Here is a 56,585-nt window from a genome sequence, read left to right as displayed (position 1 = left end):
GCCTCGCGCGCCAGTAGTCGCGCACCTGACAGACTGACGCCATGGACGTCTCATGGATCCCCGGTTCAGCTGACCTCGTCGTCGTCATCGTGGCCGCAGTCGCGGTGCTCGGCGGCGCCGGCGCCTACGTCGGAAGCCGCCGCGGTCGCGGCGCGCCGCCTCAGCGTGGCTACGCCCCCTACAAGCCCGACGATGCGCCGGTGCGCGAGACCTCGGCCGAGCCTTCCGTGGTCTCCGAGGCGCCCGAGGCCCCTGATTCGCGCCTCACCCGGCTGCGCGCCAAGCTCGCCGGCGGCTTGGGAGCGAGCCTGCTCGCGATCTTCTCGCGCGGAGCCCTGTCGCAGGACGATTGGGACGAGTTGGAGGAGACCCTCCTGCTGGCGGACGTCGGGGCCTCGGCCACCGACGACATCCTCGCGGGACTGCAGTCGCGACTGCGCGCGGAGCCCGACGGCGACCCGCGGGAGATTCTGCGCGCCGAGCTGATCGCCACCATCGACCCCACTCTTGACCGTTCGCTGCGTCTGGGCGAGCCGGGCGCGGGCGCGCACGAGCCCATCGTGGTCGTGGGGGTCAACGGCGTCGGCAAGACCACCACCGTGGGCAAGATCGCGCGCATGCTGGTGGCCGACCACCGCACGGTGGTGCTGGCCGCCGCGGACACGTTCCGCGCCGCCGCCGCGGATCAGCTCGAGACCTGGGGCGCCCGCGTGGGCGTGCCGGTGGTGCGCTCCGACCGTGAGGGAGCGGATCCCGCTTCGGTGGCCTTCGAGGCCGCGGACCGCGCCCGCACCGAAGGCTCCGACGTGCTGCTGGTGGACACCGCGGGGCGGCTCCAGAACAAGGCCGGCCTGATGGATGAGCTCGGCAAGCTCGTGCGCGTGGTGTCCAAGGTCAAGGAGCCCGTCGAGGTGCTGCTGGTGCTCGACGCCACGACGGGGCAGAACGGCCTCGCGCAGGCCCGCGTGTTCGCCGAGGTGGCGAACGTCACCGGCATCGTGCTGACCAAGCTCGACGGCACCGCCAAGGGCGGCATCGTGGTGGCGGTCCAGCGCGAACTGGGCGTGCCCGTCAAGCTCATCGGGCTGGGCGAGGGCGCCGACGATCTGGCGCCGTTCGACGTCGAGGAATTCGTCGACGGCCTGCTCGGTGTCTGAATAGTTCCCGCTTCGCCACTCCCGCAACACACCTTTTACCGCAGTGCCCCGGATGTAACCGTACGGAAACACAGCGGCAGTTCAGGGGCAACAAACGTGCGGGAGGGTGACTCCTGACTCGCCGTGAGGGCGAGAGAACAAAGGAGAAGCAGAATGGATAGCGGCAACATTGCCTGGCTCCTGACTTCTGCGTCGCTCGTGTTGCTGATGACGCCTGGACTGGCGTTCTTCTACGGTGGCATGTCGCGTGGCAAGTCGGTGCTCAACATGATGATGATGAGCTTCGGCGCGATCGCGGTCGTTGCGGTCGCCTGGGTGCTCGTCGGCAACGGGATCTCCGTTGGCGAATCGATGGCTGGCGGGCTGTTCGGAAACCCCGCGTCAGACTTCCTGCTCAGCAATTCCTGGGCTGACTACGCTGAGGCAGGCGATGGCGAAGGCCTGATCGCCACCGGCTTCGGCGCAACCTTCGCGATCATCACGGTCGCGCTGATCTCGGGCTCGATCGCTGACCGCGCCAAGTTCTCCGCGTGGCTCGTGTTCGCGTTCCTTTGGGCGATCCTCGTGTACTCGCCGGTCTCGCACTGGGTGTGGGGCGGCGGAATCCTGGCCGAGGGCGGCGGGATCTTCACCGAGGACTGGTTCGCTCAGGACTTCGCGGGCGGCACCGTGGTGCACATCAACGCCGGTGTGGCGGGCCTCGTGCTCGCTCTCCTGCTCGGCATCCGCAAGGGCTTCGGCAAGGACCCCATGCGTCCGCACAACCTGCCGTTCGTCATGCTCGGCGCCGCGCTGCTGTGGTTCGGCTGGTTCGGCTTCAACGCCGGCTCCGCGTTCGCCGCAGACGTCAACGCGGCCGCAGCGTGGGTCAACACCACCGCCGCCACCGCCGCCGCCATCCTCGGATGGCTGCTGGTCGAGAAGCTGCGTGATGGCAAGGCCACCTCGCTCGGTGCCGCTTCCGGCATCGTCGCCGGTCTTGTCGCGATCACCCCCGCCGCTGTCGCGGTGGACCCGTGGGGAGCACTCCTCATCGGTGTGTTCGCCGGTGTGTTCTCGTCGCTCGCGGTGGGACTGAAGTACAAGTTCAACTACGACGACTCGCTCGACGTGGTCGGCGTCCACCTGGTCGCCGGTCTGTGGGGAACTCTCGCGATCGGACTGTTCGGGACCGACACCTTCGGCGCCTGGAACGGCCTGTTCACCGGTGGCGGCATCGAGGGCCTGTGGGCTCAGACCGTTGCTGCCGTCGTCACGATCGCGTACTCCGCGGTCGCTACGCTGATCATTGGACTGTTGATCAAGTACACGATCGGTTTCCGCGTTCCCGAAGAGGTTGAAGTCGCTGGCATCGACCTCGTCGAGCACGGTGAGACTGCCTACGAGGAGGCGAAGTAGCCATGAAGCTGGTCACTGCAATCATCCAGCCCCACCGCGTGGACGAGGTCCGTGCCGCTCTGGAGGCCGCAGGCGTCAAGGGCGTCACGGTCTCCGAGGCCGCGGGTTACGGCCGCCAGAAGGGTCACACCGAGGTCTATCGCGGTGCCGAGTACACCGTGGACCTGGTGCCCAAGACCCGCATGGAGGTTCTCGTCGACGACGCAGATGCCGCCGTCGTGACCGAGGCGATCGTCTCGGCCGCGCAGACCGGCAAGATCGGTGACGGCAAGGTCTGGACCGTTCCGGTGGACGACGTCGCTCGAGTTCGCACTGGCGAGCACGGCGCCGACGCCCTCTGATCGGCTCCGTTCCACATCGATGACGGGTCAGATGGGCACTGCCGCTGACGGCCCGCACGCTGAGGTCCCGCACCCCCACGGGGTGCGGGACCTCAAGCGCGAGCGGGCAGAACTTGCGCAGTCCCTGGTCGATTCCGGGACGGCGGGGCCCGAGCGCCGCCGCTCCATCACGGACCTGACGCTCACACGGCTGCGCGAGCACTGGGACATGTCAGAGCCGCTCGCTGAGGGAGTGGCCCTGGGCGCTGTCGGGTCGCTCGGGCGTGGCGACGCGGGGCCCTGGTCCGATCTCGACCTGGTGCTGATCCACGACGGCCGCACCCACACCACGCAGCAGGTCTCCGAGCTCGCGCAGCGCCTGTGGTACCCCATCTGGGACGCAGGGCTGGAGCTCGACTACTCGATGCGCTCTCTCACCGAGTGCAGGCAGGTGGCCTCGAAGGACCTGGCCGCCGCGGCCGGTCTGCTGGACCTGCACCCCGTCGCCGGCGACGCCGCTCTCGCGCAGCAGGCGAGATCCGCCATCTATCAGGACTGGCGATCCGCCGCACGCAAACGACTTCCCGAGCTCCTCGCGGCCTCGCGCCAGCGTGCGGAGCGTCACGGCGAGCTCGCGTACCTCATCGAGCCGCACCTCAAGGAGGCCCGGGGCGGTCTGCGCGACCACATGAGCCTCACCGCGCTGTCCGCGACCTGGCTGACCGACCGTCCGCACGGCGCCGTCGACGCCGCGGGCGCCTACATCAAGGACGTGCGCGACTCGATCCAGATCGTCACCGGCCGCCCGGTCAACGTGCTCGGGCGGCACATCGCGGACGAGGTCGCCGCGCTGCAGGGCTTCGACGACCCGGACGACCTGCTCGCCTCTCTCGCGGAGGCCGGGCGCACCGTCGCGTACGCGCTCGACACCACCGAACGGGGGGCGAGGCGCGCACTCGAGCGCTCCGGCATCGGCTCCCGCGCATGGCGCGCGCGCCGCCGCGGCATCGCTCCCCGGCACGTGGGAGTGGCGCCCGGACTGATCGACGTCGACGGCGAGCTCGCCCTGGCGACCGACGCCCAGCCCGAGACCGACGCCCTGCTGCCCCTGCGCGCCGCCGCCACGGCGGCCACGACCGGGCTGACCTTCTCGCCGAACCTGCTGGCGGCGCTCACCCGCACGCCGGAACTGCCCGAGCCGTGGCCCGAGGAGGCGCGCGGGCACCTGCGCGACCTGCTGCGCTCGAGCCAGCACCTCATCGGGGTGTGGGAGGCAATCGACCTCAACGGCTTGGCGGTGCGGTGGGTCCCGGAGTGGGACGGCGTCCGCAATCGCCCGCAGCGCAGCCCGGTGCACCGCTTCACGGTGGACCGTCACATGCTGGAGACGGTGGTGCTCGCGGGCAAGCACCGGCGTCACGTCCCCGACGGCGACCTGCTGCTGCTGGCCGCATGGCTGCACGACATCGGCAAGCGGCCCGGGGCCACGGATCACTCCGTCGACGGGGCGGCCCTGATTCCGGGCATCGCGCACCGCCTCGGGCTGAGCGCCGAGCTGGGTCGCGATCTGAAGCTGCTGGTCCGCGAGCACCTCACGCTCGCGATGCTCGCGACCAAGGAGGACCCGGCTGATCCCGAGACCGTGGCGCGGCTGCTCGATGCGGTCGATCACCGGCTGGATCTTCTCGACACGCTGCGCGCGCTCACCGAGGCCGACGCCCGCGCGGCCGGCCCCAAGGCGTGGACGTCCTGGCGCGCGAGCCTGATCGACACCCTGACCGCGAACGCGCGCCGCGCGCTGCTGCCGTCGGAAGTGCCCGGCGAGCGGGGCGCCTGACCCGACCCGCGCATCGGCCGCCCTGCGCCCCATCAGGGCCTCAGTGCTCGTATCGAGCATTTTCGGGCACTCAGCACCTCAGGGCGCGCATCCACGGACCTTGAGCTCGGCCGATGCGGGGGCTGGGGGGCGATCAGACGCACAGTGGGGCGCCGGGTAGGCTGGTGGCCACGCTTTCCTCGAAGGGACACCTGTGTTCGCGAACCTCTCCGACCGCCTGACATCCACCTTCCGCAACCTGCGGGGCAAGGGCAGGCTGACCGAGGCGGACATCGACGGCACCATCCGCGAGATCCGCCGCGCGCTGCTCGACGCCGACGTCGCCGTGTCCGTGGTCCGCACGTTCACCGGCAACATCCGCGAGCGCGCGCTCGGCGCCGAGGTCTCGGGCGCCCTGAACCCGGGCGAGCAGGTCGTCAAGATCGTCAACGAGGAGCTCGTGGCGATCCTCGGCGGCGAGGCGCGCCAGCTGCAGCACGCCAAGCACGGCCCCACGGTCATCATGCTCGCGGGTCTGCAGGGAGCGGGAAAGACCACCCTCGCCGGCAAGCTCGCGCACCACCTCAAGGAGCAGGGCCACACGCCGCTGCTGGTCGCGGCGGACCTCCAGCGACCCAACGCGGTGAACCAGCTGCAGGTCGTCGGAGAGCGCGCGAGCGTTCCGGTGTTCGCCCCCGAGCCCGGCGTCACCCGCGAGGGCGAGAAGCAGCGCGGCAACCCCGTCAAGGTCGCCAAGAAGGGCCTCAAGGAGGCCGAGCAGCGCCAGCACTCCGTGGTGATCGTCGACACCGCCGGCCGCCTTGGCGTCGACGCGGAGCTCATGAAGCAGGCCGCGGACATCCGCAAGGCGATCGAGCCGGACGAGGTGCTGTTCGTCATCGACGCGATGATCGGCCAGGACGCCGTCGCCACCGCGACCGCGTTCCAGGAGGGCGTCGACTTCACCGGGGTGGTGCTCACCAAGCTCGACGGCGACACCCGCGGCGGCGCGGCGCTGTCCGTGCGCGAGGTCACCGGCCGCCCCATCATGTTCGCGTCCACGGGCGAGAAGCTCGGCGACTTCGAGATCTTCCACCCGGACCGCATGGCCGGCCGGATCCTCGACATGGGAGACATCCTCACGCTGATCGAGCAGGCCGAGAAGGCCTTCGATCAGGACGAGGCCGCCCGCATGGCGGACAAGGTCTCGAAGGGCGAGGACTTCACCTTCACGGACTTCCTGTCGCAGATGCAGCAGCTCAAGAACATGGGCTCCATGAAGAAGATGCTGGGCATGCTGCCCGGCATGGGCGCCATGCGCGACCAGATCGAGAACTTCGACGAGCGCGAGCTGGTGCGCACCGAGGCGATCATCCAGTCCATGACGCCGCTGGAGCGCGACAACCCCAAGGTCCTCAACGGCTCGCGCCGCGCCCGCATCGCCCGCGGCTCCGGCATGACGGTCGCGGACATCAACTCGCTGGTCAAGCGGTTCGAGCAGGCGCAGCAGATGATGCGCGCGATCAACGCCAACGGCGGCGGCATGCCGCAGATGCCCGGTCAGGGCGGCGGACCCGGCGCGTGGGGCGGCATGCCGGGCGGCAAGAAGTCCAAGGGCAAGCAGGCGCCGCAGCGCAAGGTCAAGGGCAAGTCCGGCAATCCCGCCAAGCGCGCGCAGCAGGAGGCGGAGGCCAGGAACCGCAAGCCCGCACAGGCGGCGCCCGGCAGCGCGTTCGGGCTGGGCAAGCAGCAGGACGACTTCGACCCCTCGTCGGTCGACGCGGATCTGAGCAAGTACCTCAAGTAGTGACCGCTCTCCACCTGACCGGGCCGGTCGTCGTCGGCGATGACGACGTCCGCAGCGAGGCATGGGTGGTCGGCGGGCGCATCACCTACGAGCGCCCGAGCCGCGGCGACGTCACGACCGTCGCGGGCACCGTCATCCCGGGGCTGGTGGACGTCCACTGCCACGTGGGCCTGGACTCCGGCGGCGCGACCGACCGCGACCTCGCCGTCAAGCAGGCGACCGTGGACCGCGACGCGGGCACGCTGCTGATCCGGGACGCGGGTTCGCCCCTCGACACGTCGTTCGTGCACGAGCACGCCGAGCTGCCGAGGCTGATCCGCGCCGCCCGGTTCATCGCGCGCCCCAAGCGCTACCTGCGCTACTACGCGCGCGAGATCGAGCCGCAGGACCTCACCGCCGTCGCGGTCGAGGAGGCCCGCAAGGGCGATGGGTGGATCAAGCTCATCGGCGACTGGATCGATCGCGAGGCGGGCGACCTCACCCCGCTGTGGACACCGGCTCAGCTGGCCGATGCGCTGGCCGCGGTCCACGCCGAAGGCGCCAGGGCGACGGTGCACGCGTTCGCCGAGGAGGCGATCGACCCCCTGCTGGACGCCGGCATCGACTGTATCGAGCACGGCACGGGCATGACCGAACGGCACATGCGCGCCGCCGCGGCCGCGGGCATCCCCGTGGTGCCTACGCTGCTGCAGGTCGACCAGTTCGCCGCGTATGCGGACGCGGGAGCGGAGAAGTTCCCTCGCTACGCCGCGCGCATGCGCCGCATGCACGAGCGCCGCTACGAGCAGGTCCGCGACCTCTGGGAGGCGGGCGTGCCGCTGCTGGTCGGCACCGATGCGGGGGGCACGCTCGGGCACGGGCTGCTCCCGCAGGAGGCCGCCGAGATCGTGCGGGCCGGCGTTCCTGCGGCCGATGCGGTGGCGGCGGCGAGCTGGCGCGCTCGGTCCTTCTTGGGCGCGGACAGCCTCACGGAGGGCGCGAGCGCCGATCTGGTGGTGTACCAGGAGGACCCGCGCGAGGACATCGCCGCGCTCGCCGCGCCTTCGCACGTGGTGCTCAGGGGAGCGCGGGTCGCCTGACGGCCGGGCCTCGCCAATCGTGGTCGTTCGCTGAGGCTCGGCCCATCCGCCACGACGCTCGGCGCGAACACAGGACATACTGGCCGCGTTCTGTTGACGCATCTGAACCCAGGGGAGACACGTGACAGCGATCACCGAGAGCAGCCGCTCCCGCACTGCCCAGCGCAGGAGCTGGTGGGTCGACGGTCTTGAGGCCGCGATGTGGCTCGCGTGCGCGTGCGGCATCGCGCTCATGTTCGCGTCCGGGGGGCTGCTCGCCCAGACCGCGACCGACTGGTTCTACACGCTGGGACGCGCCCTCGGCATCATCGCGGCGGTGCTGATGATGACCCAGGTGCTGCTCGCGTCTCGAGCCCCGTGGGTGGAGCGCGCGATCGGTCACGACCGCGCGATCGCCACCCACACGCGGATCGGCCCCGTCGCCATCATCCTGCTGCTGGTGCACCTGGTGCTGATGACCTCGATGACCGGGATCTACGACGGGCGCTCGATCGTGGAGCAGTCTCTCGCGTGGGCCGACTACGGCTGGTTCATGCTGTTCGCGCAGGTGGCGGCGGCGGCGTTCCTGGTGGTCCTCGTGACGTCAGTGGCCGCAGTGCGGCTGCGGGTCCCATACGAGCGCTGGCACGCCGTGCACATGCTCGTCTATGTGGGGGTCGCGTTCGCGGTGCCTCACCAGTTCCTCGAGGGCTCGACGTTCCGCTCGGGCGGGCTCGCGTGGTGGTTCTGGGCGGCGCTGTGGACGGTGTCGATCGGCTCTTTCGTGGTGTTCCGGCTCGTGCGCCCGCTGGTGCTGATGCGCCGCCACGGGCTCACGGTGGAGTCCGTCGATCCCCACCCCGACGGCTCCACGACCGTGACGCTCGCGGGTCGCGACCTCGCGCGCCTGCGCGCCAGGGCGGGGCAGTTCTTCCTGTGGCGGTTCCTCAGCCCCGGGCTGCGCACGCAGTCGCACCCGTACTCGCTCTCCGCCGCGCCGGGCGACCGGCTGCGCATCACCGTCAAGGACTCCGGCGAGGGGTCGGCGCGCGTGCGGACGCTTCAGCCCGGCACGCGGGTGCTCGCCGAGGGGCCGCTCGGGGTCTTCACTCACGGCGCCCGCTCGCGCCGCTCCTTGCTGCTGGTGGCCGCCGGCATCGGTGTGACCCCCGTGCGGTCGCTGCTCGAGGAGGCCGGCGCGGATGACGACGTGACGGTCGTGATCCGTGCGCGCTCGCGCGAGGAGGCGCCGCTGCTGGACGAGGTGGAGGCGCTCGCGGAGCAGCGAGGCGCGCGCCTCGAGGTCATCCTGGGTGCGCGCGGGCAGACCTGGGGCGCGGTCGACCGGCCTGCGGCGATCGGCGACCTCGTGGATCGCCCGGAGGACACGGACGTGTACATCTGCGGCCCGCGCGCGTGGGCGCTGCAGGTCGAGGCCGATGCGCGGGCGGCGGGGGTGCCCCGTGACGCGGTGCATCGCGAGGAGTTTGGATGGTGAGCGCATGAGGACATCCCGAGCGGTGATGGTGGGAGGAGCGTCGGCCGTCATCCTGACGGCCGGCTGGGTCGCGGCGCCCAGCCCGCTGGAGGAGCAAGGCGCGGCGGGAGACCCGCAGGCGGACGGCGTACCCACCGAGGGCGCACGCACCGTCGATGGCCCGGTCGTGACCAACATTCGGGGCGACTACCAGGCGCGTCTGAGCATCGTCGACGGCGAGGTCGTGGGCGTCGAGTTCCCCGTGGCCGGCACCGAGGCCGCCGAGTCTCGCCAGGTCAACGCGATGGCGCTGCCCGAACTCGAGGAGAGAATCCTGGAGGCGCAGAGCGGGGACGTCGAGTACGTGTCGGGAGCGAGCTACACGTCTCCCGCGATCACGGAGTCCGCCGCGGCGGCCTTCGAGGAAGCGGGGCTGTAGCGCATGGGAGCGTCCCGCACTATCACGGCGATGACCATGGACTTCTGCCTCGAGGCCGAGGGCGACGTGGATCCCGAGTCCCTCGACACCGTCATGAGTCACGTCGAGTCGGACCTGCGCTGGGCCGACGAGGTGTTCTCCACCTACCGGAGCGACTCGTGGATCTCGCGTCTGTCCCGCGGCGAGTGCTCGGTGGCTGAGGCGCCCCCGGCCGTCGCCGAGGTGCTCGACCTGTGCGAGCGGTTCCGCGACGAGACCGGCGGGGCCTTCGACGCACGCAGCCCGTCCGGAGCGATCGACCCGACCGGCATCGTCAAGACGTGGGCCATGGAGCGTGTCAGGTGGCGGCTGGGGCTGCTCGGCGCGAGCGGCTGGCTGTGGGGCTGTGCCGGAGACGTGGTGGTCGACGGCAGGGGACCGGTGGACGGCGGGTGGCGCGTGGGCATCGCCGACCCGCGTGCCGGGGCGGGCTCCTCGCCGCCCCCGCCGATCGTGAGCGCGACCGTTCTCGGAACCCGCGCATCGGCCCTTGCGACCTCGGGAGAGGCGCACCGCGCCGGCCACATCTGGGACCCCCGCACCGGCGCCCCCGCGACGCACTACGCGCAGGTGAGCGTGACGGGAGCAGACCTCCTCGCGTGCGACGCCTGGGCCACCGCGATCGTCGCCGGCGGCAAGAAGACGCTGCGGCGCGCTCTCGATCAGGGGTTCGAGGTGCTGGCGCTGCGGACCCTCGAAGGCAAGGTGCATGCCCAGAAGAGCCCTGGTTGGGATTGATCCGCGCGGGATGCGGACCCCTTTCTCATGCGCTAGATTGTCGGTCACACGGCTGAGCCGAGGGGAAAATCGATGGCACCGATGAACAATCCCCGGCGAGCACTGGTGCTCGCTGGCGCGTTGGCGCTCGCTGCATGCGAGCCCGCGGCAGTCGATGGCGCGTCCGCGCAGGTCGAGGTCGGCGTCGAGTCCGAGGCGTCCGCCGCAGTGGATGTCCCGGCCACCGACTCGGCGAACCCCGAGTCCGCGCTGGTGGCCAGCGGCCTCCACCAGTTGGTGTCCATGTCGGCGCCCGCGGGCGAGGACGGAACCCTCGGATCCGGCTGCTCCGACGAGGAGGCCGAGACTCTCGCGGACGGTGACTGGTACGCCTTCGTCGTGGACCACGACCGGACCCAGGTCACGGTGGACATTGCTTGCGTCTACGGGACCGACACGGACCAGTTCGAGGCCTACGCGGGCAGCTCTGACGACGAGGTCGAGCGGTCCGCGCTCACCAACCATGTGGTGATCAACGACGTGGTGCACGAGCGGACGCTCCGGATCGCGAGCGACGCGCAGGCCTATCTCGCCTCCGCGCAGTGGGAGCCGATGTCCGCGGCCGGCTTCGCGAAGGCCGCGAGCCCCGGCGACGGCAGCGACCACCGCGGACTGTGGCTGCGCGTCGAGGACGGGCTCGTGACGGCCGTCGTGCAGCCCTACGTCGCGGGCCTCGCATCCGGCTGATCCACGGGCTTTGCCCGCACGCCGTGCGGTCTGGCATACTGAGTCGCTGGTCGTAGCGGCCCTCTACCCGTCACGGCTATTCGTCTTGCCAGCAATCGTTGCCCACTTTCCCCGGGCGGTGACTGCCGGCTCACACCGAATACATACAAGGAGAAGCCACCATGGCTGCAAAGATTCGCCTCAAGCGCTTTGGCAAGAAGAAGGCCCCGTTCTACCGAGTCGTCGTGATCGACAGCAAGGCCAAGCGTGACGGCCGCGCGATCGAGGAGATCGGCAAGTACCACCCCCTGGACAACCCCTCGCTCATCGAGATCGACTCCGAGCGCGCGCAGTACTGGCTCGGCGTGGGCGCACAGCCCTCCGACCAGGTCCGCAAGCTCCTGACCCTCACGGGCGACTGGGGCACCTTCAAGGGCGAGAAGGACTCCAAGAGCACCGTCGAGGTGCCCGCGGGCAAGCTGTCGCCGGCCGATCAGATCAAGGCCAACTCCGACGCCGCCGAGAAGCTGAAGGCAGAGAAGGCCGCCGCTGACGAGAAGGCCAAGAAGGAGTCGGACGACGCCGCCAAGGCCGAGGCCGACGAGGCGGCGAAGGCGGAGGCTGAGAAGGCCGCAGTCGCCGAGGCCGCGCCCGCCGAGGACTCCGCCGCAGCGGCGCCCGCGTCCGATGAGGCCACCGGGCCGGCTGAGCCGGAGCCCGCAGCAGAGGACAAGTAACCATGGTCGTCGACGCGCTGGAGTTCCTGATCAAGAGCATCGTCCGCAACCCGGACGATGTCACGGTCACGGAGCGCGACGGTCGCCGCGGCACCACGCTGAACGTCGTCGTCAACCCGGACGATCTGCCCCGCGTGATCGGCCGCCGCGGCCGCACCGCGACGGCCATCCGCACCGTCATCGACGCGATCGCGCGCGAGGACGTCAGGGTCAACATCGTCGACGTCGACTAGGCGCCACGCATAGACGAGGCCCCCGCCGCACCGCTTGAATCCAAGCCGTGCGGCGGGGGCCTTCGTCGTATGTGGCGGGCATGCGCCCGGCGGGGGGTCAGCGCCCGCGGAAGTACCGCGTCGCAGGAGCCGTGGTCAGCAGGACCAGGATGAGCAGCGACCACCCGATCGAGGCCAGCCCGAGCACCAGCGAGTAGCCGCCGATCTGCACGAGCGCGACGACCTCGAAGGCGATCCGCAGCACCATCAGCGCCATGACGAGCAAGCGGGCGATCCGCGAGCCGCGGAACAGCCCGATGCCGACGAGCAGGATGATCAGCCCGAGCAGCGTGGCCGTCCAGCCGTAGACGGAGAACTCGTCCGAACCGATGTCGACCGCCCCGAACAGGTCCGCCTCGCCGGCGGTCAGCAGCCACGTCACGCCCACGGCCAGCGTGGCGAGGGCGTCCAGCACCACCAGCACGCCCACGAACGCCACGCTCACCGGCATCTTCCCCAGCCCTTGTCTTTCGGCCATCATGACCGCCACCACCCTTCCGGATCTCAGGTGCCTTCACGCTACTGCGCGCAAGGACCGCCCGCTCGGTGCCCGTACCCTGGTTGCCATGAAGCTGACCGTCGCGCGCATCGGCCGCGCCCATGGCCTGAAGGGCGAGCTGAGCGTCGAGCTGCACACCGACATCCCCGAGGAGCGGCTGGTGCCGGGTGAGTCGCTGGAGACCGAGCCGGCCGATGCCGGGCCGCTCACCGTCGAGGCGGTGCGCACCCAGGGCGGGCGCTGGTACGTGCGGTTCGCGCAGGTCGCGACGCGCGAGGCCGCAGACGAGCTGAGGGGCGTCGAGCTGGTCATCGATGGCGACGAGTCGGACGAGGACGACGCGTGGTTCGTGCACGAGTTGGTGGGGCTGTCCGCGGTGCGCCCCGACGGCGAGGTGCTGGGCGAGGTGGTGGACCTGCTGTCCATGCCCGCGCAGGACCTGCTGGTCGTCAAGCAGCCCGACGGGCATCGGGCCATGGTGCCGTTCGTCGAGGAGTTCGCGCCCGAGGTGGACGTCGACGCCGGCACCGTGACGCTCACCCCGCCGTACGGTCTGCTCTCGGGTGAGACGCCGGAGACCACGGACGAGACGCGCGGGGAGCGTTAAGCGTGCGGATCGACGTCGTCACCATCTTCCCTGAGTTCTTCCAGGTGCTCGACGTGTCGCTGCTGGGCAAGGCCCGCCAGGCCGCACTGGTCGACACTCACGTGCACGACCTGCGGTCGTGGACCCACGATGTCCACGGGACCGTGGACGACGCCCCGTTCGGCGGCGGCGCGGGCATGGTGATGAAGCCCGACGTGTGGGGCGCGGCTCTCGACGACGTGCTGCAGCCCGGTGCGCACCTGGTGGTCCCGAGCCCGGCCGGCACGCGGTTCACGCAGGCCCAGGCCGCGGAGCTCGCCACCGAGAAGCAGCTGGTGTTCGCGTGCGGCCGCTACGAAGGAATCGACGCGCGGGTGCCGCAGCACTACGCCGAGGCGGGCTTCTCCGTGACCGAGGTGTCGCTCGGCGACTACGTGCTGAACGGGGGAGAGGTGGCCGCGTTCGCGATGATCGAGGCGATCACGCGGCTCATCCCGGGCTTCATGGGCAACGCCCAGTCGATCGTCGAGGAGAGCCACGCCGACGGACTGCTCGAATACCCCAGCTACACCAGGCCGGCGCAGTGGCGCGGCCTCGACGTGCCCGAGGTGCTGCTGAGCGGCCACCACGCGAAGATCGCGCAGTGGCGACACGAGCAGCAGGTGGAGCGCACGCGCGAGCGCCGGCCGGATCTGCTGACGTAGAGGACTGCGCGCCACGGTCCCGGCTGTGGCATAATCGTTCCTCGGTGCGTGCGGCGCTCATGCCTGCCACAGGGGGTCGAGCGAAAACCGCCACGCACCACCACCATCAGATGCCGCAAGGCAGATACCGTGCAGGACCTGTGGCGTGCGCGAGGAGAGATACGTCATGCAGAAGCTTGACCACATCACCGCGGGCCAGATCCGCGACGACATCCCCGACTTCCGTCCCGGCGACACCGTCAAGGTGCACGTGAAGGTCGTCGAGGGCACGCGCTCGCGTATTCAGATCTTCCAGGGCGCCGTCATCGGCCGCCAGGGCAAGGGGATCGGCGAGACCTTCACGGTCCGCAAGGTCTCGTTCGGCGTCGGTGTCGAGCGCACCTACCCGGTGCACACGCCCACCATCGACCACATCGAGCTCGTGAGCCGCGGCGACGTCCGCCGCGCGAAGCTGTACTACCTCCGCGACCGCCGCGGCAAGGCGGCTCGCATTCGCGAGAAGCGCGAGAACTGACATCAGCGACACTGACGGCTCACCGGCGGACGGGCAGCAGCCCTCCGCCGGTGGTCGTCTGTGGGGGTGGGGCAAGGAACTCCTTGTCATCGTGGTCAGCGCGCTCCTGCTGTCGCTGCTGCTCAAGACCTTCTTCTTCCAGTCGTTCTGGATCCCGTCGGGCTCCATGGAGCCCACGCTTCAGCTGAACGACCGCATCCTGGTCACCAAGTGGCGACCGGGCGTGCTCGAACTGCGCCGCGGCGACATCGTCGTCTTCAAGGATCCCGGCGGGTGGCTCAACCCCGTCGACGACTCGGACGACACCACGCTCGAGGCCATCGGCAAGGACGTGCTGGTGTTCACCGGGCTGCTTCCCGAGGACGCCGGCGAGCACCTGGTCAAGCGCGTCGTGGGACTGCCCGGTGAGACCATCGAGTGCTGCGACGACGATGGCCGCCTGCTCGTCGACGGCGAGCCCCTCGACGAGGACTACCTCCCCGAGGGCATCGCCCCCTCCGACACCGAGTTCGGCCCCAACACCGTGCCCCCGGGCTACGTGTGGATGATGGGCGACAACCGCCCCAACTCCGCCGATTCGCGCTCTCACCAGGGCAACCCCGGTGGTGGCTCGATCCCGATCAACTCGATCGTCGGCACCGCGTTCGTCACCGTGTGGCCGCTCCAGCAGTGGCAGACGCTCGGCAACCCGTACGAGAACCCGGACGTCGTCCAGGACTGATGCCCGTCTCCCTGGCCTACGAGGCGTCGTTGTGGAACGCCGGCGCCCAGGTGGTCGCCGGCATCGACGAGGTCGGCAGGGGAGCGCTCGCCGGCCCCGTCAGCGTGGGGGTGTGCGCCGTCGGCCCATGCGACGCCTGGCCGGACGGGCTCGCGGATTCCAAGGAGCTCACGGCGCCCAGGCGCGCCGCAATGGCCGATGCGCTCGCCACCTTCGGCGGCACCGGCTTCGGCCTCGCTCGGGCCGTGGGGCACGCGAGCCCCGCCGAGATCGATGAGCACGGCATCGTCGCCGCGCTGCGGATCGCGGGGCTGCGCGCCCTGGCCGAGATCGCCAGTGCCGGGGTGGTGGTCGACGCGGTCCTGCTCGACGGCAAGCACGACTGGCTGACCGCGCCGCCGGTGACCTTGTTCGACGACCCGGCGACCGCATCGGCCGCCCTGACGCATGCCCCGCCGCCGGTGACGATGGTGATCAAGGGCGACGGGCTGTGCGCCTCGATCGCCGCAGGCTCGGTGATCGCGAAGGTCGAGAGGGACGCGCTGATGGCCGCGGCGCACGCCGATCATCCCGAGTACGGGTGGGAGTCCAACAAGGGCTACGGCGCCGCCGCGCACCTGGACGCGATCCGCACGCTCGGGCCGACCGTGCTCCACCGGCGCAGCTGGCGACTGCCGGAGTAGCTCGGGGCGGGGCGCAGCTCGCGGCACCGGCGCGCCGGATGCGAAGCACCGCCGTCGTGACCCAAGATGGTGCGGTGAGCAGCGACGACCTCGAGAGCTATGAGACCGACGCGGAACTGGCCCTGTACCGCGAGTACCGCGACGTCGTGGGGCTGTTCCAGTACGTCGTCGAGACGGAGCGACGCTTCTACCTGTGCAACAAGGTGGACCTGCAGGTGCGCGCCTCTGGAGGCGACGTCTACTTCGAGGTCACGATGACCGACGCCTGGGTGTGGGACGTGTACCGCTCCGCTCGGCTGGTGCGCAACGTCCGCGTGGTGACCTTCAAGGACGTCAACATCGAGGAGCTGTCGACCGACGACGACGCGATCCCCGACATCCGCCACCTGAGGTCCCGCTAGCGGCGCAGCACGCCGCACATGCTTTGACAATTCGTTGCATAGTCTGCAAATATGCAGAGTATGCAACCAGTTGAAGCCGCCGACGCCAAGCCCGAGGGCCTGCGCGCACGCAAGCGACGCGAGACGCGCGCCGCGACTCAGCGAGCGGCGATCGACCTCGGCCTTGAGCACGGGTGGAGCGCCGTCACCGTCGAGATGATCTGCGACGCCGCCGGCATCTCGCCCCGGACGTTCTACAACTACTTCCCGAGCCGTGAGAACGCGGTGCTGGGCGAGGGCAAGCCGATGCCGGACGAGCAGCAGATCGAGTCGTTCGTCGCCGCCACCGGGGTGTCCGACGTGGAGGCCTTCGCGCTCATGATGGCCAAGGTGTGGACGGCGGCCGAGCCGGACCGTGAACTGTTCCGGATGCGCCGGAAGCTGCTCGACGCCACCCCGGAGCTCGCCGCCCAGAACATGATGCGCATCACCGAGGCCAGGGAGCAGTACGCCGAGATCGTGCGGACGCGGCTGGACGCGACCCGCCCCGGGCTGTCCGAGGAGGACGCCGCGATCGAGGCGTCTATGGCCGTGTCGATCGCGATGGGCGCGCTGCAGGTGGTGGCCCGCGGCTGGCTCGCCAGCGACACCGACGCCTCGCTCGACTCTCTCGCCCACGCATACTTCCCGCGCGTGCGACGCCTCACCCAGGCACCGACCGCTTGACACCCGCCGCCCGACCGGCGGCGTGACACCTGAGGAGACCTTCGTGTCCCATACGACTGACGCCCGCGAGCAGCAGGCGGAGGCGCCCGACCGGCGCCAGATCCTGCTGATGTTCATCGGCCTGATGACGGCGATGCTGCTCGCGGCGCTGTACCAGACCATCTTCGCGACCGCGCTGCCCACCATCGTGGGCGAGCTCGACGGGGTGGACCGCATGCTGTGGGTGACCACCGCGTACATCCTCGCCGCGACCATCACCATGCCCATCTACGGCAAGCTGGGCGACCTGTACGGGCGCAAGGCGCTGTTCATCGGGGCGATCCTGCTGTTCATGGCGGGCTCCGTGGTGGGCGGGCTGGCGCAGGGCATGGACTCCCTCATCGTGGGTCGCGTCATCCAAGGTCTCGGCGGGGGCGGGCTGTTCGTCCTCGCGCAGGCGATCATCGCGGACGTGGTGCCGGCCCGGGAGCGCGGACGGTACATGGGCGTCATGGGGGGCGTGTTCGCCTTCGCGACGCTCACGGGTCCGCTGCTGGGCGGCTGGTTCACCGAGTCCGTCGGCTGGCGCTGGGTGATGTGGTTCAACCTGCCGCTGGGCGCGCTCGCGATCGTCTCCGCGCTGCTGTTCCTCAAGATCCCCAAGCGGCCCCGCGCCGGGCGCCAGGTGGACATCGGCGGCATGGCGCTGCTCGCGGTCGCCTCCACCTCGCTGGTGCTGATGACGAGCTTTGGCGGGCACGAGTACGCGTGGGGCTCGCCGCAGGTGATCGGGCTCATCGCGATCACGGTGGTGGCCGCGCTCGCGTTCGTGGCGGTCGAGCGCCGCGCCAGCGAGCCGGTCCTCCCGCTCGCACTGTTCCGCCGGCGCAACTTCGTCCTGCCCACCGCGGCCGGTCTGCTCGTGGGGGTCGGCATGTTCGGCACCGTCAGCTACATGCCCACGTACCTGCAGATGGTGGCGGGGGTCAGCGCCACGGCCGCCGGCCTGCTCATGGCGCCCATGATGGGCGCGATGCTCATCACCTCCATCACCGCAGGCAGGGCCGTGACCCGCACGGGTCGCTACAAGATGCTGCCCGTCGTGGGCTCGGTGTTCATCGGTGCCGGCCTGTATCTGCTGTCGACCCTGAGCGCCGACGGGGCGCTGTGGCACGTGTGCGCGTACCTGGCGGTGCTCGGCACCGGCCTGGGCTTGTCGATGCAGATCCTGGTGCTGGTGGTGCAGAACACCTTCCCGATCTCGATGGTCGGCACGGCCACCGCCTCCAACAACTACTTCCGCCAGATCGGCGCCTCGCTCGGCACCGCGATCGTGGGCGCGCTGTTCACCGAGCGGCTGGTGCGCCTGCTCTCCGAACGGCTGCCCGAGGGCGGGGGAGCGCTCGAGGGTGGCGCCAACTCCCTCACGCCTGGCCTGGTCCAGCAGCTGCCCGCACGCTTGAGCGACGTCATCGTGGGGGCGTACAACGACGCGCTGGCTCCGGTGTTCCTGCTGATGGTGCCGCTATCGATCGTCTCGTTCGTGCTGCTCCTGTTCGTCAAGGAGGCGCCGCTCGCCACGCGCATCGAGCGGGAGGCCCCGCCCGACACGGATGGCGCTCCCGGTGCCGCTGACCCGGATGGCGCTGCGGGCGCTGCGGGCGCTGCTGGCTCGCCCTCGCACGCGTCCGACCGCGACCCGGCGCTGGTCCCCGCCCGCCCGCCAAAGTAGGAAGCCTCGGGACCCATCGCGGTCCGCGGCTCGCCCGCGAACGATCCAAAGAAACACTTGCAAAGAAGTCTTTGCATGGCTACCGTGACTCCCATGAGCACACCACAGCGCCGCATCGACGCCGCCGCACTCAAGGGCCTCGCGCACCCGCTGCGGGTCGACATCCTCGACAGCCTCACCATGGCCGGACCGGCCACCGCCACCCGCTTGGCGGAGCGCTTGGGCGAGTCCTCGGGGGCGACGAGCTACCACCTGCGCCAGCTCGCGCGCCATGGGTTCGTGGAGGAGGACCCGGACCGGGGCACCGGCCGCGAGCGCTGGTGGCGCATGGTGCCCGGTGGCCTCACGCTCGCGGCGACGGACATGCGCGGAGACCGCGACGCGGTGGATTCGACCGTGCTCGTCGCGCGGCAGTTCGCGGACCAGCGCGCGCGGCACATCGATGCCTTCCTGCGTCGCGCCGAGAGCGAGTTCTCGCCGGAGTGGGTCGACGCGTCGATGCTGATGTCAGCCCGCGTGCACATGACGCTGGACGAGCTGAGGGACCTGAGCGAGGCGATCGAGGCCTTCGTCGCCGAGCGGCTCGAGCCGTTCCGCGGCCGCGACGAGGTCCCGGAGGGCAAGGTCGTGTCCCTCCACGTCAACGCGTTTCCCGTGGTGGGGGTCGACGGCGATGGGGGTCGCGCGTGACCTCCGCCGTCGCCGAGGCGCCGTCGCCCAAGGATGTCGCGCTCGGCAAGGACTTCTCCCGGCTGTGGGGCGCCGCGATCGGCTCGAACCTCTCGGACGGCATCGCCCGCCTCGCGATCCCGCTCGCCGCGGTCACGCTGACGACTGACCCGATCGCGATCTCGGTGCTGACGGCCCTGGCGTACGTGCCGTGGCTGGTGTTCGGCGTGCCGTCGGGGATGATCGTCGACCGCGTGGACCGCCGGCATGCGATGGCGGCTGCCTCCGCGGTGCGCGTGCTCGCGGCTGCCGGCGTCGCGTTTGCGATCGCCACGGACCAGATCACGCTGGGGGTACTCGCGGCTGCGGTCCTGGTCTTCGGTCTGGGAGAGACGCTCTTCGACAACGCGACCAACGCGGTGCTGCCGTCGCTGGTGCGCAGGCGCGGTCTGGACAAGGCCAACGGTCGCATCCAGGCGGCGCAGGTGGGCGTCGACATGTTCGTGGCGCAGCCCGTCTCGGGAGTGCTGTTCTCTGTCGCGATCGTGCTGCCGATGGTCGTCAGCGGCGCCGGGTACTTCATCGCGGGCGCGCTGGTGCTGCTGCTGCCTGCGGCCGCCGCGCGTGCGCGCGGCACCGAGGTGCGTGCGGCCGATGCGCCCGCCTGCCAGGGGCCGATCTCGCCTTCGGCGTCGGTCCCGCTGCGCGCGGCGCTCGCCTTTCTCTGGCGTCACCGCTACTTGCGGTCGATGGTGCTCATCACGTCTCTGGTGGGCGCGTTCCTGGCGTTCGCGCAGGCGATCACGGTGCTGCTGTTCGTCGACCGGTTCGGCGTGAGCGCGCAGCTGGTCGGGGTCGTCACCGCGGGCATCGGTCTCGGGGGAGTGGCGGGCGCGCTGACGGCGGGAGCAGTGGTGGCGCGGCTCGGGCGTGGCCGCACCATGCTGGGCGCGGCCGTCGCAGGCGGCGTGGGACTGGTGGCCGTGGGGCTCGCTCCGAACGCGTGGCTCGCTGTCGTCGCCTATGCGGTCAGCGCGTATGGGATCGCGATGTGGAACGTGCCGTGGGGTTCGCTGCGTCAGGCGATCATTCCGGGCTACATGCTGGGCCGTGTGCTCGGTGCCGCGCGCACCATCACATGGGGGCTCATGCCGGTGGCGACCATGCTCGGCGGCTGGATCGCCCGTGTCGACCTGCAGCTGCCGTACCTCATCGGCGGCGCGGGCACGGTGGTGGTGTCTGTGCTCGCGGCGCGCCTGCTGCTCAGCGCCGATGCCCACATGCCCGACGACGAGGCCCCACCTGAGCCCGACGTGGGCCCCGCCCTCGCGGTGGAGACCATGGAAATCGCCGGTGCCGGGGTGGCTGCGTCGCGCGCGCCGCAGGGCTCGTAGCGCGACTGTCCGTCGCGGCCCTGCCGCCGTCCCCACCCATGGCCGCGCCCGAGCCGTCCCCAGACGCCGGAACCAGCCCGCGCATCGGCCGCCTGCACGCGCCAGCGTGGTCCCCGGAGGTGGGACATGGCGGCGAAGGACCAGGTCGGCAGGCACGGCGAGCGAGTCGTGGCGCGGCTGCTCGAGGACCAGGGCTGGGAGGTGCTCGAGCGCAACTGGCGCACCGCGCGCGGTGAGATCGACATCGTCGCGGCGGATGGCGACGCGGCGGTGGCGGTGGAGGTCAAGACGCGGCGCACGGATGCGTGCGGATCGCCGCTCGAGGCGGTCACCCCCGCCAAGGTGGCGCGCCTGCGCGGACTTCTCGCGGCGTGGCTGTCGCAGCAGGACCGGTCCTTCGACTCGGTGCGCATCGACGTGGTGGCGGTCACGCTGCCGGCCGCGGGGGCGGCGCGTCTCGAGCACGTGCGGGGCGTCGAGTGATCGGCCGCTCGCGCGCGATCGTGCTCGCGGGGCTCCACGGGCACGTGGTCGATGTGGAGGCGCACATCGGGTCGAGCCTGCCCGCGTTCACCATCGTGGGGCTGCCCGACGCGTCCCTCGCCGAGGCGCGGGATCGCGTGCGCGCCGCGGTCGCCAGCTCGGGCCTCGCGTGGCCGCAGCGGCGCATCACCGTGAACCTGTCGCCCGCGTCCCTGCCCAAGAGGGGATCGGCGACCGACCTGGCGATCGCCATCGCGGTGCTGGCGGCCGCAGGGATGATCGACCCGGCGCGCGCCGCCGCCTGGGCGCATGTGGGCGAGCTCGGCCTCGACGGCCGGGTGCGGCCCGTCGCGGGAGTGCTGCCGGCGGTCGCCGCCGCGGTGGACGCGGGCCTCACCTCGGTGGCGGTGCCGTGGGCCAACGCCGCGGAGGCCCGGCTCGTGCCCGGCTCGGACGTGCGTGCGGTCGCGTCGCTGGCCGAGCTCGCGCGCGACTACGGCAGCGCCGATGCGGTGGCGGCGGCCAGCGACCCCGTCCCCGCGCCCGCGCGGCCGGCCGTCACGGCCACCCGCGCCGACCTCAGCGACGTGCGGGGGCAGGCGGAGGCGCGATGGGCGCTCGAGGTCGCCGCGGCCGGGGGCCACCACCTGCTCATGACGGGCCCGCCGGGAGCCGGGAAGACCATGCTTGCGTGCCGGCTTCCGGGGGTGCTGCCGCCTCTCGACGACGCCGATGCCGTCGCCGCCACTTCCATCCACTCTCTGGCTGGGTCGTTGGACGTGTCCGGCGGGCTCATGCGGCGCGCGCCGTTCGAGTCCCCGCACCACTCGGCGTCCGCCGCGGCGATCGTGGGCGGGGGCAGCGGACTCGCGCGGCCCGGAGCGATCTCGCGGGCGCATGCCGGCGTCCTGTTCCTCGACGAGGCGCCCGAGTTCCCCGCGCGGGTGCTGCAGACGCTGCGACAGCCGCTCGAGAGCGGCGAGATCGTGCTGCACCGGTCGAGCGGGGCCACGCGCTATCCCGCACGGTTCCAGTTGGTGCTGGCCGCCAACCCATGTCCGTGCGGGCACTTCTACGGTGACGGGCAGCGCTGCACGTGCACCCCGCAGGTGCGCCGGCGGTACTTCGGGCGGTTGTCGGGGCCGCTGCTGGACCGGGTGGACATCCAGGTGGACGTGCACCCCGTGCGCCGGGGCGCCGACGAGCCCGGCGAGCCGAGCGCTGCCGTCGCCGCGCGCGTCGCCGAGGCCCGCGGCCGGGCCCGCGCCCGCCTTGCGCCGCACGGTTGGACGCTCAACGCCCAGGCCTCGGGCACCTGGCTGCGTCGGCACACGCCCCCGGGTGCGGTGAGGCCCGTGTGGCGGGCACTCGACACGGGAGTGCTGTCGGCGCGCGGCGCCGATCGCGCACTGCGGCTCGCGTGGACGCTCGCGGACCTGCGCGCGGCCGCGGAGCCGGGCGAGGACGACGTCGCCCAGGCGATGACGCTGCGCTCGAAGGGGTCGGCGGCGTGAGCGCGGACGCCTGGATCGCGTGGAGCGCGCTCGCGGAGCCGGCCGATGCGGCGGCGGGCTGGCTCGTCGACACGCTGGGTGCGCAGGCGGCGCGGGAATGGGTGGACGTCGCCGCGGCAGACGTGGTGGAGGCGACGATCATGCTTGCGGGCACCGCGGCGCCGCCGACCATCGACGCGGCGGTGCGCGCGAGCGAGCGGTGGGTGCGCCGGCGGGAGGGCGCCGATCCGTCTCGCCTGCGCGAGCGCGCCGAGCACTGCGGCGCGCGGGTGGTGACGCGCGGCGACGGCGACTGGCCCGACTGCCTCGATGCCCTGGGCACCCAGGCGCCTTTCGCGCTGTGGGCGAGGGGCACCGCATCGGTGGGAGCCCTGTTCGAGAGATCGGTGGCGATCGTGGGTGCGCGGTCGTCGACGACGTATGGCGACCACGTCGCCGGCACCATCGCCGCTCACGCGGCGGATCGCGGGTGGTCGGTGGTGTCGGGAGGTGCCTACGGAATCGACGCGGCGGCGCACCGCGGTGCGCTCGCGGCCGGCGGGCAGACGCTCGCCGTGATGGCCGGGGGCGTGGACCGCCTGTATCCGGCGGGGAACGAGGACCTGCTGACGCGGGTCCTCGACCAGGGTGCGGTCCTGAGCGAGGTGCCGCCCGGGTGGGCGCCGCACCGGTCGCGCTTCCTGACGCGCAATCGGCTCATCGCGTGCGCCTCGGCGACGGTGGTGGTCGAGGCCGCGCACCGATCGGGTGCGCTGAGCACCGCCAACCGCGCGGCGGAGATGGCGCGCCCCGTCGGCGCCGTTCCGGGGCCCGTCACGAGCGCCACGTCCGCGGGCTGCCACGCGCTGATCCGGGACGGGGCCGCCGTGCTCGTGACCGGGGGACAGGACGTCCTCGAACTGGCCGGGCCCCTCGAGCTGGGTGACGCGGAGGTGGACTCCGAGCGGGCCGGTAGTGGGGGAGGCCCCGAGTTCGACCGGCCGGAGGATCGCGCGGTGTTCGATGCGCTGGGCCACCGGGCCAAGGATGTCGAGGCGCTCGCGGGCACCTCGGGGCTGACGATGGGAGAGGCCAGGGCGGCACTGGGACGGCTCGAGCTGGCGGGCACGGTGCGCCGCGAGGGGCATCGATGGCGGCGGAATCTTGTCACAAAAAGGGACAAAACGCCATAAAAGGGCCGGTACGCGTGAGATTGATGTGACGAATGTGACACGAGGGGTTGATATGACTCATGTGACGGTGCCACAGTTGCTCCATGTCAACCAGGGGTGTGAGGGCACGGACTGGGCTGATCGCCCAGTTCGAGGGCTACCTGCGCCATCAGCGCGGTCTCTCGGAGAACACCGTGCGTGCGTATCGCGGCGACCTGATGCACCTCACGGCATTCGTGACCGAAGGCGAGGTCGGCTCCGCGAGCGGTGAGCCGGACGGCGCGGACGCGGATGGCACGGAAGGCGTCGACGAGTGGTGCGCGGACAGCGCACTCGAGAGCGTCGAGCTGCGGGACCTGCGGTCCTGGCTCGCCATGATGGCGGGCGGAGGGCTCAGCCGGACCACGCTGGCTCGCCGCGGCGCCGCGGTGCGGGCGTTCTACGCATGGGCGCACAAGTCCGGCCACGTCGACCACAACCCGGCACTCCGGCTCGCGTCGGCCCGCGCCGCCTCCACCATTCCCACCGTCATGAGCCCCGCAGACGTGATGACGCTGTTGAGCGTCGCGCAGACGCGCTGCGACGACGGTGACCCCATCCACCTGCGCGACTGGGCCGCGGCGGAGCTGCTGTATGCCACCGGGATGCGAGTGGGTGAACTGGCGGGGGTGAACCTCGCCGACATCGATCTCGACGAACGGCTCGTGCGCGTGGTCGGCAAGGGCAACAAGGAGCGGGTCGTGCCGTTCGGCGTCCCCGCGGCCACTGCGGTGCGGGCCTGGCTCGCCGACGGCCGTGTCGCCCTCGTGAGTCCCGAAACCGACGCTGCGCTGCTGCTCGGGCGCCGCGGCGGCAGAGCGGGCCAGCGCCAGATCCGGGAGGCGATCCACGACCTGTGCCGCGCAGCCGGCCTTCCCGAGGTCGCGCCGCACGCTCTGCGCCACAGCGCCGCGACCCACCTGCTGACGGGCGGCTCCGACCTGCGCTCCGTGCAGGAGGTGCTCGGCCACGCGAGCCTCAACACGACCCAGCGATACACCCACGTGTCCGCAGAACGACTGCGGGCCACCTACCAACTCGCGCACCCGCGCGCCTAGGGAGAGACATGGCAAGCGTGAACGCTGTGCTGCCGCACGACGCTGTGCAGCCGCACGACACGGAGGAGCCGTGGAGCGAGACTCCGCAGCGCCCGGACTCGGTCCAGATCGCCGCCTGGTGGGAACTCCTCAGGGGCGAGGACGAGGCGGAGCGGCTCGCGGCGCGCGATGCACTCATCACCCTGCACGCTCCGCTCGTGACTCAGGTCGCGAGCCGGATGATCGTGCGCCTCCCGGACGTCGTGGAACTGGCGGACCTGGTGTCGTACGGAATGTTCGGGCTCATCGACGCGGTGGAGAAGTTCGAGCCCGCCCGCGGGTACAAGTTCGAGACGTACGCAGCCCAGCGTGTGCGCGGCGCGATCATCGATGAGCTGCGCGCCGCCGACTGGGTCCCGCGCTCGGTCCGGTCGAAGGCCCGCACCGTCGAACAGGCCACGCGTGCCATGGAGCAGTCCCTCATGCGACCGGTGACCGACGAAGACGTCGCGTGTCACCTCGGGTGGGAGACCTCCGAGGTGCGGACGGTGCGAGCGCAGGTGGCGCTGTCTCACGTCGGCGCGCTCGACGGCATGGTGTCAGGAGGGGAGACCCAGTCCATCGACTCGGCCCTCGCCCACTCGGCCCCGGAGGCGTCGAGCTCCGTCGAGGCATCCGAGACGCGTGCGCTGCTCGCCACCGCCATCCAGGGGGTGCGCGACCGCGAGCAGCGCGTGCTGCACCTGTACTACTTCGAGAACCTGACGCTCGCGCAGATCGGGCAGATCCTCGGTGTGACGGAGTCCCGCGTGTCACAGATCCACTCGGGGGCCGTGAAGAAGCTGCGTGAGTCGCTGATGCGCACGGGGGCATTCGTCTGAACCCTGCCGCGGCTCGCGGCAGCAACCGCACGGGACCGTAGCCGTCCAGTACGTCGAGCGGGTCGACGTACTCGCCGTCCACCCTCACGCCCCAGTGCACGCATGCGGCGGGCGCGCAGTGGCCGGGGTCCTCGCTGACGGTGCCGAGCGCCTGACCGCGGACCACCCGATCCCCGTCCGCGACCAGCGCGTCGATCGGCTCCACGCTGGTGAGGGCGCCGTCCGCGTGCCGCACCGTCATCACGCCGCGATCCACGACCACACCCACGAACACGACCACGCCCGATGCCGGCGCCGCCACGGGGTCCCCGACCTCCGCGGCGATGTCGACCCCGCGATGACCCGCGAGCCACGGCTCAGGAGGGATCCGCGCGAGCTCGACCACACGCATCGGCTCGATGGGCGCACGATACGGCGCGGCCGGCGACCACTGCGCGACCGCCGATGCGGGCGCCACCGCCGCTGCGCACGCCAGCAGCGCCAGCATCACCGCGCACCGCCACGACCATGTCCTCATGCGGACGATCCCACCGCATTCGGCAGCCGGTCGAAGCGGTCGCATGGCGCATCGGTGGACGCGGCAGGGTTCGCGGGTGTGGGGGACGAGCGCACCACAGGCCGCGTCAGGTATGCCGCCCGCACTCCCGTCGGGTATCATCGCCAGTGCATCCGGCATGCCCGGATGACATCGCGTGCCATTCGCGCCGCCCACCGAGCAGTCGGCAGGGAGCGCGCCGGGAAGGCGAGGTCCGAGCGCAGCTCGGTGCTGACCCGCGTTGGTGCCAGGGATACGACCCACAAGGGTCGCATCGTCAACCGAACGCGCGGGGTCACCGACCCCGCACACGAACATGCACGCGGCAAGCGTGCGGAACAGGACGAACCATGGCCGTCGTGACCATGCGACAGCTGCTGGACTCCGGTGTCCACTTCGGACACCAGACCAGCCGCTGGAACCCCAAGATGAAGCGCTTCATCTTCACCGAGCGCAATGGCATCTACATCATCGACCTGCAGCAGTCGCTCGCCAAGATCGACTCGGCGTACGAGTTCGTGCGCGACACCGTCGCCCACGGCGGCACGGTGCTGTTCGTCGGCACCAAGCGTCAGGCGCAGGAGCAGATCGCCGAGCAGGCCGCTCGCGTGGGCATGCCCTACGTCAACGAGCGCTGGCTGGGCGGCATGCTCACCAACTTCCAGACCGTGAGCAAGCGCGTCTCGCGCCTCAAGGAGCTCGAGGAGATCGACTTCGACGACGTCGCCGGTTCGGGACGCACCAAGAAGGAGCTTCTTGGCATGCGTCGCGAGAAGGACAAGCTCGCCAAGACCCTCGGCGGCATCCGCGACATGGCCAAGACGCCGTCCGTCGTGTGGATCGTGGACACCAACAAGGAGCACCTTGCCGTCGACGAGGCGCGCAAGCTCGGCATCCCCGTCGTGGGCATCCTCGACTCGAACTGCGACCCCGACCACGTCGCCTACGGCATCCCGGGCAACGACGACGCGATTCGCGCCGTTGGCCTGCTCACCCGCGTGATCGCCGATGCGGTCGCCGAGGGCGTGCGCATCCGCCACACCCCGAAGGGCGACGAGGCGGAGGCCGAGGGCACCGCTGAGCCGCTCGCCGAGTGGGAGCAGGAGCTCCTGGGCGGCGACAAGGACGAGGCGAAGGGCGAGAAGTCGGCGGAGAAGTCGGCGGACAAGCCTGCCGACAAGTCGGCTGACGAGTCGGCCGAGGCCGCTCCGGCAGCCGAGGGCGACGCTGACGCGGAGCCGATCGCCAAGACCGCAGCCCCGGTGATGGACGAGGCCGACACGGCCGAGGTGCTCGCCGAGCAGGATGGCGACGACACCACCGCCCAGACCGTCAAGCCCGCCGAGAAGAAGGCGGCCGAGGGCGCCGAGGAGGGTGCAGGCGAGAAGAAGGCCGCATCGGACGCGGACAAGAAGCCTGCCGCCAAGAAGGCGCCTGCCAAGAAGCCTGCGGCGAAGAAGACTGCCGCCACGAAGACCGCTGAGGCGGACGAGGCGAAGGCCGACGAGCCCGCCGCCGAGACCGCCGACGAGAAGTAAGGAATCCCTATGGCGAACTACACCGTCGCCGACATCCAGGCGCTCCGCGAGCGCACTGGTGCCGGCATGCTCGACGTCAAGAAGGCGCTGGACGAGGCCGAGGGCGACCTCGACAAGGCCGTCGACATCCTGCGCGTGAAGGGCCTCAAGGGCGTCACCAAGCGCGAGGGCCGTTCGGCCTCCGAGGGCCTCGTGGCCGCGTCGATCCAGGACGCCGATGGCGGCCAGGTCGGCACGCTCATCGAGCTCAACTCCGAGACCGACTTCGTCGCGAAGAACGACAAGTTCGTGGCGCTCGCGCAGACCGTGCTCGAAGCGGTCGTCGCGTCGGGTGCGGACACCGCCGAGGCCGCGCTTGCCGCGCAGGTCGACGGCAAGTCCCTCCAGGACGTCATCGACTCCGAGGCCGGCATCCTGGGCGAGAAGATCGTCCTGCGTCGCGTCTCTCGCATCGAGGCGCCGCTCGTCACCGAGTACCTGCACCGCACCAACAAGGACCTCCCCGCTCAGGTGGGCGTCCTCGTGGGCTCGGACGCCAAGGCCGGCGAGGTCGCACGTGACATCGCGATGCACATCGCCGCGTACTCCCCGACCTACCTCGTGCGCGAGGACGTTCCCGAGGACGTGGTCGCGAACGAGCGCCGCGTCGCCGAGGAGACGGCCAAGGCCGAGGGCAAGCCGGAGGCCGCGCTGCCGAAGATCACGGAGGGCCGCCTCAACGGCTTCTTCAAGGAGAACACCCTGGTGGATCAGGCATTCGCGAAGGACCCGAAGACCACGGTCGGCAAGGTGCTCGAGAACGCCGGCGGCCAGGTGACCGCCTTCACACGCTTCCGCGTGGGAGCGTAGTCTTCCCCGCAGGAGACACCCTCACACAGCACTACGCGCCGCGACCTTAGGAGGCCCCGATGCCCGAGCCCACCCACGTGAGACCGGACACCGGGGCCCCAGGTTCGCGGCGCGTTCTGCTGAAGCTGTCGGGGGAGATGTTCGGCGGCGGGTCCGTAGGGCTCGACGCCGACGTCATCAACCGCATCGCCGGCGAGATCGCCGCCGCCGTCAAGGAGGGCGTGCAGGTCTGCATCGTCGTGGGCGGCGGCAACTTCTTCCGCGGCGCGGACCTGTCGGAGCGCGGCATGGAGCGCGCGCGAGCCGACTACATGGGCATGCTGGGCACCGTCATGAACGCCCTCGCCCTCCAGGACTTCCTGGAGCAGGCCGGCGTGGCCACCCGCGTGCAGACCGCCATCACCATGGGCCAGGTCGCGGAGCCGTACATTCCGCTGCGCGCCGTGCGCCACATGGAGAAGGGCCGCGTCGTGATCTTCGGCGCGGGAGCGGGCATGCCGTACTTCTCCACGGACACCGTGTCGTTGCAGCGCGCACTCGAGGTGGGCTGCAACGAGGTGCTGATGGGCAAGAACGGCGTGGACGGCGTCTACACCGCGGACCCGCGTCGCGACTCCGAGGCCACCCTCCTGGATCACGTGACCTACAAGGACGCCCTCCGGCAGGGCCTGGACGTGATGGATGCCGCCGCCTTCTCGCTGGCCAAGGACAACGGCATGCCGATGAGGGTGTTCGGACTCGAAGAGCCTGGGAATGTGACTCGCGCACTCGTGGGTGAGACAATCGGCACGCTGGTCACGGCGTGAGCCGTGCGGAATAGGGAGCACACGTGATTGACGACATCCTTCTCGAGGCCGAGGAGAACATGGACAACGCCGTGACGGTGGCGAAGGAGAACTTCGCCGGCATCCGCAGCGGGCAGGCCTCCGCCTCGATGTTCGCGAACATCACGGTGGACTACTACGGCGCTCCGACGCCTCTGCAGCAGCTGGCATCGATCACGGTGCCCGAGGCGCGGATGGTGCTGATTTCCCCGTACGACGCCTCCGTCAAGAAGGACATCGACACCGCGCTGCGCAAGTCCGACCTGGGCGTCAACCCGTCGGACGACGGCAACGTGCTGCGGATCATCATGCCGCAGCTCACCGAGGAGCGCCGTCGGGACTACGTGAAGCTCGCCAAGAGCAAGGCCGAGGACTCTCGCGTCACGGTGCGCAACATGCGCCGCAAGGCGAAGGACCTCATCGACTCCGCCGTCAAGGGCGGCGACGTGGGCGAGGACGAGGGTTCGCGGGCCGAGAAGGAGCTCGACGCTCTCACCAAGCGCCACGTCGACGCGATCGACGCGCTGCTCGCCCACAAGGAGAGCGAGCTGCTCGAGGTCTGACCTCGCGCCGCCTCTCCGGGGCCGACTCATGAGCATCCTCCGACGCCGTCGCGAAGCCGACGCCCACCCCGAGGCCGCACCCGCGGCCACATTCGGCATCGCGGTCGAACACGACGGCGTCGACGACCCCCGGGTGGACCCCGCCGAGCCGCGCGGCGTGGAGGAACCCGTGCCGCAGGTCGCACCCGTGTCGCGGTCCGGCCGCAACATGCCCATCGCCGCGGCCGTGGGACTGACCCTGCTCGGCGGCGTGATCGCCGCGGCATGGTGGCACCCCGCGGCCCTCGCGGCGCTGATGGCTCTCGCGTGCTTCGCCGCGGTAGTCGAGTGGCGGCGAGTGCTCGCACGCAGCGATCGCCGCATCCCCCTGGCGCCCATCGGCCTCGCCACCGTGGGCCTGCTGGTGGCGACCTGGTACGGCGGCCCGGAGGGGCTCGCGGTGGCGCTCATGGTCGGTTGCGCCGGGACCGTCGCGTGGCGAGTGGTCGACGAGCGGATCGAGAACACGCTCGCGGATTCTCTCGCGTCCATGCTCACCCTGCTGTGGATTCCGTTCCTGGCATCGTTCCTGCTGCTCATGGAGCTGTCGCCCGACGGGTGGCAGCGGGTGGTCGTGGTGATCCTCGCGGCAGTCGGCTCGGACACGGGCGGACTGTTCGCCGGGATGCTGTTCGGCAAGCACCCCATGGCGCCGCGCGTGAGCCCCAAGAAGACGTGGGAGGGCCTCGCGGGAGGCCTCGTGCTCGGCACGGTCACCGCGTCGATCGCGGCGTACTTCTTCTTCGACGGGCGCTGGTGGGTCGGCGCGGCCGTGGGCTTCGCGGCCGCGACGGCCGCCGTGCTCGGCGACCTGGCCGAGTCCGCGCTCAAGCGGGACATCCAGGTCAAGGACATGTCCAGCGTGATCCCGGGCCACGGCGGGATCATGGACCGCATCGACTCGCTGCTCTTCGCCGCGCCCGTGGCCTATGTCGTATTCGGACTTCTGTTAGGGACCTCATGACCGACCGCCCACTGATCCAGATGGCGGCGCCGCGGCGCGGCAAGCCGCCTCGCCACTTCGCCGACCTGACTCACGACGAGCGCGTCGACGCGGTGCGTGACATGGGCCTGCCGGCGTTTCGCGCCAAGCAGCTCGAGAACCACTACTACACGCACCTCACGGTCGAACCCGGCGAGATGACGGACCTCCCTGCGGGGTCCAAGGACGAGCTCGCGGCTCAGATGTTCCCGCCCCTGATGTCCCCGCTGACGTCGCTCGTCGCCGACGGCGGCGCGACGCGGAAGACGCTGTGGACCCTCCACGACGGCGTGAAGGTCGAATCGGTGCTGATGAAGTACCCCGAGCGCGCGACGCTGTGCGTCACGAGCCAGGCCGGCTGCGGAATGGCGTGCCCATTCTGCGCCACCGGGCAGATGGGGCTCACCCGCAACCTGTCGGCCGCGGAGATCATCGAGCAGGTGCGGCTCGCGGCCCGCGCGTCCCGTGACGGCGAGCTGGGCGAGCCGGTGCGGCTGTCGAACGTGGTGTTCATGGGGATGGGGGAGCCGCTGGCCAACTACAAGGCCGTCATGCAGACGGTGCGGGCGCTCGTCGCACCCGAGCCGCACGGCTTCGGCCTGTCCGCGCGCCACGTCACGGTGTCCACCGTGGGGCTGGTGCCCGCCATGGACAAGCTCACCAAGGAGGGCATCCCGGTCACCCTCGCGCTGTCGCTGCACGCTCCCGACGACGAGCTGCGCAACGAGATCGTCCCCATCAACACCCGCTGGACGGTCGACGAGGCGCTGGACGCCGCGTACCGCTTCTACAAGGCGACCGGCCGGCGCGTGTCGATCGAGTACGCGCTGATCCGCGACATGAACGACCAGGCGCACCGCGCGGCGATGCTGGCACGCAAGCTGCGCGAGCGCGGGGACGGCTGGGTGCACGTCAACCCGATCCCGCTCAACCCGACCCCCGGCTCCAAGTGGACCGCGTCCGACCCCGAGGTCGAGCGAGAGTTCGTCCACACGCTGCGCGCTCACGGGATTCCGACGACTATCCGGGATACTCGAGGCAGTGACATCGACGGCGCCTGCGGGCAGCTTGCGATCAAGGAGGATTGATGGCGGACCTGTTCCCCCGCGTGGGCACCTTCACGCTCGGGTACCGTGCCCCGGAGGTGGACGAGTACTTCGGCCGCGCGCGCGACGCGTACGAGCAGCCGGGGCGCGCCGACGAGCTCGCGGCGATCGACGTCCGGCGCGCGAGCTTCGATCTGAAGCGCGGCGGGTACTCGACCGCCGCGGTGGACTCGGCGCTCGACCGGCTCGAGGTCGCTTTCGCCGTGCGGGTGCGCGAGCGCTACGTCAAGGAGCACGGCCAGGACGCGTGGATGGCGGACCTCGCGGAACGCGCTCAGGCTCTGTACCCCCGCCTGCGCCGACCCGCGGGCGAGCGCTTCGCGGCGCCGCCGACCTTCCGCACCGGCTACGACCGCAGCGAGGTCGACGCCGTGCTGAACCGGCTCACCGCCTTCTTCGATCAGGGCCGGCCGCTGACCGCAGAGGACATCCGCGTCCTCACCTTCAAGCGTCGCCGCTCGTGGGCCGCCTACGAGGAGCGCGTGGTGGACGCGTATCTCGCGCGCGCCGTCGACATCCTGCTCGGGGTCGCGTGAGCGAAGCGCGCACCGTCTCGCTGCTGGGGTCCACCGGGTCGATCGGCACCCAGGCGCTCGACGTCATCGCACGGCACCCCGAACGCTTCGACGTCGTCGCGCTCGCGGCCGGCGGCGCGGACCCGGAGATGGTGGTGGCGCAGGCCAAGGCCGTGCGTCCCTCCCTGGTCGCCCTCGCCTCGGCCGATGCGGCGGCCGTCGTCGCACGCGAGCTTCCGGGCGTCGAGGTCGTGGCGGGGCCCGATGCGGTCGTCACCGCGGCAGGCTGCGGCGCCGACGTCGTGCTCAACGGGATCACCGGCTCCGTAGGGCTGCGCCCTACGCTCGCCGCGCTCGAGGCGGGCAGCACCCTCGCGCTCGCGAACAAGGAGTCGCTCGTCGCCGGGGGAGCGCTGGTCAAGGCGGCCGTGCGCCGCCCCGGCCAGATCGTCCCGGTCGACTCGGAGCACTCGGCGCTCGCACAGGCGCTGCGCGGCGGCCGTGCCGAGGAGGTGCGCCGTCTGGTCGTGACCGCCTCGGGAGGGGCGTTCCGCGGCCGCACCCGTGCGGAGCTCGCCGGCGTCACCACGGCCGATGCGCTTCGCCATCCCACCTGGGACATGGGCCCGGTCGTGACCATCAACTCGGCGTCGATGGTCAACAAGGCGCTCGAGGTCATCGAGGCGCACCTGCTGTTCGACATCCCCATGGACCGGATCGACGTCGTGGTCCACGCTCAGTCGGTGGTGCACTCGATGGTCGAGTTCATTGACGGCAGCACGCTCGCGCAGGCATCGCCGCCCGACATGAGGCTGCCGATCGCGCTCGGGCTGGCGTGGCCGGACCGGCTGGCGGATGCCGTCCCGGGGTGTGACTGGACGCAGGCCACCTCGTGGACCTTCGAGCCCCTCGACGAGGACGCCTTCCCCGCCGTGCGCGTCGCGCGCGCGGCCGTGGCCGCATCGGCCCTCCATCCCGCCGTGTTCAACGCCGCCAACGAGGAGTGCGTGCAGGCGTTCGTCGACGGCAGGCTGCCGTTCCTCGGGATCGTCGACACCGTCCGGGACGTTGTCGAGCAGTACGAGGCCCCCGCGGAGCTCTCGCTCGCGGCCGTCGACGAGGCGGAGCGGTGGGCGCGCGAGCGGGCCGCGGCGGCTATTGGCTGACGTCGCGCAACTGAAACGACGCCGGGCATGTGGAATGACACTGAAACGTAGGGTAGGCGCATGGACACGCTGATCGGCATCGTGGTGCTGGTGGTCGGGCTGCTGGTCTCGATCGCGCTCCACGAGGTGGGGCACATGGTGCCCGCCAAGAAGTTCGGCGTGCGTGTGAGCGAGTACTTCGTGGGCTTCGGCCCCCGGCTGTGGTCGCGACGCGGCCGCGAGACTGAGTACGGCATCAAGGCCATCCCGCTCGGCGGCTACGTGCGGCTGGTGGGGATGATCCCGCCCGAGGAACGGGTCAAGCCCGTGCGCGGCACGGGTTGGGCGTCCCGGCTGATCGCGGATGCGCGCGAGGTGGCCGTCGAGGAGATCCAGCCCGGCGAGGACGCCCGCGCCTTCTATCACCTCGCGTGGTGGAAGAAGGCGATCGTCATGCTCGGCGGTCCGCTCGTGAACCTGATCCTCGCGGTGCTGCTGTTCACCGGCGTGCTGATGGCGATCGGTGCGCCTACCGCGACGCTCACCGTCGGCTCCGTGCTGCCGTGCGAGCCCGCGCCGGCCTCGACTGAGTGCGCTGCGGGCGACCCGCCTTCTCCGGCGATCGAGGCCGGTCTGCAGGACGGTGACACCATCACCGCCGTCGGTGGCACGCAGGTGGACGACTGGGAGCAGGCGACGAGCATCATCGCCGACTCGCCGGGGGAGACGCTCGCTCTGGACGTGATGCGCGGCGGCGAGACCGTCGCGCTGACGGTCACGCCGAGCGCGCGCGACCGGGTGGTGCTCGACGACGATGGCCAGGCCGTCGTTGATGGCTCCGGCGCGGCCGTGCTCGAGACTGTCGGGTACCTCGGCATGATGTCCGAGGTGGTGACCGTCCGTCAGCCAGCGACCGCGGGCGTCGTGCAGACGGGCGACTACTTGGCACGCACGGTCGAGGTGGTCGCGACGCTGCCGGTTCACCTGTACGACGTGTCGCGTGCCGCCCTGGGGCTCGAGGAGCGCAGCCAGGACTCGATCATGGGAGTCGTGGGTGTGGGCCGCGTGGCGGGAGAGATCTCCGGAATCGAAGCCGAAGGCTACGGGCTGACGGAGAAGATCGCGAACTGGCTGACGCTGCTGGGCGGCCTCAACCTGGCGCTCTTCGCGTTCAACATGATCCCGCTCGTGCCGCTCGACGGCGGCCACGTCGCCTCTGCCGTGTGGCAGGGCATCAAGAACGGCTGGGCGCGGCTGCGATCGCTGCCCACGCCCGCGCCGGTCGACGTGGCGAGGATGATGCCCGTCGCCTACGCCGTGTTCGGAATTCTGCTGGTGATGGGCGTTGTTCTCATCTACGCGGATATCGTCGCGCCCGTGAGGATCGTGTGACATGCCGTGGACCAGCTTCGCTGATGATGAGGAGATAATGACACCGTGACCGCCATCGGACTAGGAATGCCCGCGATGCCCCCGCCCACGCTCGCGCCCCGCAAGAAGACGCGCAAGATCAAGGTGGGCTCTGTCGATGTGGGCGGCGACGCCCCGGTGAGCGTCCAGTCAATGACGACCACCAAGACCACCGACATCAACGCCACGCTTCAGCAGATCGCGGAGCTGACCGCCTCGGGCTGCGACATCGTGCGCGTCGCGTGTCCGACGCAGGACGACGCGGACGCGCTGCCGATCATCGCCAAGAAGTCGCAGATCCCCGTGATCGCGGACATCCACTTCCAGCCCAAGTACGTGTTCGCGGCGATCGAGGCCGGCTGCGCGGCCGTGCGCGTGAACCCCGGCAACATCAAGAGGTTCGACGATCAGATCAAGGAGATCGCCCAGGCCGCGAAGGACCACGGCACGTCGATCCGCATCGGCGTCAACGCCGGTTCGCTGGATCCGCGCCTGCTGAAGAAGTACGGCAAGGCCACCCCCGAGGCGCTCGTCGAGTCCGCGGTGTGGGAGGCGAGCCTGTTCGAGGAGCACGACTTCCACGACTTCAAGATCTCGGTCAAGCACAACGACCCGGTGATCATGGTCGAGGCCTACCGCCAGCTCTCCGAGCGCGGCGACTGGCCGCTGCACCTCGGCGTGACCGAGGCCGGTCCCGCGTTCCAGGGCACCATCAAGTCCGCGACGGCCTTCGGCGCGCTGCTCAGCGAGGGCATCGGCGACACCATCCGCGTGTCCCTGTCCGCCCCTCCCGTCGAGGAGGTGAAGGTGGGCATCCAGATCCTGCAGAGCCTCAACCTGCGCCCCCGCAAGCTGGAGATCGTCTCGTGCCCGTCGTGCGGTCGCGCCCAGGTGGACGTGTACGAGCTCGCGGAGAAGGTGACCGCCGGCCTCGAGGGCATGGAGGTGCCGCTGCGCGTGGCCGTCATGGGCTGCGTCGTGAACGGACCCGGAGAGGCCCGCGAGGCGGACCTCGGTGTGGCCTCCGGCAACGGCAAGGGGCAGATCTTCGTCAAGGGCGAGGTCATCAAGACGGTGCCCGAGAGCCAGATCGTGGAGACGCTGATCGAAGAGGCGATGCGCATCGCCGAGACCATGGAGCCCGAGGAGGGCGCGACCCCGCAGGTGATGGCCGGGTCATGACCGATTCGCTGCTCCGGCGCGCACAGCACAGCCTGGCGCCGGCGCAGCGTCGCGACATGCAGGAGATCCGCGACCTGTGCGCGGAGGACCCGGTCGCGAATGTGGTGCCGATGGCACACGTCGAGTCGGCACTGCACTCCGGCTCGGTGCCCGCCGGCCTGTGGGTGGTCCGCCGCCGTGCCGGCTGGGGCCGCGAGATGGCCGGTGCGGTGTGGGCCGGCTCGAACGTGTGCCCCGTGCTTCCGGACATCGATGCGGACTCCGCCGACGAGCGCATGGCCGACGTCGCTGCCGCCGTCGTGGGCCGCATCAGCCGGCCCGCCGCGCTGGTCGGACCGGCCCAGGTCACCCTGGATCTGTGGGGCCGGGTCGAGCCCTGGTGGGGGCCCGCGCGCGAGGTGCGTCCGCGCCAGGTGTCCATGCGGATCGACGGCCCCGCCCGTCACGTGCCGCCGCTGAACGCCGCGGACCTGCAGCTCGAGGCGGTGCGGCTCGCGCGCGAAGAGGACTACGACGCGCTGCTGCCCGCGTGCGTACACATGTTCATCGGCGAGGTCGGATACGACCCCATGCGCCACGGTCGCGCCGCGTACGAGGACCGGCTGCACCGGCTGGTGCGCAGCGGCCGCGCGCACCTGCAGTACGGGCTGGCCGAGGGGCGCAGGCAGGTGGTGTTCAAGGCCGAGGTCGGGGCGCTCGCGGGCGGCGTCGCGCAGCTGCAGGGGGTGTGGGTGCACCCGGAGCTGCGGGGACGCGGGCTGGCGCGCGCGGGACTCGCGGCCGTGGTCGCGGCGGTCCACGCCGACACCGCCCCCACCGTGTCGCTGTACGTCAACGACTTCAACGCCCCCGCGCTCGCCTCGTACGACGCGGTGGGCTTCACCCGGGTGGGGACCTTCGCGACCGTCATGTTCTGAACGGCCCGGCGATGATCTGAACGGCCCGGCGTCCCGTCGCCGCGCGGTGGTGCCGGTGCCGCCCACCCCAGCCCACGCATCGGCCGCACGAGCAGCAGTGCGGAACCCGCAGATGCGGCATCCGCACTCACGAGCAGGCGACCCGTCAGTGGCGAGGGCGCGCGCCCCGGGCGCCACTAGGCTGGTGCGCATGCTTCGCATGTCCACACTCTTCCTGCGCACCCTCCGCGAGGACCCGGCCGACGCCGAGGTCGCCTCCCACCGCCTGCTGCTGCGGGCGGGCTACATCCGCCGTGCGGCCCCCGGCATCTACTCGTGGATGCCGCTCGGCCTGCGCGTGCTCGCCAAGGTCGAGGCCGTGGTGCGCGAGGAGATGGCGCGGGCCGGCAGCCAGGAGGTGCACTTCCCGGCGCTGCTGCCCAAGGAGCCGTACGAGACCACCGGACGGTGGGAGGAGTACGGACCCAACCTGTTCCGGCTCAAGGACCGCAAGGGCGGCGACATGCTGCTCGCACCCACCCACGAGGAGATGTTCACGCTGCTCGTGAAGGACCTGTACTCGTCGTACAAGGACCTGCCGCTGTCGCTCTACCAGATCCAGAACAAGTACCGCGATGAGGCGCGACCCCGCGCGGGGCTGCTGCGCGGCCGCGAGTTCATCATGAAGGACGCGTACTCGTTCGACATCGACGACGCGGGGCTCGAGGCCTCGTACCAGGCCCAGCGCGCCGCCTACATCCGGGTGTTCGACCGGCTCGGCATCGACTACGTCATCGTGTCCGCGACCTCGGGTGCGATGGGCGGCTCCAAGTCCGAGGAGTTCCTCGCGCCCACCGAGATCGGCGAGGACACGTACGTGCGCTCGCCCGGCGGCTACGCCGCCAACGTCGAGGCCGTCACGACCCCGGTGCCGGACGCCGTGCCGTACGACGACGCGCCCGCCGCGCACGTCGAGGACACCCCGGACACCCCCACGATCGACACCCTCGTGGCGCATGCCAACGCCCACCACCCGCTTCCCGACCGCGAGTGGACCGCGGCGGACACCCTCAAGAACGTGGTGCTCGCGCTGACCTCGCCGGCGGGGGAGCGCACGCTGCTCGCCGTCGGCCTGCCGGGCGACCGCGACGCCGACATGGCCCGTCTCGAGGCCGCGCTGGCGCCCGCTGTCGTCGAGCCCGCGACCGAGGCGGACTTCGCTCGCCACCCCGAGCTCGTCAAGGGCTACATCGGCCCCGGTGTGCTCGGGCCGCAGTCCCGCACCACCGGCGTCGAGCGCGGCGACGAGGACGACGCCGCGATCCCGTACCTGCTGGACCCCCGGATCGTCCCGGGCACCAGGTGGATCACCGGGGCGAACGAACCCGGCCGCCACGTGTTCGAGCTGACCGCGGGCCGCGACTTCACGGCCGACGGCACGGTCGAGGGCGCCACGGTGCGCGAGGGCGACCCCGCTCCGGACGGCTCCGGCCCCCTCGAGCTCGCGCGCGGCGTCGAGATCGGCCACATCTTCCAGCTGGGCCGCAAGTACGCGCAGGCCCTGGGCCTGCAGGTGCTCGACGTCAACGGCAAGCAGGTCACCGTGACGATGGGCTCGTACGGCATCGGCGTCACCCGCGCCCTCGCGCTGCTCGCGGAGCTGAACCACGACGAGCTGGGCCTGATGTGGCCCCCGCACGTCGCTCCCTTCCACGTGCACGTGGTCGCGGCCGGCAAGGACCAGGCGGTCCTGGACACGGCCGAGCGGCTCGCGGGGGAGCTCGAGGCCGGCGGCGTCGAGGTGCTCTACGACGATCGCCCCAAGGTCTCGCCCGGGGTGAAGTTCAAGGACGCGGAGCTGCTGGGAGCGCCGTTCATCCTCGTGGTGGGCCGCGGGCTCGCCGACGGCGAGGTCGAGCTCAAGGTGCGCTCGGCCGGCACCAGCGAGGCGGTTCCGACGGCCGATGCGGTCGCGACGGTCTCGGCACGCGTGCGCGAGGCGCTCGGCGAGTAGGCGCTGGTCGTCAGTCGGCGGGTGCCTCCAGCGCCGCGTCGAGGAACGCGATCACACGCTGGGGCCACACCTCCGGCTCGGTGGCCAGACCGCCCGTGTGGGCGGCGCTCGGGATCTCCCAGGTCTCCACGTGAGAGGTGCCCCGTGCGACCCACGTGGAGGCCATCGCCTCGTCCGGCACCTTGCCCGAAGAGATGAGCAGGATCGGCGCACGCGTGGCGGCGGCAGCGTCGCGCAGCGTGCCGGGTCGCGGGGCGTCGGTCATCGCGACCACGAGCGCGTCGCGCTCCAGGTCCATCCCTCGCTGCAGCCACCCGAGTGGATGGCTCGGCAGCCAGCCGGCCTTGTCCGCCGAGGTGCGTTGCGTCGCACCCTCCGCCACCACCGCCCGAGCGCGCGGATCGGCCCCCGCCGCCCCGACGGCTGACTCGCCGCCCATCGACAGCCCGACCAGGCCCAGGCGTTCGGGGTCGACGCCGTCGATCGCGGACAGCGTGTCCAGGGCCGCCGCGAGGTCGGCCTCGCCCCACCACCCCAAGTCCATTGCCCGGCCCGTGGAGTCGCCGTGCCCACGAGCGTCGATCGCGAGCACGCCGTAGCCTGCCTCGGCGAGCACCTCCGCATGTGTGACCACTGCGTCCCGCGTGGACCCCGCGCCGTGGGCCAGGACGACTGCCGCACCCGTCGTGGTGGGGACGTACCAGCCGGCCAGAGTCACGCCCTCACCGGCGTCGACAGACACGTCGATGGCGCCCGCCGGCCGTCCTCCCTGGTAGGCGGCGTGCGGCGGGTAGGCGGCCCACACGGCCACTGCCGCCGGAAACGCCACCACGAGCACTCCGATGCCGCCGCCGACGAGCAGCGCCGCGCGCGAGAGGGGCCGGGAGGCGGTGCGTCCTGTCACGAGGATGAGGCCTGCGACGATCGCGATGGTGACAAAAGTGCCGGCGGCGACGCCGAGCGTCAGCCCGTCCTTGCCCCAGCGAGCGGGCCCGACGCTGGCGGCGATCCCCAGCGCGACCGCGCTGAGAGCGAGCGCGGCGACGATGCCGACCCCTCGGAGCACCCGTGCCATGGCCGCCTCCCTCTCGTCACGATAGAACCGCGGTGAGGGGCTCGGCATGGGACCGAGGTCACGGCCGGGCGCGTGCTTGCCGGAGTGCTACTCGCCGACTGTTGCCGCCAGGCCAGGCAGGGCGGGCACCTCGAAGGACTGCGCGGTCGGTGCGCCGAACGCGGCCGCCTGGGCGTAGGCGTCGAAGGCCGCGTGCAGCAGCCACGGCACGTCCCCCGCGGGCGCGCCGTCGAGCAGCGCCGCGTACGTCTGTCCCGCGCGGGTCTCGAGGTCCCGCGCGGCGGCCGAGCGCGAGGCCGAGTCGGCGGAGCCGTCACCGGTGAGCACGTAGACGGGCTCGCGGCGGTCCTCGACACCCGGGAGCCGCGCCAGTGCCGCCGCCCGGGCGCGCTGGAGCTCGCGGCGCGCGAGCCACTGGTCGCGCTCGTCGTCCGTCGCGCGCGCCGCGAGCACCTCGTAGGCGTAGCGGGCCTGGTCGTGCATGACCGCCAGTTCCGCCAGAGTGTCGGTGTCGATCCCCGTCGACGCAGGCACGGGCCCGGAGTCAGGCAGCGAGCCGGACGGGATCGAGCGCTCCGCGACGATCGGCTCGGTGGATTCGGCGATCGCGTCCGCGACCCACGCGGCGTACCACGACGACAGCGCGTGAGACAGCCCCGCGGAGGCCAGCAGGAAGGCGAGGTCGGAGTCCTCGGCGACCAGCGCATCGGCCAGGTGGCCGTCGCGTGCCTCGACCCCCAGGCCGATGAGGTCGACCCGTTCGGCGGACGGCGAGGGAGACGGGGACTGCGGGTAGGGAACGTAGAAGCCGCCGAGCGCGTCCAGGCGCTCCTGTGCGGCGGCCGACTCGATCTGGCTGAGGACCGTCGCCTGCGCGGTGGTGGCGCCGTCGGCGCCCGCGCCTCCCCAGGTCGCCTCCACGATCGCCTGCTCCCGCGCGGCGGCGGCGTCGCGCATCACCGTCACCGGGCCGGGGGAGGGCCACTCGGGCGGGGGAGTCTCGAGCCGCCAGGAGCACGCACCGAGGGCGAGCACCGCAACGGCGACGGCCGATGCGCGCAGGAGTCGGGCCGTCATGGCCGCCATCCTTTCATGGCGGGCCACTACACTGTCCTTCGACGAACTTCAGGAACGGACCGCTGCCTAAGCGCACAGGAGGCTGAGCCCATGGACCTCACCAGCAGAATCGCCGAGCTCGCCGCGCCAGCCGCACGGGAGGCCGGGCTGGAACTCGACTCCGTGACCGTGACCGCCGCGGGCAAGCGCTCGCGAGTGCTCGTCGCCGTCGACCTTCCCGAGACCGAGGTCGGCTCCGCGGATCTGGACGCAGTCGCGGCCGCCTCGCGCGCGATCGGCGCCGCTCTCGACGAGGCGAACGTGCCGTCCACGCCGTACCTCCTCGAGGTCTCGACCCCTGGCGCCGACCGCCCTCTCACCGAGCGTCGCCACTTCATGCGTGCCCGCACGCGCAAGATCGCGCTCACGCTCGCGACCGGCGGAAAGCTGGCCGGTGTGCTCGAGGACGTCGACGGCGACGTGCTCGTGATCGCGGCCGAGGGCGTGACCGAGCGGGTGGCCATCGCGGACGTCGCGCAGGCCAACGTGGTCGTCGAGCTCAAGCGGCTCGACTGACCTGCGTCGCCCGAAGAACCGTACATTGACCGAACAGCAGTAAGGAGGCGGCATGGACATCGACATGCAGGCCCTGAGGGGTCTCGAAAGAGAGCGCGACATCCGCCTCGACATTCTGGTCGACGCGATCGAGCAGGCGCTCGTGTCCGCGTATCACAAGACGCCGGGCGCGTACCGGCACGCGCGGGCGCACGTGGACCGCGACACCGGAAAGGTGTCGATCTACGCCCGCGAGGATCCGGACCCGGAGGGCGACGAGCCGGTCGAGGCGCAGCCGGAGTTCGACCACACCCCCGACAACTTTGGCCGGATCGCGACCTCGACCGCGCGCCAGGTGATCTTCCAGCGCATGCGCCAGGCCGGGGACGACGCCGTGCTCGGCGAGTACGCGAGCAAGGAGGGCCAGCTGGTGTCGGGCATCATCCAGCAGAGCGCGGACCCGCGCAACGTCCACGTCGACATCGGCGACGTCGAGGCGATCCTGCCGCCGCACGAGCAGGTCCCGACCGAGCGCTATGAGCACGGCCAGCGACTGCGCGGCTACGTGCTCGACGTCGGCCGCGGCATGAAGGGCCCCTCGATCACCCTGTCGCGCACCCACCCGGGACTGGTGCGTCAGCTCTTCGAGATGGAGGTGCCCGAGATCGCGGAGGGCACCGTCGAGATCATGAGCCTCGCGCGCGAATCCGGCCACCGCACCAAGATGGCCGTGCGCGCCCTCGAGCCGGGCGTCAACGCCAAGGGCGCCTGCATCGGCCCCATGGGCTCCCGCGTGCGCGCCGTGATGAGCGAGCTGCGTGGAGAGAAGATCGACATCGTCGACTGGGACGAGGATCCGGCCACGTTCGTGGGCAACGCGCTGTCGCCGTCGCGGGTCGTGTCGGTCACGGTGGTGGACGAAGAGGCGCGCGCCGCGCGCGTGATCGTGCCCGACTTCCACCTGTCTCTCGCGATCGGCAAGGAGGGGCAGAACGCCCGCCTGGCGGCGCGGCTCACGGGATGGCGGATCGACATCAGGTCCGACGAGGACACCGACACCCCGGGGCGCGTCGGGGTCCCTCGTTCCGCGCCGGAGCGGTGACGCGCTAGACTGATGGAGCCGAGAACGCCTTCAGCAGACTCCGGCGTACTCCCGCACGTCCCCGTGCGGACGTGCATCGGGTGCCGCCGCAGGGCCTCTCGGTCGGTTCTGGTGCGACTCGTGCTCGAGAACGACCGTGTGGTCGTCGACGAGAGCGGGAGCAAGCCGGGTCGGGGAGCGTGGCTGCATCCCGATCCCGACTGCGTCGCACTCGCACTCCGACGACGTCAGTTCGGGAGAGCATTGCGCTCTCCCTCAGCCGACGCATCGGGCGTCGTCCTTCCGGACGTGTAAGTGCATGAGCCGCCCGCCATCCAAGCCATCGACAGAACGGGACGAAAGCCCATGGTCGTCTGATGAGTGCCTCGCAATGAGTGCCTACCGGTAACGATGGTTCGACCCTGCCTCGGTCGAACCGAGACAGGAGAATTGTGGCAAAGCCCCGCGTTCACGAGATCGCGAAAGAGCTCGGAGTACCGAGCAAGCAACTGATCACCAAGCTCAATGAGCTCGGCGAATACGTCAAGGGTCCGTCGTCGACTCTCGAAGCGCCCGTGGTGCGCAAGGCCCGTGAGGCCTTCCCCGCGGCACCCGAGAAGTCCGATTCGGCTCCCGCGACGCCCGCGCCTAAGCCTGCGGCGAAGCCCGGACCCAAGCCTGCGGCGCCCAAGCCGCCGGCACCCGAGGCGCCCGCGGCGGAGGCCCCCGCCTCTGCTCCCGAGCCCACCCCTGCGCCTCAGCAGGATTCCGCGCCCGCCCCTTCGCAGGAGCAGGCTCCCGCCGCTGACGGCAAGCCCGCCGCGCCGTCGCCTTCGGACATGCCGAAGCCGCGCCCGCGTCCCGGCGGCAACAACCCGTTCTCCGAGCGCGCCCCGGGACCCCGTCCCCGTCCGCGCCCGGGTGGCAACAACCCCTTCCAGACGCAGCGTCCTGGCGCCCGCCCCGGCGGTCGCCCGGGAGCACCCGCACCCGGCGGTCCCGGCGGCCCTGGTGGTCCCGGCGGCGCCGGCGGTCCCGGCGGTCCCGCTGGTGGTCCCGGCGGTCGCGGTCCGCGTCCCTCGCCCGGTCAGATGCCCAACCGCACCCCCGGCCGTCCCGGTCCGGGTGGCGCCGGCGGTCCCGGCGGTCCCGCTGGTGGTCCCGGCGGTCGCGGTCCGCGTCCCTCGCCCGGTCAGATGCCCAACCGCACCCCCGGCCGTCCCGGTCCGGGTGGCGCCGGCGGTCCCGGTGGCCGCGGAGGCGGTCCTGGTGGCCGTCCCGGCTTCGGCGGCCCCGGTGGCCGTCCGGCAGCCGGCGGTCGCGGTCGTGGCGGAGGCACCGCTGGTGCGTTCGGTCGCCAAGGTGGCCGTCCCGCACGCTCGCGGAAGTCGAAGCGGGCCAAGCGGGCCGAGTACGAGCAGCAGCAGGCGCCGTCCATCGGCGGCGTCCAGATCCCTCGCGGCGACGGCAACACGCCGATCCGCCTGCGTCGCGGCTCGACCATCAGCGACTTCGCAGAGAAGATCGACGTCAATCCCGCGTCGCTCGTGACGGTGCTGTTCCACTTGGGCGAGATGGCCACGGCCACCCAGTCCCTCGATGAGGCGACGTTCGAGACCCTCGGTGAGGAGCTGGGCTACAAGATCCAGATCGTCTCGCCCGAGGAGGAGGACCGCGAGCTGCTCGAGGACTTCGGTCTCGACATCGAGGCCGAGCTCGAGGCGGAGACCGACGAGGACCTCGAGCAGCGTCCCCCGGTCGTCACCGTCATGGGACACGTCGACCACGGTAAGACGCGACTGCTCGACTCGATCCGCAAGGCTGACGTGATCTCCGGCGAGGCCGGCGGCATCACCCAGCACATCGGCGCCTACCAGGTGCGCCACGAGCACGAGGGCGTCACCCGCGCCATCACGTTCATCGACACCCCGGGTCACGAGGCGTTCACCGCCATGCGTGCCCGTGGTGCGAAGGTCACCGACATTGCGATCCTCGTGGTCGCGGCGGACGACGGCGTGATGCCTCAGACCATCGAGGCGCTCAACCACGCCCAGGCCGCGGACGTGCCGATCGTGGTCGCGATCAACAAGATCGACTCCGAGGGCGCCAACCCCGAGAAGATCCGTCAGCAGCTGACCGAGTACAACCTGGTCGCTGAGGAGTGGGGCGGCGACACCATGTTCGTCGAGGTCTCCGCTCTCCAGAACAAGAACATCGACTCGCTGCTCGAGGCCGTGCTGCTCACCGCAGACGCGGGCCTGGACCTGCGTGCGAACCCGGACAAGGACGCTCGCGGTGTGGCAGTCGAGGCTCACCTGGACAAGGGTCGCGGTCCCGTTGCGACCGTGCTGGTCAACTCCGGAACGCTGCGTGTGGGCGACTCGATTGTTGCGGGCACGGCCCATGGCCGCGTGCGAGCCATGTTCGACGAGCACGACAACGCGGTGCAGGAGGCGCTCCCGGCGCGTCCGGTGCTCGTCATCGGCCTGACCTCGGTTCCGGGCGCCGGCGACACCTTCCTGGTGGCCGACGACGACCGCACGGCGCGTCAGATCGCCGAGAAGCGTGAGACCGCCGAGCGTGCCGCACAGCTCGCCAAGCGCCGCAAGCGCATCAGCCTCGAGGACTTCACGAAGGCCATCGAGGAGGGCAAGGTCGACACCCTCAACCTCATCATCAAGGGAGACGTGTCGGGTGCCGTCGAGGCGCTCGAGGACGCACTGCTCCAGATCGATGTGGGCGACCAGGTAGACCTGCGGATCATCCACCGCGGCGTGGGTGCAGTGACGCAGAACGACGTGAACCTCGCGACGGTCGACAACGCGATCATCCTCGGGTTCAACGTCCGTCCGGCGGAGCGCGTCCAGGACCTCGCGGACCGCGAGGGCGTGGACATGCGCTTCTACTCGGTCATCTACCGCGTGCTCGAGGACGTCGAGGCGTCGCTCACCGGCATGCTCAAGCCCGAGTACGAGGAGCGCCAGGTGGGTGGTGCGGAGATCATGGAGATCTTCCGCAGCTCCAAGTTCGGCAACATCGCCGGCTGCCTGGTGCGCAACGGAGTCATCCGTCGCAACGCCAAGGTCCGCGTGGTGCGCGAGGGCGTGGTGGTCGGCGAGCCGACCATCGACACCCTGCGTCGCTTCAAGGACGACGTCACCGAGGTCAAGGACGGCTTCGAGTGCGGTATCGGTCTGGGCAAGTTCAACGACATCCGTGTCGGGGACATGATCGAGACCTTCGAGATGGTTGAGATTCCGAGGACGTAATGGCGGACAGCGCACGCGCTCTCAGGCTCGCGGGCACCATCAAGAAATTGGTGGCCCGCGCGCTTGAGAAGGAGATCAAGGACCCCCGCCTGGGGTTCGTCACCATCACTGACGTTCGCGTCACCGGTGACCTGCAGCAGGCGTCCGTCTTCTACACCGTGTACGGCGGGGACGAGGAGCGCGCGGGAACCGCCGCGGCCCTCGCCTCCGCCAAGGGGCGCCTGCGCTCGCTCGTGGGGCAGGAGCTCGGGATTCGGCTCACGCCGTCTCTCGAGTTCCACCTCGACGCGGTGCCGGAGACGGCGGCGACGCTCGACAAGGCGCTGCACGAGGCTCAGCAGCGCGACGCCGAGCTCGCGAAGCTGCGCGAGAACGCGGCGTACGCGGGCGACGAGGACCCGTACCGGCGTCCCGAGGACCGCGATGCCGACGGCCGGGACGCCGAGGCGGATGGCCAAGGCTCCTAGGCCCGAGCCCGCCCCCGGGCTCGTGATCGTCGACAAGCCCGCCGGGTGGACGTCGCATGACGTCGTGGGGCGCATGCGCAGGCTCGCCGGCACGCGCAAGGTGGGCCACGCGGGCACCCTCGACCCCATGGCCACCGGCGTGCTGGTGATCGGCATCGGTCGAGCCACGCGCCTGCTCACCTACATCGTCGGCCACGACAAGGCCTACGAGGCGACCATCAGGCTCGGCCAGTCGACGGTGACGGACGACGCGGAGGGCGACGTCACGGCATCTCGCGACGCCTCGTCCGTTACTGACGCCGCGATCGCCGATGCGGTCGCCGGCCTGACCGGCGACATCTCCCAGGTGCCCAGCACGGTCAGCGCGATCAAGATCGACGGCCAGCGGGCCTACAAGCGCGCCCGCGACGGGGAGACGGTGGAGATCCCGGCCCGACCCGTCACGGTGAGCGCGTTCGACGTGCTCGCGACGCGTCGCAGTGGTGACACGATCGACCTCGACGTCCGCGTCGAGGTCTCCTCCGGCACCTACGTCCGCGCACTCGCGCGCGACCTGGGCGCCGCGCTCACCGTGGACGGTCACGGGGTGGGCGGTCACCTGACGTCGCTGCGGCGCACCAGGGTCGGAGGCCTGACCCTCGCGGACGCACGAACCCTGGACGAGCTCGCGGCGCTGGTCGAATCGGGCGCGGAAGTGCCGCGCGTGCCGCTCGGCGCCGCCGCATCGGCCGTCCTGCCGACGATCGCCCTGACCGAGCCCCACGCGCGGGCGCTCGGCTACGGGCAGGCGATCCCCGCCTCGGCGCTGGGCGAGCAGTCCGCGCACGACGGGCCGTATGCGGGCCTGGCCCCGGACGGCGACCTGGTGGCGGTGCTCGAGCGCCGGGCCGACACCCTGCGCCCCGCCGTCGTGTTCCGTCCCTCCGGCTCCGAGCCGTCGCCGGCTGCGGCACAATGAGCGCCATGCAGGTCTGGAGAGCTCTCGACGAGGTCCCGGCCGATCTGGGCCCGACGGCCGTCACGCTGGGCAACTTCGACGGCGTGCACCGCGGACACCAGGCGGTGCTGTCGCAGATGGTCGCGGACGCCCGCGACCGCGGCCACCGCGCGGTCGCGTTGACCTTCGACCCGCACCCCAAGGCGGTCCACGACCCCGAGCACCCGCCCGTGCTCATCACCGGCCTGCAGGACAAGCTCGACCGGCTCGCCGACACCGGTCTCGATGGGGTCCTGGTGGTTCCCTACACGCTCGAATTCGCCAGCCAGACGCCACAGGAGTTCGTCCGGCGGTGGCTCGTCGACGGGCTGGGCGCGGCCACCGTGGTGGTGGGCGCGGACACCAAGTTCGGCCGGGGGAACGCCGGCGACGTCGCGACCATGCGCGCCATCGGCGCCAGCATGGGGTTCGTCACCGACGTCGTGGACGATGCGTGCGCCGTGTCGGAGACCGGGCGGCGGTGGTCGTCCACGTGGGTGCGGGAGCTCCTCGATGACGGGCGCATGCGCGAGGCCGCGGACGTGCTGGGCCGGCCGCATCGGCTGCGTGGAGTGGTGGTCGACGGCGACAAGCTGGGCCGGGAGATCGGATTCCCGACCGCCAACCTCGACCTCACGGGTGGAATGGTTCCGCGCCATGGCGTCTACGCCGGTTGGATGACGGTGCTGGACCCGCGCGGCAATGCGCGAGCGGGCACCCTGACGGGGGAGCGGCTCGCGACCGCCATCAGCATCGGCATCAACTACACCGTGGGCGCCGAGAATCTGCGCATCGAGGGATTTGCCTTCGACCGCCCCGGAATTGACCTGTACCGCGCCGAGGTGGCGTTCGACCTGGTCGAGTGGCGCCGGCCCATGCTCGACTTCGGATCCCTGGATGGACTCAAGGACGCTCTCGCCGCAGACGTCCAATGGAGCCGTGATGTGTTACAAGTCGGTTAAACCAGCGTAAATACAGACAGAAGGGGCTATTGTCTGAAGATGGACAAGGGCCCTCGGTCTGTGCACGTCGAACGCGGCGAGCCGCTGGTGGTGCTTGACCATGTCAACAAGCACTTCGGCGACCTCCATGTGCTGGAGGACATCAACCTGACCGTGCGGCGCGGCGAGGTGGTCGTCGTGATCGGGCCCTCAGGGGCGGGCAAGTCCACGCTGTGCCGGGCGATCAACCGGCTCGAGACCATCGACGGCGGCACCATCTCCGTCGACGGCGTCACGCTTCCCGATGAGGGAAAGCCGCTGGCCCGGCTGCGGGCGGACGTCGGCATGGTCTTCCAGTCCTTCAACCTGTTCGCCCACAAGACGATTCTCGAGAATGTGACGCTCGGGCCCACCCAGGTCAGGCGCACCCCCAAGCCACAAGCGCGCGAGGAGGCGATGGCGCTGCTCGAGCGCGTGGGGGTTGCGGACCAGAAGGACAAGCTGCCGGCGCAGCTGTCCGGCGGGCAGCAGCAGCGCGTGGCGATCGCGAGGTCGCTCGCCATGCAGCCCAAGGTGATGCTGTTCGATGAGCCCACATCCGCGCTGGACCCCGAGATGATCAACGAGGTCCTCGACGTCATGACCAGCCTGGCGAAGGACGGCATGACGATGATCGTCGTGACTCATGAGATGGGCTTCGCGCGCAAGGCGGCGAATCGGGTCGTGTTCATGGCGGACGGGAAGATCATGGAAGAGGCGACCCCAGAAGAGTTCTTCACGAACCCGCAGACCAGCCGCGCCCAGGACTTTCTGTCGAAGATTCTGACGCACTGATCCAAACGACCAGTGCGTGCAAGGGACCCCGGGCAACCCCCGGGGCGGGAGAGAGGAACGGAACATGCTCACACGAACCAAGTGGACCGCGCTCGGCGCGGCCGCGGTGCTCGCCCTCGCGGCGTGCGGGTCCGGCGATGGCGAGGTCGCAGACGTCGATCCGGGGGAGTTCCCCGAGGGCTCGACGATGGCGGCGCTGTCGGAGGCCGGCGAGATCACCATCGGCACCAAGTTCGATCAGCCGCTGTTCGGACTCCAGGCGCCGAGCGGGGCTCCCGAGGGATTCGACGTCGAGATCGCGAAGATCATCGCGGGCGAGCTCGGGATCGCCGAAGACGGCATCGAGTGGGTCGAGACCGTCTCAGCGAATCGCGAACCCTTCGTCGAGGACGGCACCGTCGACCTGGTGGTGGCGACGTACACCATCAATGACGAGCGCAAGGAGATCATCAGCTTCGCCGGGCCGTATTACATCGCCGGCCAGTCACTGATGACGCTCGCGGACAACGACGAGATTCAGGGGCCCGACGACCTCGCGGGGATGAGTGTGTGCTCGGTCGAGGGATCGACGCCGGCCGCCAACATCGAGGAGAACTACCCCGACGCGGAGCTGTCCCTGTTCGCCGCCTACACCGACTGCTTGGAGCCGCTGCGCAACGGTCAGGTCGACGCGGTGACCACCGACAACGTCATTCTCGCGGGCTACGTCGCCGAGTCCGAGGACACGGACGTGCCGTTCAAGGTCGTCGGTGACCAGTTCACCGACGAGCCGTACGGCATCGGTCTGGCACGCGAGGACGACGAGTTCCGCGACTGGATCAACGACGTCCTGGAGGAGATCTTCGACGATGGCCGCTGGCTCGAGGCCTGGAACGAGACGGCGGGAACGGTGCTCCCTGAGCCCGAGGTTCCCACCGTCGACAGGTACGAGACCGAGTAACCGTCGCGAGGCGTGGTCCCTCCGAGGGGGGGAGGGGCCACGCCCGCGCACCTTCCTGAGGAGCATCGGTGGTCACGTTCATCGAGGAGTTCGGCCTCATCTGGGGGGCCTTCCTCGCCACGCTGTCGCTGACGGCGGTGTCGGGCGCGCTCGCGCTCGTGTGGGGCACCGTGCTCGCGGCGTGCCGGGTGTCTCCGATCGGCCCGCTGCGCACGTTCGGCATGGTGTACGTGGAGGTGGTTCGCAACACGCCGCTGACCCTGATGTTCTTCTTCTGGGTGTTCGTGGCGCCCTCGTTCGGCTTCGTCCTGCCGCTGGGCTTCTGGCCCGCCGTGGTCGCGCTCAGCCTGTACACCAGCTCGTTCGTGTGCGAGGCGCTGCGCTCCGGCGTGAACTCAGTGGGGCTGGGGCAGGCCGAGGCGTCGCGGTCGGTGGGCATGACGTTCTCCCAGACCCTGCTGAGGGTGGTGCTGCCGCAGGCGTGGCGGTCCGCCATCCCGCCGCTGATCTCGGTGCTGATCGCGCTGACCAAGAACACCTCGGTCGCGGCGGGCTTCGCGTTCACCGAGCTGGTCGCCATCTCGTTCCGGCTCGCGAACCGGCACCCGGCGGACGTCATCGAGGTCATCGTGGGAGTGGGTCTGATGTACCTGCTCATCACCATCCCGCTGGGCATCGCTGCGCAGCAGGTCGAGCGAAGGGTGGCGTTCGCGCGATGAGCTCCTCCTCGGTCCTCTACGACGTCCCCGGGCCCAAGGCCAAGCGCCGCGACGTCGTCTACAACATCGTCTTCACGGCGTTCTTCGTGGCGCTGTTGGGATACCTCGCCTACTCCTTCTACCAGCGGGGGATCTTCGACGACCGCTGGTCCGTGCTGTGGGACCCGCCCGGCGGGCAGACGCCGGCGGACGTCTGGCACGCGCTGCTGGTGCGCGGCCTGGGCGCCACGATGATCGCGACGGCGATCTCGGCGCCGCTCGCGCTCGCCCTCGGCGGAGCGTTGAGCGTGCTGCGGCGCGGGCTGCGCAACCGGCTGGGCAGCGCCTCGGCCACGGTCGTGACCGAGGTGTTCCGCGGACTGCCCGTGCTTCTCATGATGGTGCTCGCACGGCTGGGCTTCGGCTGGTCGGGCCTGGCGTCCGTGGTGTTCGGGCTCGTGGTCTACAACATGGCGGTGGTCGCGGAGATCCTCAGGGCCGGGCTCGCGGCGCTGCCTGCTGGACAGCGCGAGGCCGGGTTGTCGATCGGCCTGTCCACGATGCGCACGACGGTGCTGATCGAGATGCCGCAGGCGGTGCGGATCATGCTCCCTGCGCTGGTGAGCCAGCTGGTGGTGCTGCTCAAGGACTCGTCGCTGGGGTACATCATCGCCTACCCCGAACTGCTGCGGCAGATTCGCCAGATGCGCGACTACTTCGGGGATCGGTACATGATCCCGGTGTTCCTCGTGGGCGCCGCGATCTACATCATCATCAACGTGCTGGTGTCCCGCCTCGCGATCTGGCTCGAGGGACGCATGCGCCGTTCGCGCCACGTGGCCACGCCAGCGGGAAGCGCAGCGGTGGCGAGCGGGATCTCCGGCACCGGCACGGGGGTGGGCGGCCGACTCGGTCCGTGAGCAATTGCCGCGGCCCGGGCGAGCCCGGGGACGAGGGAGAACCGGCGTCGCGCGCATCGGCCGAATTCCGGTATGCTGGGACGTCGCCGTGAAACGGCCGCGGATCCCAGTGCCCCGGAGAACCAGCCCGGGTGCGCCGCGCAACGAGTCTACAAGGAGCCAGTCGATGCCTCTCGAAACTGCTGTCAAGAAGAAGATCATGACCGAGTACGCCACGACCGAGGGCGACACCGGCTCCCCCGAGGTCCAGGTCGCGCTGCTGACCCAGCGCATCACCGACCTGACGGAGCACCTCAAGCTGCACAAGCACGACCACCACTCGCGTCGTGGACTGCTCCTCCTGGTCGGTCAGCGCCGCAACCTGCTGAACTACCTCCAGCGCATCGACATCGAGCGGTATCGCTCGTTGATTGAGCGCCTGGGCCTGCGCCGCTAGGCGCGCCCGGTGCGCTCGGCCCGGCTGCTCCTCTCTTCCGAGAGTCGAGCGGCCGGGCTTTTCCTTTTCCCGTGCGCCGCACCTCACTGCGACCAGCGCATCGGCTGATAGCATGGACGTGGCTCGCCTTGATAGGCGGGCCCACATTCAAACACCTGGCAGGCCAGCTGGACGCTGATCCTCGGTGGAGATGAGCAGAATCCCCGCGTATTTCCCACGCGGCCACGAGTCTGAGCATGTCGACTGACGATCAGTGGGTTACGAAAGCCCCTTTGAGTTCGCCTGGACTGCTCCCACAGAACGGAGCGACTTCCCTATGGAAGGTCCCGAGATCCAATTCGCCGAGGCGACCATTGACAATGGTTCGTTCGGCACCCGCACCGTCCGCTTCGAGACTGGCCGTCTGGCCAAGCAGGCCGCGGGTTCCACCGCCGCCTATCTCGATGGCGACACGATGCTGCTCGCCGCCACCACGGCCGGCAAGCACCCCCGCGAGGGCTTCGACTTCTTCCCCCTGACGGTGGACGTCGAGGAGCGCTCGTACGCGGCCGGCAAGATCCCCGGCTCGTTCTTCCGTCGCGAGGGTCGCCCCTCGACCGACGCGATCCTCACGTGCCGCCTGATCGACCGTCCGCTGCGCCCCACCTTCGTGTCGGGTCTGCGCAACGAGGTCCAGGTCGTCATCGACGTCCTCGCGATCAACCCGGATGACGCCTACGACACTCTCGCGATCAACGCCGCGTCGATGTCCACGCAGCTGTCCGGCCTGCCGTTCTCCGGCCCCATCGGCGGCGTGCGCATCGCGCTCGTCGACGGCCAGTGGGTCGCGTTCCCGCGCCACTCCGAGAAGGAGCGGGCGGTGTTCGACATGGTCGTCGCCGGTCGCATCGTCGGTGACGACGTCGCGATCATGATGGTCGAGGCGGAGGCCACCCCCGATTCCTACAACCTCATCTCCGAGGGCGCGCAGGCCCCCACGGAAGAGGTCGTGGCCGAGGGCCTCGAGGCCGCGAAGCCGTTCCTCAAGCTGCTGTGCGAGGCTCAGATCGAGCTCGCCGGCAAGGCAGCCAAGGAGACGCAGGAGTTCCCGCGCTTCCTCGACTACCAGGACGACGTCTACGCGGCCGTGGAGCCGCACGTGTCGGGAGACCTCACGTCCGCACTGCAGATCGCGGACAAGCACGAGCGCGAGGACCGCCTCGACGAGATCAAGGCGAACACGCTGGAGCACTTCGCCGGCCAGTTCGAGGGTCGCGAGAAGGAGGTCTCCGCTGCGATCCGCACGGTGACCAAGCAGACCATCCGCCAGCGCATCCTCAAGGACGGCGTCCGCATCGACGGCCGTGGCCTCGCGGACATCCGGCCGCTGTCGGCCGAGGTCGGTTCCATCCCGCGCGTGCACGGCTCGGCGATCTTCGAGCGTGGCGAGACCCAGATCATGGGCATCACCACGCTGAACATGCTGAAGCTCGAGCAGCAGATCGACTCCTTCAACCCGGAGACGAAGAAGCGCTACATGCACCACTACAACTTCCCGCCGTTCTCGACGGGTGAGACCGGTCGTGTGGGCAGCCCCAAGCGTCGCGAGATCGGCCACGGTGCTCTCGCCGAGCGCGCCCTCGTGCCGGTGCTCCCGAGCCGCGAGGAGTTCCCCTACGCGATCCGTCAGGTGTCCGAGGCGCTGGGCTCCAACGGCTCGACGTCCATGGGCTCGGTGTGCGCCTCGACGCTCGCCATGCTCAACGCCGGCGTGCCGCTGAAGGCGCCCGTCGCGGGCATCGCGATGGGGCTCGTCTCCGACACCGTTGACGGTGAGACCCGCTACGCGGCGCTCACCGACATCCTCGGTGCCGAGGACGCCTTCGGCGACATGGACTTCAAGGTCGCCGGCACGTCCGAGTTCATCACCGCGATCCAGCTCGACACCAAGCTCGACGGCATCCCGTCGTCGGTGCTCGTGGGCGCGCTGAGCCAGGCCAAGGATGCGCGTCTGCACATCCTCGGCGTCATGAACTCCGCGATCTCCGAGCCCGACGAGATGAGCGCACACGCCCCGCGCATCATCACGGTGCGCGTGCCCGTGGACAAGATCGGCGAGGTCATCGGCCCGAAGGGCAAGATGATCAACCAGATCCAGGACGACACCGGTGCGGACATCAGCATCGAGGACGACGGCACCGTTTTCATCGGCGCCGTCGACGGTCCGTCGGCCGAGGCCGCGCGGTCCGCGATCAACGCGATTGCGAACCCGCACGTGCCCGAGGTCGGCGAGCGGTTCGTCGGCACGGTCGTCAAGACCGTCGCGTTCGGCGCGTTCATCTCGCTCTCCCCGGGCAAGGACGGACTGCTGCACATCTCGCAGATCCGCAAGCTCGTGGGCGGCAAGCGCGTCGAGAACGTCGAGGACGTGCTGTCCATCGGCCAGAAGATTCAGGTCCAGATCGCCGAGGTCGACCCGCGCGGCAAGCTGTCGCTGGGCGTCGTCGAAGACGGCTCCGAGGGTGACTCCGACGATGAGGGCGACGACGACAACTAAGTCGTAGCTCACGTACCCGAGGGCGGTCCTGGCGAGAGCCGGGGCCGCCCTCGTGGCGTCTGACGGGCGATCAGCCCTGGACAGGGGAGGAGCGGATCTCCTCGTGGATGGCGGCGCACACCATGTTCACTTCGGCCTCGAAGACCTCGCCCGGGTCGACTGCGCGCAGGTATGAGGCGTAGCGACGCACTGTCGGCGCCTCGTCGGACGCGACCGCGGCGTCGATGAGTCGCTTGTTGCGAGCAGGGGTGGTCGGGTCGCCTCGTGCCTCGCGCTGAATCCGGCCGAGCACCACGTCGGTGAAGACGAGGCAGTAGTGCGCGACGCGCTCAGGGGGCAGACCCGTCGAGGCGATGGCGCGCGTGATCTGCTCGGATACGCGCACGCCGCCGCGCCCCTCGACCGCGTTGCCGATGAGGATCTCGATGAGCGCCTGGTTCGCGGTGAACTCCTCCCGCAGGCTCGCCGCGATCGAGGCCAGCTGAGACTCCCACGGCGCGCCCGGGTCCGGAGCGCGGGCCGCCGCCGCCCAGGACACCTCGTCGGCAAGCAGGTCGAGAAGGTCGGTCTTGTCCCGCACGTGGCGGTACAGCGCCATGCGAGAGCAGCCGACGGCCTCGGCGACAGCTCTGATGGTCACGGCGCCGATCCCTCGCTCGCGGGCGAGGACCAGAGCGGTGTCGACGATGGCCTCCCGGCTCAGAGTGCCCCACGACAGGGTCTCGCGGGTCGTCTTTGCCATGGGGGCCATTGTCGCACTGCGATGCTCAGACGGTGATGAGCGGCTTGATCAGCCCTTCCTTGCGGTCGATGAAATCCGCGATGGCTCGCTCGATATCTGCGAACTCCACCGTCTCGGTGAAGATCGGCGTGAGGTCCAGCACGCCGGTCACGATGAGGTCGAGGAGCATGTCCATGTGGCCCAGGTCGCCCAGGCCGGTCCACAGCGAGATGTTCTTCATCTGCATCGCCCCGACCGGGATGTCGACCGGGCCGCCCGGAATCGCGACCATGCTCACGGTGGCGCCGATCGCGGCGAGCTCCGTCCACGAGCCGATGGTGGCAGGCACTCCTGCGGCCTCCACGATGGCCTCGGCGCCGCGCCCGGCTGTCAGGTCATGGACGACTGCTGCCACGTCCTCCGACGTGGGATCCACGACGCGGTCCGCCCCCAGCTGGGCAGCGACCGCACGGCGGTCGGCCACGGTGTCGACGGCGATCACCTGCCGCACTCCCGACAGTCGAGCCGCGTGGACTGCCGAGAGCCCAATCGGGCCCGCCCCGAGCACCACGATCGTCTGGCCCGGGGCGCTCACCGCGCGGTCGACGGCGGTCCACCCAGTGGACAGGATGTCTCCCACGGCGAGGGCCTGCGCATCGGTGACGGCGGCGGGGATGAGCGACAGGCAGGAATCGGCCCACGGGACGCGCACCTTCTCGGCCATGGCGCCACCGAGGCCGCCGAAGGCAACCCCGGAGCCGAAGATGCCGCCGCGTTCGCAGCGCTGGATCTGGCCGGCACGGCAGGTGCGGCACGTGCCGCACCAC

At 70.7% G+C, this 56,585-nt stretch carries 57 protein-coding genes and 2 pseudogenes (1 of these 59 only partly in view); 53 read left to right on the top strand and 6 right to left on the bottom strand.

Translation table 11 applies throughout. The features are described 5' to 3' along the window. The 13 genes from ACNI14_RS03305 to ACNI14_RS03245 form a co-directional block, all read left to right on the top strand. Positions 1-17, top strand: the final stretch of a protein-coding gene (locus tag ACNI14_RS03305) for a hypothetical protein (RefSeq protein WP_420518539.1). Its footprint begins 352 nt before the window's first position; 17 of the gene's 369 nt are visible here — the last part of the coding sequence; the start codon falls outside the window, past its left edge; its stop codon occupies positions 15-17. 24 nt (positions 18-41) lie between these two features. Further along, positions 42-1,157, top strand: coding sequence for a signal recognition particle-docking protein FtsY (gene ftsY, locus ACNI14_RS03300; RefSeq protein ID WP_420518537.1), 1,116 nt, complete (start codon positions 42-44; stop codon positions 1,155-1,157). A 153-nt stretch (positions 1,158-1,310) separates the two neighbouring features. Then, entirely contained in the window at positions 1,311-2,555 is a 1,245-nt protein-coding gene (locus tag ACNI14_RS03295; RefSeq protein ID WP_420518536.1) for an ammonium transporter, read from the top strand. A gap of 2 nt (positions 2,556-2,557) precedes the next feature. Then, entirely contained in the window at positions 2,558-2,896 is a 339-nt protein-coding gene (locus tag ACNI14_RS03290; protein ID WP_062134931.1) for a P-II family nitrogen regulator, read from the top strand. Between the two features lie 31 nt (positions 2,897-2,927). After that, a complete protein-coding gene (locus tag ACNI14_RS03285) occupies positions 2,928-4,712 on the top strand; it encodes an HD domain-containing protein (protein WP_420518535.1) in 1,785 nt (594 codons plus the stop codon). Between the two features lie 193 nt (positions 4,713-4,905). Beyond that, positions 4,906-6,498 (top strand): signal recognition particle protein, encoded by a 1,593-nt coding sequence (gene ffh / locus ACNI14_RS03280; RefSeq protein ID WP_420518534.1) that lies wholly within the window; start codon positions 4,906-4,908, stop codon positions 6,496-6,498. Continuing rightward, positions 6,498-7,577 (top strand): amidohydrolase family protein, encoded by a 1,080-nt coding sequence (locus tag ACNI14_RS03275; protein WP_420518533.1) that lies wholly within the window; start codon positions 6,498-6,500, stop codon positions 7,575-7,577. Before ffh ends, ACNI14_RS03275 begins: the two co-directional genes overlap by 1 nt. A gap of 121 nt (positions 7,578-7,698) precedes the next feature. Further along, positions 7,699-9,054, top strand: a complete 1,356-nt coding sequence (locus ACNI14_RS03270) for a ferredoxin reductase family protein (RefSeq protein WP_420518532.1) — start codon at positions 7,699-7,701, stop codon at positions 9,052-9,054. A 4-nt stretch (positions 9,055-9,058) separates the two neighbouring features. Continuing rightward, positions 9,059-9,472 carry an FMN-binding protein gene (locus ACNI14_RS03265; protein ID WP_420518531.1) on the top strand — a complete coding sequence of 138 codons (414 nt, stop codon included), beginning with the start codon at positions 9,059-9,061 and terminating at the stop codon, positions 9,470-9,472. 30 nt (positions 9,473-9,502) lie between these two features. Further along, positions 9,503-10,249 (top strand): FAD:protein FMN transferase, encoded by a 747-nt coding sequence (locus ACNI14_RS03260; RefSeq protein WP_420518530.1) that lies wholly within the window; start codon positions 9,503-9,505, stop codon positions 10,247-10,249. Between the two features lie 72 nt (positions 10,250-10,321). Further along, entirely contained in the window at positions 10,322-10,975 is a 654-nt protein-coding gene (locus ACNI14_RS03255) for a hypothetical protein (protein WP_420518529.1), read from the top strand. A gap of 161 nt (positions 10,976-11,136) precedes the next feature. After that, the gene (rpsP, locus tag ACNI14_RS03250; RefSeq protein ID WP_420518528.1) at positions 11,137-11,691 is read left to right on the top strand and encodes a 30S ribosomal protein S16; all 555 of its coding nucleotides are present in this window, start codon (positions 11,137-11,139) and stop codon (positions 11,689-11,691) included. Between the two features lie 2 nt (positions 11,692-11,693). After that, positions 11,694-11,924 carry a KH domain-containing protein gene (locus tag ACNI14_RS03245; protein ID WP_420518526.1) on the top strand — a complete coding sequence of 77 codons (231 nt, stop codon included), beginning with the start codon at positions 11,694-11,696 and terminating at the stop codon, positions 11,922-11,924. Between the two features lie 97 nt (positions 11,925-12,021). Here ACNI14_RS03245 and ACNI14_RS03240 read toward each other — a convergent pair whose 3' ends face one another. After that, positions 12,022-12,441 carry a hypothetical protein gene (locus ACNI14_RS03240; RefSeq protein WP_420518525.1) on the bottom strand — a complete coding sequence of 140 codons (420 nt, stop codon included), beginning with the start codon at positions 12,439-12,441 and terminating at the stop codon, positions 12,022-12,024. An 88-nt stretch (positions 12,442-12,529) separates the two neighbouring features. Between ACNI14_RS03240 and rimM the strand changes: the two genes are divergently transcribed. From rimM to ACNI14_RS03165, 15 genes are all read left to right on the top strand, one after another. After that, a complete protein-coding gene (gene rimM, locus ACNI14_RS03235; protein ID WP_420518524.1) occupies positions 12,530-13,069 on the top strand; it encodes a ribosome maturation factor RimM in 540 nt (179 codons plus the stop codon). Positions 13,070-13,071: 2 nt separating this feature from the next. Continuing rightward, positions 13,072-13,752: a tRNA (guanosine(37)-N1)-methyltransferase TrmD gene (trmD, locus tag ACNI14_RS03230; RefSeq protein WP_420518523.1), complete on the top strand. Its 681-nt coding sequence runs from the start codon at positions 13,072-13,074 to the stop codon at positions 13,750-13,752. Between the two features lie 166 nt (positions 13,753-13,918). Beyond that, positions 13,919-14,266 carry a 50S ribosomal protein L19 gene (rplS, locus tag ACNI14_RS03225; protein ID WP_420518522.1) on the top strand — a complete coding sequence of 116 codons (348 nt, stop codon included), beginning with the start codon at positions 13,919-13,921 and terminating at the stop codon, positions 14,264-14,266. Between the two features lie 91 nt (positions 14,267-14,357). Then, on the top strand, positions 14,358-14,987 hold the full coding sequence (lepB, locus tag ACNI14_RS03220; protein ID WP_420518521.1) for a signal peptidase I: 630 nt from the start codon (positions 14,358-14,360) through the stop codon (positions 14,985-14,987). Next, positions 14,987-15,670, top strand: a complete 684-nt coding sequence (gene rnhB / locus ACNI14_RS03215) for a ribonuclease HII (RefSeq protein WP_420518520.1) — start codon at positions 14,987-14,989, stop codon at positions 15,668-15,670. The genes lepB and rnhB overlap by 1 nt, the downstream gene beginning before the upstream one ends. A gap of 74 nt (positions 15,671-15,744) precedes the next feature. Next, positions 15,745-16,071 (top strand): DUF2469 domain-containing protein, encoded by a 327-nt coding sequence (locus ACNI14_RS03210; protein ID WP_419391270.1) that lies wholly within the window; start codon positions 15,745-15,747, stop codon positions 16,069-16,071. Positions 16,072-16,131: 60 nt separating this feature from the next. After that, on the top strand, positions 16,132-16,776 hold the full coding sequence (locus ACNI14_RS03205; RefSeq protein ID WP_420518519.1) for a TetR family transcriptional regulator: 645 nt from the start codon (positions 16,132-16,134) through the stop codon (positions 16,774-16,776). Positions 16,777-16,885: 109 nt separating this feature from the next. Next, entirely contained in the window at positions 16,886-18,487 is a 1,602-nt protein-coding gene (locus ACNI14_RS03200; RefSeq protein ID WP_420518895.1) for an MDR family MFS transporter, read from the top strand. A 93-nt stretch (positions 18,488-18,580) separates the two neighbouring features. Further along, positions 18,581-19,177, top strand: a complete 597-nt coding sequence (locus ACNI14_RS03195) for a helix-turn-helix domain-containing protein (RefSeq protein ID WP_420518518.1) — start codon at positions 18,581-18,583, stop codon at positions 19,175-19,177. After that, positions 19,174-20,550: an MFS transporter gene (locus tag ACNI14_RS03190; protein WP_420518517.1), complete on the top strand. Its 1,377-nt coding sequence runs from the start codon at positions 19,174-19,176 to the stop codon at positions 20,548-20,550. The genes ACNI14_RS03195 and ACNI14_RS03190 overlap by 4 nt, the downstream gene beginning before the upstream one ends. Positions 20,551-20,676: 126 nt before the next feature. After that, a complete protein-coding gene (locus ACNI14_RS03185; RefSeq protein WP_420518516.1) occupies positions 20,677-21,033 on the top strand; it encodes a YraN family protein in 357 nt (118 codons plus the stop codon). Further along, entirely contained in the window at positions 21,030-22,547 is a 1,518-nt protein-coding gene (locus ACNI14_RS03180) for a YifB family Mg chelatase-like AAA ATPase (RefSeq protein WP_420518515.1), read from the top strand. Before ACNI14_RS03185 ends, ACNI14_RS03180 begins: the two co-directional genes overlap by 4 nt. Further along, a complete protein-coding gene (dprA, locus tag ACNI14_RS03175) occupies positions 22,544-23,719 on the top strand; it encodes a DNA-processing protein DprA (protein WP_420518514.1) in 1,176 nt (391 codons plus the stop codon). The genes ACNI14_RS03180 and dprA overlap by 4 nt, the downstream gene beginning before the upstream one ends. Positions 23,720-23,802: 83 nt before the next feature. Next, complete coding sequence (locus tag ACNI14_RS03170) at positions 23,803-24,795, top strand: tyrosine recombinase XerC (protein WP_420518513.1); 993 nt, start codon at positions 23,803-23,805, stop codon at positions 24,793-24,795. Between the two features lie 8 nt (positions 24,796-24,803). After that, positions 24,804-25,655: a sigma-70 family RNA polymerase sigma factor gene (locus ACNI14_RS03165; protein ID WP_420518512.1), complete on the top strand. Its 852-nt coding sequence runs from the start codon at positions 24,804-24,806 to the stop codon at positions 25,653-25,655. A 70-nt stretch (positions 25,656-25,725) separates the two neighbouring features. Here ACNI14_RS03165 and ACNI14_RS03160 read toward each other — a convergent pair. Continuing rightward, a pseudogene (locus ACNI14_RS03160) lies at positions 25,726-26,046 on the bottom strand (M23 family metallopeptidase); the annotation flags it as partial. A 494-nt stretch (positions 26,047-26,540) separates the two neighbouring features. Between ACNI14_RS03160 and rpsB the strand changes: the two are divergent. The 12 genes and pseudogenes from rpsB to ACNI14_RS03100 form a co-directional block, all read left to right on the top strand. Then, positions 26,541-27,566: pseudogene (rpsB, locus tag ACNI14_RS03155) on the top strand (30S ribosomal protein S2); the annotation flags it as partial. 171 nt (positions 27,567-27,737) lie between these two features. Beyond that, positions 27,738-28,577: a translation elongation factor Ts gene (gene tsf / locus ACNI14_RS03150; RefSeq protein ID WP_420518511.1), complete on the top strand. Its 840-nt coding sequence runs from the start codon at positions 27,738-27,740 to the stop codon at positions 28,575-28,577. Between the two features lie 59 nt (positions 28,578-28,636). Then, a complete protein-coding gene (gene pyrH, locus ACNI14_RS03145; RefSeq protein WP_420518510.1) occupies positions 28,637-29,383 on the top strand; it encodes a UMP kinase in 747 nt (248 codons plus the stop codon). Between the two features lie 23 nt (positions 29,384-29,406). Continuing rightward, positions 29,407-29,964 (top strand): ribosome recycling factor, encoded by a 558-nt coding sequence (frr, locus tag ACNI14_RS03140; RefSeq protein ID WP_420518509.1) that lies wholly within the window; start codon positions 29,407-29,409, stop codon positions 29,962-29,964. A 28-nt stretch (positions 29,965-29,992) separates the two neighbouring features. Further along, positions 29,993-30,967, top strand: a complete 975-nt coding sequence (locus tag ACNI14_RS03135) for a phosphatidate cytidylyltransferase (RefSeq protein WP_420518508.1) — start codon at positions 29,993-29,995, stop codon at positions 30,965-30,967. Next, a complete protein-coding gene (rlmN, locus tag ACNI14_RS03130; protein WP_420518507.1) occupies positions 30,964-32,073 on the top strand; it encodes a dual-specificity RNA methyltransferase RlmN in 1,110 nt (369 codons plus the stop codon). The genes ACNI14_RS03135 and rlmN overlap by 4 nt, the downstream gene beginning before the upstream one ends. Beyond that, a complete protein-coding gene (locus ACNI14_RS03125) occupies positions 32,073-32,627 on the top strand; it encodes a DivIVA domain-containing protein (protein ID WP_420518506.1) in 555 nt (184 codons plus the stop codon). Before rlmN ends, ACNI14_RS03125 begins: the two co-directional genes overlap by 1 nt. Continuing rightward, positions 32,624-33,772 (top strand): 1-deoxy-D-xylulose-5-phosphate reductoisomerase, encoded by a 1,149-nt coding sequence (dxr, locus tag ACNI14_RS03120; RefSeq protein WP_420518504.1) that lies wholly within the window; start codon positions 32,624-32,626, stop codon positions 33,770-33,772. Before ACNI14_RS03125 ends, dxr begins: the two co-directional genes overlap by 4 nt. Positions 33,773-33,832: 60 nt before the next feature. Beyond that, entirely contained in the window at positions 33,833-35,143 is a 1,311-nt protein-coding gene (locus ACNI14_RS03115) for a M50 family metallopeptidase (protein WP_420518503.1), read from the top strand. A 45-nt stretch (positions 35,144-35,188) separates the two neighbouring features. Then, the gene (gene ispG, locus ACNI14_RS03110; protein WP_420518502.1) at positions 35,189-36,343 is read left to right on the top strand and encodes a flavodoxin-dependent (E)-4-hydroxy-3-methylbut-2-enyl-diphosphate synthase; all 1,155 of its coding nucleotides are present in this window, start codon (positions 35,189-35,191) and stop codon (positions 36,341-36,343) included. Then, positions 36,340-37,260: a GNAT family N-acetyltransferase gene (locus ACNI14_RS03105; protein ID WP_420518501.1), complete on the top strand. Its 921-nt coding sequence runs from the start codon at positions 36,340-36,342 to the stop codon at positions 37,258-37,260. The genes ispG and ACNI14_RS03105 overlap by 4 nt, the downstream gene beginning before the upstream one ends. A gap of 199 nt (positions 37,261-37,459) precedes the next feature. Beyond that, a complete protein-coding gene (locus ACNI14_RS03100; RefSeq protein WP_420518894.1) occupies positions 37,460-39,253 on the top strand; it encodes a proline--tRNA ligase in 1,794 nt (597 codons plus the stop codon). Between the two features lie 10 nt (positions 39,254-39,263). Here the strand turns inward: ACNI14_RS03100 and ACNI14_RS03095 are convergent, their stop codons facing one another. Continuing rightward, positions 39,264-40,328, bottom strand: a complete 1,065-nt coding sequence (locus ACNI14_RS03095; RefSeq protein ID WP_420518500.1) for an alpha/beta hydrolase — start codon at positions 40,326-40,328, stop codon at positions 39,264-39,266. An 87-nt stretch (positions 40,329-40,415) separates the two neighbouring features. Beyond that, positions 40,416-41,405 (bottom strand): hypothetical protein, encoded by a 990-nt coding sequence (locus ACNI14_RS03090; protein WP_420518499.1) that lies wholly within the window; start codon positions 41,403-41,405, stop codon positions 40,416-40,418. Between the two features lie 90 nt (positions 41,406-41,495). On the opposite strand from ACNI14_RS03090, the gene rimP reads away from it, so the two are divergent. The 13 genes from rimP (at position 41,496) to ACNI14_RS03025 (ending at position 55,037) form a co-directional block, all read left to right on the top strand. Then, complete coding sequence (rimP, locus tag ACNI14_RS03085; protein WP_420518497.1) at positions 41,496-41,960, top strand: ribosome maturation factor RimP; 465 nt, start codon at positions 41,496-41,498, stop codon at positions 41,958-41,960. Positions 41,961-42,012: 52 nt separating this feature from the next. Then, the gene (nusA, locus tag ACNI14_RS03080) at positions 42,013-43,041 is read left to right on the top strand and encodes a transcription termination factor NusA (RefSeq protein ID WP_420518496.1); all 1,029 of its coding nucleotides are present in this window, start codon (positions 42,013-42,015) and stop codon (positions 43,039-43,041) included. Between the two features lie 12 nt (positions 43,042-43,053). Next, the gene (locus ACNI14_RS03075; RefSeq protein WP_420518495.1) at positions 43,054-43,335 is read left to right on the top strand and encodes a YlxR family protein; all 282 of its coding nucleotides are present in this window, start codon (positions 43,054-43,056) and stop codon (positions 43,333-43,335) included. Positions 43,336-43,472: 137 nt separating this feature from the next. Next, positions 43,473-46,289, top strand: a complete 2,817-nt coding sequence (gene infB / locus ACNI14_RS03070; RefSeq protein WP_420518494.1) for a translation initiation factor IF-2 — start codon at positions 43,473-43,475, stop codon at positions 46,287-46,289. Then, on the top strand, positions 46,289-46,756 hold the full coding sequence (rbfA, locus tag ACNI14_RS03065; protein ID WP_420518493.1) for a 30S ribosome-binding factor RbfA: 468 nt from the start codon (positions 46,289-46,291) through the stop codon (positions 46,754-46,756). Before infB ends, rbfA begins: the two co-directional genes overlap by 1 nt. Next, positions 46,740-47,714, top strand: coding sequence for a tRNA pseudouridine(55) synthase TruB (gene truB, locus ACNI14_RS03060; protein WP_420518492.1), 975 nt, complete (start codon positions 46,740-46,742; stop codon positions 47,712-47,714). Before rbfA ends, truB begins: the two co-directional genes overlap by 17 nt. A gap of 5 nt (positions 47,715-47,719) precedes the next feature. Next, positions 47,720-48,694 carry a bifunctional riboflavin kinase/FAD synthetase gene (locus tag ACNI14_RS03055; protein ID WP_420518491.1) on the top strand — a complete coding sequence of 325 codons (975 nt, stop codon included), beginning with the start codon at positions 47,720-47,722 and terminating at the stop codon, positions 48,692-48,694. A gap of 39 nt (positions 48,695-48,733) precedes the next feature. Next, positions 48,734-49,507 carry an amino acid ABC transporter ATP-binding protein gene (locus ACNI14_RS03050; protein ID WP_420518490.1) on the top strand — a complete coding sequence of 258 codons (774 nt, stop codon included), beginning with the start codon at positions 48,734-48,736 and terminating at the stop codon, positions 49,505-49,507. A 64-nt stretch (positions 49,508-49,571) separates the two neighbouring features. Then, positions 49,572-50,447, top strand: coding sequence for a glutamate ABC transporter substrate-binding protein (locus tag ACNI14_RS03045; protein WP_420518489.1), 876 nt, complete (start codon positions 49,572-49,574; stop codon positions 50,445-50,447). Positions 50,448-50,515: 68 nt separating this feature from the next. Further along, entirely contained in the window at positions 50,516-51,166 is a 651-nt protein-coding gene (locus ACNI14_RS03040; RefSeq protein WP_420518488.1) for an amino acid ABC transporter permease, read from the top strand. Continuing rightward, positions 51,163-52,065 (top strand): amino acid ABC transporter permease, encoded by a 903-nt coding sequence (locus ACNI14_RS03035; RefSeq protein WP_420518487.1) that lies wholly within the window; start codon positions 51,163-51,165, stop codon positions 52,063-52,065. Before ACNI14_RS03040 ends, ACNI14_RS03035 begins: the two co-directional genes overlap by 4 nt. A 166-nt stretch (positions 52,066-52,231) precedes the next feature. Continuing rightward, positions 52,232-52,501 (top strand): 30S ribosomal protein S15, encoded by a 270-nt coding sequence (gene rpsO, locus ACNI14_RS03030; protein ID WP_420518486.1) that lies wholly within the window; start codon positions 52,232-52,234, stop codon positions 52,499-52,501. A gap of 316 nt (positions 52,502-52,817) precedes the next feature. Further along, on the top strand, positions 52,818-55,037 hold the full coding sequence (locus ACNI14_RS03025; protein ID WP_420518485.1) for a polyribonucleotide nucleotidyltransferase: 2,220 nt from the start codon (positions 52,818-52,820) through the stop codon (positions 55,035-55,037). A 70-nt stretch (positions 55,038-55,107) separates the two neighbouring features. Here ACNI14_RS03025 and ACNI14_RS03020 read toward each other — a convergent pair whose 3' ends face one another. Both ACNI14_RS03020 and ACNI14_RS03015 read right to left on the bottom strand, forming a co-directional pair. Then, positions 55,108-55,779, bottom strand: coding sequence for a TetR/AcrR family transcriptional regulator (locus ACNI14_RS03020; protein WP_420518484.1), 672 nt, complete (start codon positions 55,777-55,779; stop codon positions 55,108-55,110). Between the two features lie 25 nt (positions 55,780-55,804). Next, positions 55,805-56,585: zinc-dependent alcohol dehydrogenase (locus ACNI14_RS03015; RefSeq protein ID WP_420518483.1), on the bottom strand; the 781-nt coding region annotated here is incomplete at its 5' end.

Origin of the sequence: Demequina pilifera (assembly GCF_048814985.1) — a bacterium.
Lineage (GTDB): Bacteria > Actinomycetota > Actinomycetes > Actinomycetales > Demequinaceae > Demequina.
Note: the sequence above shows the minus strand (reverse complement) of the source record. Positions and strands in the feature narration are given on the sequence as shown.

Coding starts and splice junctions, on each gene's coding strand:
- ftsY (WP_420518537.1), top strand. CDS start 42: ATGGACGTCTCATGGATCCCCGGTTCAGCTGACCTCGTCGTCGTCATC.
- ACNI14_RS03295 (WP_420518536.1), top strand. CDS start 1,311: ATGGATAGCGGCAACATTGCCTGGCTCCTGACTTCTGCGTCGCTCGTG.
- ACNI14_RS03290 (WP_062134931.1), top strand. CDS start 2,558: ATGAAGCTGGTCACTGCAATCATCCAGCCCCACCGCGTGGACGAGGTC.
- ACNI14_RS03285 (WP_420518535.1), top strand. CDS start 2,928: ATGGGCACTGCCGCTGACGGCCCGCACGCTGAGGTCCCGCACCCCCAC.
- ACNI14_RS03265 (WP_420518531.1), top strand. CDS start 9,059: ATGAGGACATCCCGAGCGGTGATGGTGGGAGGAGCGTCGGCCGTCATC.
- ACNI14_RS03260 (WP_420518530.1), top strand. CDS start 9,503: ATGACCATGGACTTCTGCCTCGAGGCCGAGGGCGACGTGGATCCCGAG.
- ACNI14_RS03255 (WP_420518529.1), top strand. CDS start 10,322: ATGGCACCGATGAACAATCCCCGGCGAGCACTGGTGCTCGCTGGCGCG.
- rpsP (WP_420518528.1), top strand. CDS start 11,137: ATGGCTGCAAAGATTCGCCTCAAGCGCTTTGGCAAGAAGAAGGCCCCG.
- ACNI14_RS03245 (WP_420518526.1), top strand. CDS start 11,694: ATGGTCGTCGACGCGCTGGAGTTCCTGATCAAGAGCATCGTCCGCAAC.
- ACNI14_RS03240 (WP_420518525.1), bottom strand. CDS start 12,441: ATGGCCGAAAGACAAGGGCTGGGGAAGATGCCGGTGAGCGTGGCGTTC.
- rimM (WP_420518524.1), top strand. CDS start 12,530: ATGAAGCTGACCGTCGCGCGCATCGGCCGCGCCCATGGCCTGAAGGGC.
- rplS (WP_420518522.1), top strand. CDS start 13,919: ATGCAGAAGCTTGACCACATCACCGCGGGCCAGATCCGCGACGACATC.
- rnhB (WP_420518520.1), top strand. CDS start 14,987: ATGCCCGTCTCCCTGGCCTACGAGGCGTCGTTGTGGAACGCCGGCGCC.
- ACNI14_RS03205 (WP_420518519.1), top strand. CDS start 16,132: ATGCAACCAGTTGAAGCCGCCGACGCCAAGCCCGAGGGCCTGCGCGCA.
- ACNI14_RS03200 (WP_420518895.1), top strand. CDS start 16,886: ATGTTCATCGGCCTGATGACGGCGATGCTGCTCGCGGCGCTGTACCAG.
- ACNI14_RS03195 (WP_420518518.1), top strand. CDS start 18,581: ATGAGCACACCACAGCGCCGCATCGACGCCGCCGCACTCAAGGGCCTC.
- ACNI14_RS03185 (WP_420518516.1), top strand. CDS start 20,677: ATGGCGGCGAAGGACCAGGTCGGCAGGCACGGCGAGCGAGTCGTGGCG.
- ACNI14_RS03170 (WP_420518513.1), top strand. CDS start 23,803: ATGTCAACCAGGGGTGTGAGGGCACGGACTGGGCTGATCGCCCAGTTC.
- ACNI14_RS03165 (WP_420518512.1), top strand. CDS start 24,804: ATGGCAAGCGTGAACGCTGTGCTGCCGCACGACGCTGTGCAGCCGCAC.
- tsf (WP_420518511.1), top strand. CDS start 27,738: ATGGCGAACTACACCGTCGCCGACATCCAGGCGCTCCGCGAGCGCACT.
- pyrH (WP_420518510.1), top strand. CDS start 28,637: ATGCCCGAGCCCACCCACGTGAGACCGGACACCGGGGCCCCAGGTTCG.
- ACNI14_RS03135 (WP_420518508.1), top strand. CDS start 29,993: ATGAGCATCCTCCGACGCCGTCGCGAAGCCGACGCCCACCCCGAGGCC.
- rlmN (WP_420518507.1), top strand. CDS start 30,964: ATGACCGACCGCCCACTGATCCAGATGGCGGCGCCGCGGCGCGGCAAG.
- ACNI14_RS03125 (WP_420518506.1), top strand. CDS start 32,073: ATGGCGGACCTGTTCCCCCGCGTGGGCACCTTCACGCTCGGGTACCGT.
- ACNI14_RS03115 (WP_420518503.1), top strand. CDS start 33,833: ATGGACACGCTGATCGGCATCGTGGTGCTGGTGGTCGGGCTGCTGGTC.
- ACNI14_RS03105 (WP_420518501.1), top strand. CDS start 36,340: ATGACCGATTCGCTGCTCCGGCGCGCACAGCACAGCCTGGCGCCGGCG.
- ACNI14_RS03100 (WP_420518894.1), top strand. CDS start 37,460: ATGTCCACACTCTTCCTGCGCACCCTCCGCGAGGACCCGGCCGACGCC.
- ACNI14_RS03095 (WP_420518500.1), bottom strand. CDS start 40,328: ATGGCACGGGTGCTCCGAGGGGTCGGCATCGTCGCCGCGCTCGCTCTC.
- ACNI14_RS03090 (WP_420518499.1), bottom strand. CDS start 41,405: ATGACGGCCCGACTCCTGCGCGCATCGGCCGTCGCCGTTGCGGTGCTC.
- rimP (WP_420518497.1), top strand. CDS start 41,496: ATGGACCTCACCAGCAGAATCGCCGAGCTCGCCGCGCCAGCCGCACGG.
- nusA (WP_420518496.1), top strand. CDS start 42,013: ATGGACATCGACATGCAGGCCCTGAGGGGTCTCGAAAGAGAGCGCGAC.
- ACNI14_RS03075 (WP_420518495.1), top strand. CDS start 43,054: ATGGAGCCGAGAACGCCTTCAGCAGACTCCGGCGTACTCCCGCACGTC.
- rbfA (WP_420518493.1), top strand. CDS start 46,289: ATGGCGGACAGCGCACGCGCTCTCAGGCTCGCGGGCACCATCAAGAAA.
- truB (WP_420518492.1), top strand. CDS start 46,740: ATGGCCAAGGCTCCTAGGCCCGAGCCCGCCCCCGGGCTCGTGATCGTC.
- ACNI14_RS03055 (WP_420518491.1), top strand. CDS start 47,720: ATGCAGGTCTGGAGAGCTCTCGACGAGGTCCCGGCCGATCTGGGCCCG.
- ACNI14_RS03050 (WP_420518490.1), top strand. CDS start 48,734: ATGGACAAGGGCCCTCGGTCTGTGCACGTCGAACGCGGCGAGCCGCTG.
- ACNI14_RS03045 (WP_420518489.1), top strand. CDS start 49,572: ATGCTCACACGAACCAAGTGGACCGCGCTCGGCGCGGCCGCGGTGCTC.
- ACNI14_RS03035 (WP_420518487.1), top strand. CDS start 51,163: ATGAGCTCCTCCTCGGTCCTCTACGACGTCCCCGGGCCCAAGGCCAAG.
- rpsO (WP_420518486.1), top strand. CDS start 52,232: ATGCCTCTCGAAACTGCTGTCAAGAAGAAGATCATGACCGAGTACGCC.
- ACNI14_RS03025 (WP_420518485.1), top strand. CDS start 52,818: ATGGAAGGTCCCGAGATCCAATTCGCCGAGGCGACCATTGACAATGGT.
- ACNI14_RS03020 (WP_420518484.1), bottom strand. CDS start 55,779: ATGGCAAAGACGACCCGCGAGACCCTGTCGTGGGGCACTCTGAGCCGG.